This is a genomic window from Aliihoeflea sp. (assembly GCF_052435475.1).
Lineage (GTDB): Bacteria > Pseudomonadota > Alphaproteobacteria > Rhizobiales > Rhizobiaceae > Aliihoeflea.
Genome location: NZ_JBQVMV010000019.1, coordinates 1 through 56,444 on the forward strand (window position 1 = coordinate 1; position 56,444 = coordinate 56,444).

Annotated in this window: 52 protein-coding genes; 31 read left to right on the forward strand and 21 right to left on the reverse strand. The window is 65.9% G+C overall.

Annotation, left to right across the window (positions count from 1 at the left end; all coding sequences use genetic code 11):
* The first annotated feature begins 25 nt into the window (after positions 1–25).
* Complete coding sequence (locus ACT6QU_RS17085) at positions 26–514, forward strand: IS1 family transposase (protein WP_444836987.1); 489 nt, start codon at positions 26–28, stop codon at positions 512–514.
* A 98-nt stretch (positions 515–612) separates the two neighbouring features.
* On the opposite strand, the gene ACT6QU_RS17090 is transcribed toward ACT6QU_RS17085, so the two are convergent.
* The 3 genes from ACT6QU_RS17090 to ACT6QU_RS17100 form a co-directional block, all read right to left on the reverse strand.
* On the reverse strand, positions 613–1,875 hold the full coding sequence (locus tag ACT6QU_RS17090) for a glycerate kinase type-2 family protein (RefSeq protein ID WP_444836986.1): 1,263 nt from the start codon (positions 1,873–1,875) through the stop codon (positions 613–615).
* A 181-nt stretch (positions 1,876–2,056) separates the two neighbouring features.
* Positions 2,057–3,370: a guanine deaminase gene (gene guaD / locus ACT6QU_RS17095; protein ID WP_444565604.1), complete on the reverse strand. Its 1,314-nt coding sequence runs from the start codon at positions 3,368–3,370 to the stop codon at positions 2,057–2,059.
* Positions 3,370–4,581, reverse strand: a complete 1,212-nt coding sequence (locus ACT6QU_RS17100; protein WP_444565605.1) for a urate hydroxylase PuuD — start codon at positions 4,579–4,581, stop codon at positions 3,370–3,372. The genes guaD and ACT6QU_RS17100 overlap by 1 nt, the downstream gene beginning before the upstream one ends.
* A gap of 128 nt (positions 4,582–4,709) precedes the next feature.
* Here ACT6QU_RS17100 and ACT6QU_RS17105 point away from each other — a divergent pair, with 128 nt between their 5' ends.
* Positions 4,710–5,630 (forward strand): LysR substrate-binding domain-containing protein, encoded by a 921-nt coding sequence (locus ACT6QU_RS17105; protein WP_444565606.1) that lies wholly within the window; start codon positions 4,710–4,712, stop codon positions 5,628–5,630.
* On the opposite strand, the gene xdhC is transcribed toward ACT6QU_RS17105, so the two are convergent.
* The 4 genes from xdhC to uraH all read right to left on the reverse strand — a co-directional run bounded on the left by xdhC (position 5,614) and on the right by uraH (position 11,145).
* A complete protein-coding gene (xdhC, locus tag ACT6QU_RS17110; RefSeq protein ID WP_444565607.1) occupies positions 5,614–6,420 on the reverse strand; it encodes a xanthine dehydrogenase accessory protein XdhC in 807 nt (268 codons plus the stop codon). The genes ACT6QU_RS17105 and xdhC overlap by 17 nt on opposite strands.
* Before the next feature lie 208 nt (positions 6,421–6,628).
* On the reverse strand, positions 6,629–8,974 hold the full coding sequence (gene xdhB / locus ACT6QU_RS17115) for a xanthine dehydrogenase molybdopterin binding subunit (RefSeq protein ID WP_444836711.1): 2,346 nt from the start codon (positions 8,972–8,974) through the stop codon (positions 6,629–6,631).
* Positions 8,975–9,139: 165 nt separating this feature from the next.
* Positions 9,140–10,600 (reverse strand): xanthine dehydrogenase small subunit, encoded by a 1,461-nt coding sequence (gene xdhA, locus ACT6QU_RS17120; RefSeq protein ID WP_444565510.1) that lies wholly within the window; start codon positions 10,598–10,600, stop codon positions 9,140–9,142.
* Positions 10,601–10,782: 182 nt separating this feature from the next.
* Positions 10,783–11,145: a hydroxyisourate hydrolase gene (uraH, locus tag ACT6QU_RS17125; RefSeq protein ID WP_444565509.1), complete on the reverse strand. Its 363-nt coding sequence runs from the start codon at positions 11,143–11,145 to the stop codon at positions 10,783–10,785.
* Positions 11,146–11,304: 159 nt separating this feature from the next.
* On the opposite strand from uraH, the gene puuE reads away from it, so the two are divergent.
* The 8 genes from puuE (at position 11,305) to ACT6QU_RS17165 (ending at position 19,973) form a co-directional block, all read left to right on the forward strand.
* Complete coding sequence (puuE, locus tag ACT6QU_RS17130) at positions 11,305–12,750, forward strand: allantoinase PuuE (protein ID WP_444565508.1); 1,446 nt, start codon at positions 11,305–11,307, stop codon at positions 12,748–12,750.
* Positions 12,747–13,577 carry a bifunctional allantoicase/(S)-ureidoglycine aminohydrolase gene (locus ACT6QU_RS17135; protein ID WP_444565507.1) on the forward strand — a complete coding sequence of 277 codons (831 nt, stop codon included), beginning with the start codon at positions 12,747–12,749 and terminating at the stop codon, positions 13,575–13,577. Before puuE ends, ACT6QU_RS17135 begins: the two co-directional genes overlap by 4 nt.
* A 1-nt stretch (position 13,578) precedes the next feature.
* Positions 13,579–14,088 (forward strand): ureidoglycolate lyase, encoded by a 510-nt coding sequence (locus ACT6QU_RS17140; protein ID WP_444565506.1) that lies wholly within the window; start codon positions 13,579–13,581, stop codon positions 14,086–14,088.
* On the forward strand, positions 14,085–14,675 hold the full coding sequence (locus tag ACT6QU_RS17145) for a deaminase (protein ID WP_444565505.1): 591 nt from the start codon (positions 14,085–14,087) through the stop codon (positions 14,673–14,675). The genes ACT6QU_RS17140 and ACT6QU_RS17145 overlap by 4 nt, the downstream gene beginning before the upstream one ends.
* A gap of 244 nt (positions 14,676–14,919) precedes the next feature.
* Positions 14,920–16,512, forward strand: a complete 1,593-nt coding sequence (locus ACT6QU_RS17150) for an ABC transporter substrate-binding protein (protein WP_444565504.1) — start codon at positions 14,920–14,922, stop codon at positions 16,510–16,512.
* Positions 16,513–16,524: 12 nt separating this feature from the next.
* Complete coding sequence (locus tag ACT6QU_RS17155) at positions 16,525–17,487, forward strand: ABC transporter permease (RefSeq protein WP_024588590.1); 963 nt, start codon at positions 16,525–16,527, stop codon at positions 17,485–17,487.
* A gap of 4 nt (positions 17,488–17,491) precedes the next feature.
* Complete coding sequence (locus ACT6QU_RS17160; protein WP_444565503.1) at positions 17,492–18,319, forward strand: ABC transporter permease; 828 nt, start codon at positions 17,492–17,494, stop codon at positions 18,317–18,319.
* The gene (locus ACT6QU_RS17165) at positions 18,312–19,973 is read left to right on the forward strand and encodes an ABC transporter ATP-binding protein (RefSeq protein WP_444565502.1); all 1,662 of its coding nucleotides are present in this window, start codon (positions 18,312–18,314) and stop codon (positions 19,971–19,973) included. Before ACT6QU_RS17160 ends, ACT6QU_RS17165 begins: the two co-directional genes overlap by 8 nt.
* A gap of 4 nt (positions 19,974–19,977) precedes the next feature.
* Here the strand turns inward: ACT6QU_RS17165 and ACT6QU_RS17170 are convergent, their stop codons facing one another.
* Both ACT6QU_RS17170 and ACT6QU_RS17175 read right to left on the reverse strand, forming a co-directional pair.
* On the reverse strand, positions 19,978–20,460 hold the full coding sequence (locus ACT6QU_RS17170) for a hypothetical protein (RefSeq protein ID WP_444565501.1): 483 nt from the start codon (positions 20,458–20,460) through the stop codon (positions 19,978–19,980).
* A gap of 76 nt (positions 20,461–20,536) precedes the next feature.
* On the reverse strand, positions 20,537–21,517 hold the full coding sequence (locus tag ACT6QU_RS17175) for a GlxA family transcriptional regulator (RefSeq protein ID WP_444565500.1): 981 nt from the start codon (positions 21,515–21,517) through the stop codon (positions 20,537–20,539).
* Between the two features lie 70 nt (positions 21,518–21,587).
* Here ACT6QU_RS17175 and ACT6QU_RS17180 point away from each other — a divergent pair, with 70 nt between their 5' ends.
* The 5 genes from ACT6QU_RS17180 (at position 21,588) to ACT6QU_RS17200 (ending at position 28,243) form a co-directional block, all read left to right on the forward strand.
* Positions 21,588–22,502: a 3-keto-5-aminohexanoate cleavage protein gene (locus ACT6QU_RS17180; RefSeq protein ID WP_444565499.1), complete on the forward strand. Its 915-nt coding sequence runs from the start codon at positions 21,588–21,590 to the stop codon at positions 22,500–22,502.
* A 187-nt stretch (positions 22,503–22,689) separates the two neighbouring features.
* Positions 22,690–23,757 (forward strand): 3-hydroxyacyl-CoA dehydrogenase NAD-binding domain-containing protein, encoded by a 1,068-nt coding sequence (locus ACT6QU_RS17185; RefSeq protein WP_444565498.1) that lies wholly within the window; start codon positions 22,690–22,692, stop codon positions 23,755–23,757.
* A 193-nt stretch (positions 23,758–23,950) separates the two neighbouring features.
* On the forward strand, positions 23,951–25,114 hold the full coding sequence (locus ACT6QU_RS17190; protein ID WP_444565497.1) for an acyl-CoA dehydrogenase family protein: 1,164 nt from the start codon (positions 23,951–23,953) through the stop codon (positions 25,112–25,114).
* Positions 25,115–25,301: 187 nt separating this feature from the next.
* On the forward strand, positions 25,302–27,461 hold the full coding sequence (locus ACT6QU_RS17195; protein WP_444565496.1) for an acetate--CoA ligase family protein: 2,160 nt from the start codon (positions 25,302–25,304) through the stop codon (positions 27,459–27,461).
* Positions 27,458–28,243: a carnitinyl-CoA dehydratase gene (locus ACT6QU_RS17200; protein WP_444565495.1), complete on the forward strand. Its 786-nt coding sequence runs from the start codon at positions 27,458–27,460 to the stop codon at positions 28,241–28,243. The genes ACT6QU_RS17195 and ACT6QU_RS17200 overlap by 4 nt, the downstream gene beginning before the upstream one ends.
* Positions 28,244–28,264: 21 nt before the next feature.
* On the opposite strand, the gene pcaF is transcribed toward ACT6QU_RS17200, so the two are convergent.
* From pcaF to ACT6QU_RS17215, 3 genes are read right to left on the reverse strand one after another with little or no spacing between them, the layout of a single operon-like run.
* Positions 28,265–29,473: a 3-oxoadipyl-CoA thiolase gene (pcaF, locus tag ACT6QU_RS17205; RefSeq protein ID WP_444565494.1), complete on the reverse strand. Its 1,209-nt coding sequence runs from the start codon at positions 29,471–29,473 to the stop codon at positions 28,265–28,267.
* A 2-nt stretch (positions 29,474–29,475) separates the two neighbouring features.
* Entirely contained in the window at positions 29,476–30,147 is a 672-nt protein-coding gene (locus ACT6QU_RS17210) for a 3-oxoacid CoA-transferase subunit B (RefSeq protein ID WP_444565493.1), read from the reverse strand.
* On the reverse strand, positions 30,144–30,881 hold the full coding sequence (locus ACT6QU_RS17215; RefSeq protein WP_444565492.1) for a 3-oxoacid CoA-transferase subunit A: 738 nt from the start codon (positions 30,879–30,881) through the stop codon (positions 30,144–30,146). The genes ACT6QU_RS17210 and ACT6QU_RS17215 overlap by 4 nt, the downstream gene beginning before the upstream one ends.
* Positions 30,882–31,006: 125 nt before the next feature.
* Here ACT6QU_RS17215 and ACT6QU_RS17220 point away from each other — a divergent pair, with 125 nt between their 5' ends.
* On the forward strand, positions 31,007–31,780 hold the full coding sequence (locus ACT6QU_RS17220) for an IclR family transcriptional regulator domain-containing protein (RefSeq protein WP_444565511.1): 774 nt from the start codon (positions 31,007–31,009) through the stop codon (positions 31,778–31,780).
* Between the two features lie 3 nt (positions 31,781–31,783).
* Here ACT6QU_RS17220 and ACT6QU_RS17225 read toward each other — a convergent pair whose 3' ends face one another.
* From ACT6QU_RS17225 to ACT6QU_RS17240, 4 genes are all read right to left on the reverse strand, one after another.
* Complete coding sequence (locus tag ACT6QU_RS17225) at positions 31,784–31,999, reverse strand: hypothetical protein (protein ID WP_444565491.1); 216 nt, start codon at positions 31,997–31,999, stop codon at positions 31,784–31,786.
* 143 nt (positions 32,000–32,142) lie between these two features.
* Positions 32,143–33,453, reverse strand: coding sequence for a xylose isomerase (gene xylA, locus ACT6QU_RS17230; protein ID WP_444565490.1), 1,311 nt, complete (start codon positions 33,451–33,453; stop codon positions 32,143–32,145).
* A gap of 4 nt (positions 33,454–33,457) precedes the next feature.
* Positions 33,458–34,906 carry a xylulokinase gene (gene xylB / locus ACT6QU_RS17235; RefSeq protein ID WP_444565489.1) on the reverse strand — a complete coding sequence of 483 codons (1,449 nt, stop codon included), beginning with the start codon at positions 34,904–34,906 and terminating at the stop codon, positions 33,458–33,460.
* Positions 34,907–34,989: 83 nt separating this feature from the next.
* The gene (locus tag ACT6QU_RS17240) at positions 34,990–36,312 is read right to left on the reverse strand and encodes a tetratricopeptide repeat protein (protein ID WP_444565488.1); all 1,323 of its coding nucleotides are present in this window, start codon (positions 36,310–36,312) and stop codon (positions 34,990–34,992) included.
* A gap of 185 nt (positions 36,313–36,497) precedes the next feature.
* On the opposite strand from ACT6QU_RS17240, the gene ACT6QU_RS17245 reads away from it, so the two are divergent.
* The gene (locus ACT6QU_RS17245) at positions 36,498–36,794 is read left to right on the forward strand and encodes a DUF6074 family protein (RefSeq protein ID WP_444565487.1); all 297 of its coding nucleotides are present in this window, start codon (positions 36,498–36,500) and stop codon (positions 36,792–36,794) included.
* Positions 36,795–36,837: 43 nt separating this feature from the next.
* Here the strand turns inward: ACT6QU_RS17245 and ACT6QU_RS17250 are convergent, their stop codons facing one another.
* Positions 36,838–37,548, reverse strand: coding sequence for a ribonuclease activity regulator RraA (locus tag ACT6QU_RS17250; protein WP_444565486.1), 711 nt, complete (start codon positions 37,546–37,548; stop codon positions 36,838–36,840).
* A gap of 174 nt (positions 37,549–37,722) precedes the next feature.
* On the opposite strand from ACT6QU_RS17250, the gene ACT6QU_RS17255 reads away from it, so the two are divergent.
* From ACT6QU_RS17255 to ACT6QU_RS17310, 12 genes are all read left to right on the forward strand, one after another.
* Positions 37,723–38,499, forward strand: coding sequence for a cyclase family protein (locus tag ACT6QU_RS17255; RefSeq protein ID WP_444565485.1), 777 nt, complete (start codon positions 37,723–37,725; stop codon positions 38,497–38,499).
* A 127-nt stretch (positions 38,500–38,626) separates the two neighbouring features.
* Positions 38,627–40,267, forward strand: coding sequence for a flavin-containing monooxygenase (locus ACT6QU_RS17260; RefSeq protein ID WP_444565484.1), 1,641 nt, complete (start codon positions 38,627–38,629; stop codon positions 40,265–40,267).
* Positions 40,264–41,040: an SDR family NAD(P)-dependent oxidoreductase gene (locus ACT6QU_RS17265; RefSeq protein WP_444565483.1), complete on the forward strand. Its 777-nt coding sequence runs from the start codon at positions 40,264–40,266 to the stop codon at positions 41,038–41,040. The genes ACT6QU_RS17260 and ACT6QU_RS17265 overlap by 4 nt, the downstream gene beginning before the upstream one ends.
* Positions 41,030–41,911, forward strand: coding sequence for a 3-hydroxyacyl-CoA dehydrogenase family protein (locus tag ACT6QU_RS17270; protein ID WP_444565482.1), 882 nt, complete (start codon positions 41,030–41,032; stop codon positions 41,909–41,911). Before ACT6QU_RS17265 ends, ACT6QU_RS17270 begins: the two co-directional genes overlap by 11 nt.
* Entirely contained in the window at positions 41,904–43,079 is a 1,176-nt protein-coding gene (locus ACT6QU_RS17275) for an acyl-CoA dehydrogenase family protein (RefSeq protein WP_444565481.1), read from the forward strand. The genes ACT6QU_RS17270 and ACT6QU_RS17275 overlap by 8 nt, the downstream gene beginning before the upstream one ends.
* 19 nt (positions 43,080–43,098) lie before the next feature.
* Entirely contained in the window at positions 43,099–45,390 is a 2,292-nt protein-coding gene (locus tag ACT6QU_RS17280; protein ID WP_444565480.1) for a long-chain-fatty-acid--CoA ligase, read from the forward strand.
* Complete coding sequence (locus ACT6QU_RS17285; RefSeq protein WP_444565479.1) at positions 45,387–46,169, forward strand: crotonase/enoyl-CoA hydratase family protein; 783 nt, start codon at positions 45,387–45,389, stop codon at positions 46,167–46,169. Before ACT6QU_RS17280 ends, ACT6QU_RS17285 begins: the two co-directional genes overlap by 4 nt.
* Before the next feature lie 120 nt (positions 46,170–46,289).
* Positions 46,290–47,546, forward strand: a complete 1,257-nt coding sequence (locus ACT6QU_RS17290) for an ABC transporter substrate-binding protein (RefSeq protein ID WP_444565478.1) — start codon at positions 46,290–46,292, stop codon at positions 47,544–47,546.
* 4 nt (positions 47,547–47,550) lie between these two features.
* Positions 47,551–48,417: a branched-chain amino acid ABC transporter permease gene (locus ACT6QU_RS17295; RefSeq protein WP_444565477.1), complete on the forward strand. Its 867-nt coding sequence runs from the start codon at positions 47,551–47,553 to the stop codon at positions 48,415–48,417.
* On the forward strand, positions 48,417–49,511 hold the full coding sequence (locus ACT6QU_RS17300) for a branched-chain amino acid ABC transporter permease (protein WP_444565476.1): 1,095 nt from the start codon (positions 48,417–48,419) through the stop codon (positions 49,509–49,511). The genes ACT6QU_RS17295 and ACT6QU_RS17300 overlap by 1 nt, the downstream gene beginning before the upstream one ends.
* Positions 49,508–50,275, forward strand: a complete 768-nt coding sequence (locus ACT6QU_RS17305) for an ABC transporter ATP-binding protein (RefSeq protein WP_444565475.1) — start codon at positions 49,508–49,510, stop codon at positions 50,273–50,275. Before ACT6QU_RS17300 ends, ACT6QU_RS17305 begins: the two co-directional genes overlap by 4 nt.
* Positions 50,272–51,042 carry an ABC transporter ATP-binding protein gene (locus tag ACT6QU_RS17310; protein WP_444565474.1) on the forward strand — a complete coding sequence of 257 codons (771 nt, stop codon included), beginning with the start codon at positions 50,272–50,274 and terminating at the stop codon, positions 51,040–51,042. Before ACT6QU_RS17305 ends, ACT6QU_RS17310 begins: the two co-directional genes overlap by 4 nt.
* Positions 51,043–51,045: 3 nt before the next feature.
* On the opposite strand, the gene ACT6QU_RS17315 is transcribed toward ACT6QU_RS17310, so the two are convergent.
* The 4 genes from ACT6QU_RS17315 to ACT6QU_RS17330 all read right to left on the reverse strand — a co-directional run bounded on the left by ACT6QU_RS17315 (position 51,046) and on the right by ACT6QU_RS17330 (position 54,476).
* Complete coding sequence (locus tag ACT6QU_RS17315) at positions 51,046–51,699, reverse strand: TetR/AcrR family transcriptional regulator (protein ID WP_444565473.1); 654 nt, start codon at positions 51,697–51,699, stop codon at positions 51,046–51,048.
* A gap of 64 nt (positions 51,700–51,763) precedes the next feature.
* On the reverse strand, positions 51,764–52,297 hold the full coding sequence (locus tag ACT6QU_RS17320) for a MaoC family dehydratase (protein ID WP_444565472.1): 534 nt from the start codon (positions 52,295–52,297) through the stop codon (positions 51,764–51,766).
* Positions 52,294–52,779, reverse strand: a complete 486-nt coding sequence (locus ACT6QU_RS17325; protein WP_444565471.1) for a MaoC family dehydratase — start codon at positions 52,777–52,779, stop codon at positions 52,294–52,296. Before ACT6QU_RS17325 ends, ACT6QU_RS17320 begins: the two co-directional genes overlap by 4 nt.
* On the reverse strand, positions 52,776–54,476 hold the full coding sequence (locus tag ACT6QU_RS17330; RefSeq protein WP_444565470.1) for an AMP-binding protein: 1,701 nt from the start codon (positions 54,474–54,476) through the stop codon (positions 52,776–52,778). The genes ACT6QU_RS17325 and ACT6QU_RS17330 overlap by 4 nt, the downstream gene beginning before the upstream one ends.
* Before the next feature lie 148 nt (positions 54,477–54,624).
* Here ACT6QU_RS17330 and ACT6QU_RS17335 point away from each other — a divergent pair, with 148 nt between their 5' ends.
* On the forward strand, positions 54,625–55,548 hold the full coding sequence (locus ACT6QU_RS17335) for an alpha/beta hydrolase (RefSeq protein WP_444565469.1): 924 nt from the start codon (positions 54,625–54,627) through the stop codon (positions 55,546–55,548).
* Between the two features lie 5 nt (positions 55,549–55,553).
* The gene (locus ACT6QU_RS17340; protein WP_444565468.1) at positions 55,554–56,345 is read left to right on the forward strand and encodes an enoyl-CoA hydratase/isomerase family protein; all 792 of its coding nucleotides are present in this window, start codon (positions 55,554–55,556) and stop codon (positions 56,343–56,345) included.
* Positions 56,346–56,444: the final 99 nt, after the last annotated feature.

Genomic DNA, 56,444 nt, shown 5'->3' on the forward strand with positions numbered 1-56,444 from the left:
GTGCATCGCCCGCTGCGGTGCTGAACTGGATTCGCAAGGAGCATGCGGCCATGCAGCCCAAGCTGGCCCAGGCTTTACCGACCGATACCGGCAAGGCGGACGTGATCGAGATGGACGAGATCTACACCTACGTCCAAAAAAAGCCCGCCGCGCGGTGATCTGGACGGCCTACAGCCGCCAGCACCGGCGGGTGGTCGCCTACCATATCGGTGACACGGGCGTATACAGCGCCATCGCCATCTACAGGCTGGCCAAGGCGGCCGTCGGTCAGATCAGCGCCATCTTCACCGATGCCAACTCCTGCTACCGTCTCGCCTTCCAGCGCATCGGGGCAAGCGAACCGCACCAGCAGACCAAGGCGCAGACCCACCTCATCGAGTCCTCGAACGCCTCCTTTCGAGACAATCTCGCGCGCTTCAACCGACGAACCAAGCGCGCTTCCAAGTCCCAGAACATGCTCGAGATCACCCTCGACATCTTCCTCGCCAGAAAGCGACTTCAGAGTCCGGGTTGAACAGTCCCCCCGGGCAGGGGGGTCCGAAGGACGGGCGAGACCCGCGGCTCGCCCCGGCAGGTGGCCCGAAGGGCCGGAGTGGGGGTGCTTCGCTCCGCCTATAAGACAACACCCGCCCGCAAATCATTGACGTTCGTCCCCGTCGGACCCGGCGCGAACAAATCCCCCAGCGCATCGAACGCCGCCCACGCGTCATGCCGTGCCAGTAAAGCACGCGGATCATGCCCCAGCCCACGTAGGCGCGTCGCCGTCGTCCCATCAGCGAACGCGCCGGCATTGGCCTCCGATCCGTCGATCCCGTCCGTATCCGCCGCGAACGCATGAACGCCCGCCAACCCCTCGATGCCGAGCGCGAGCGACAGCAGGAATTCCGTATTGCGCCCGCCCCGGCCGCCTTTCTGCGCAATCGTCACCGTCGTTTCGCCGCCCGACAGGAGGAGGACAGGCCTGGCGAACGGCCGGTCGCGCAGCGCGATCTCGCGGGCGATCGCCGCGTGGACCTTGCCCACCTCCCGTGCCTCGCCCTCGATCGCATCGGAGAGGATGACGGCCTCGATGCCATGGCGCCTGGCCTCGGCGACGGCTGCTTCGAGGGAAATCCCCGCCGATGCGATGACGCGCACCTCGTTGCCGGCAAAGCGGGCCTCGTCCGGCATCGGCGCATCGGCAGCGGGCGAGCGGATATGCACCATGACGGCGTCCGGCAGTTTCAACCGATAGGTGTCGACGACCGAGAGCGCGTCCGTTCGCGTCGCGCCATCCGGCACCGTCGGGCCCGAGGCGACATGGGCGGGATTGTCGCCGGGAATGTCGGAGACGATCAGCGAGACGACGCGCGCGGGGTGCGCGGCCGCGGCAAGCCGCCCGCCCTTGATGCACGAGACGTGCTTGCGCACCGTGTTCATGGCCGAAATCGGCGCGCCGGAGGCAAGCAGCGCCTCGTTGACTTCGATCTCGTCGGCGAGCGTCAGGCTGGCGGGCGGTGCGGGCAGCAGAGCCGAGCCGCCACCCGAGACGAGCGCGATGACGAGGTCGTCGGCGGTGAGGCCCGCTACGGCAGCGAGCAGCCGTTGCCCGGCCTTGAGCCCCGCTTCGTCAGGGACGGGGTGCGCAGCCTCGATGATCTCGATGCGCTCGCAGTCGCAGCCATAGCCGTAACGCGTGACGACAACGCCCTCGAGCGGCCTGTCCCAGGCGCGCTCCAGCGCCCGCGCCATCTGCGCCGAGCCCTTGCCAGCGCCGATCACGATCGTTCGGCCCTTGGGGCGCGGGGGAAGGTGGTCGCCAATGGTGCGTTCGGGATCGGCGGCGGCGACGGCGGCGGAGAAGAGGGAGGTGAAGAGGGTGTGCGGGTCGGTCATCGCGAGTCACCGCGGAGCGTATGCGATCCTTCGCGCCCCCCTCTGTCCTGCCGGACATCTCCCCCGCAAGGGGGGAGATCAGCTAGTCGCAAAGGTTGAAGCGCGTGATCTCCCCCCCTGCGGGGGAGATGTCCGACAGGACAGAGGGGGGCAACGTCGAGCGCAATCGTCACAGATACCCTCACCCCGCCAACTCGCTCTTCGCCGGCTGGCCCGCCACGTAAACCTCCCGCACCGTCCGGTCATCGCCCATCGTCTGCATCAAGAACAGCTCTTCGGCCAGAGTCTCGATCCGCTCCATGCGCAGCCGCATGGCCGGCGTCGCCTTGGCATCTAGCACGACGAGGTCGGCATCGGTGCTGATGTCGAGCGTGCCGATCTTCTCTTCCAGAGATAGCGCCTTGGCGTTGCCGAGCGTGATCTGCCAGAACGATGCGAGTGGGTTCAGCTTCTCGCCATTGAGCGCGATGATCTTGTAGCCCTCGTCCATCGTGCGCAGCATCGAATAGTTCGTGCCGCCGCCGACATCCGTCGCCGTCGAAATGCGCAGCGGCTTCGCGCGGCGGCGATAGCGCTGATAGTCGAACAGGCCGGAACCGAGGAAGAGGTTCGAGGTCGGGCAGAAGACGGCGATCGAGCCGGCGTCCGACAGCGCATCGGCCTCGCGTTCCGACAGATGGATCGAATGGCCGAACAGCGTCTTCGCGCCGGCGAGGCCGTAGTGCTCGTAGATGTCGGTATAGTCCTTCGACCAGGGATAGAGCTCCTGTGTGAAGGCGATTTCAGCGTGGTTCTCGGACAGATGCGTCTGGACATGGAGGCCGGGACGCTCGGCGGCGAGCGCGCCCGCCATCTCCATCTGCTCGGGCGAGGAGGTGATCGCAAAGCGCGGCGTGATCGCATAGTGGCCGCGCGCGCGGCCATGCCATCGCGCGATCAGCTCCTTCGTGTCGTCATAGGAGGTTTGCGGCGTGTCGGTCAGCGCGTCGGGCGCGTTGCGATCCATCATCACCTTGCCGCCGACGACCAGCATGTCGCGGCTTTCCGCCTCGGCAAAGAACGCGTCCGCGCTCTCCTTGTGGACCGAGCAATAGGCGACGACCGTCGTCGTGCCCTGCCGGATCAATTCGTCGAGGAAAAGCCGTGCGATGCGCCGCCCATGCTGGAGGTCGGCAAAGCGCGTCTCCTCCGGGAACGTGTACTTGTTGAGCCATTCGAGAAGCTCGGTGCCGTAGCTGGCGATCACCTGCATCTGCGGGAAATGCGCATGCGTGTCGATGAAGCCGGGCAGGATGAGATGCGGGCGATGATCGACGATCGCGACATCCTTGCCCGCCTCGCGCGATACCAGATGGAAATCGCCCATCGCCGCGATCTTGCCGTCGCGGATCAGAAGCCCGCCATCTTCCTCGTAGCGATAAGAGGCGCGGTCCTCGATACTTTCGGGCTCGGTGAGGAAGGACAGCAGACGCCCGCGCAGGAGAAGCGTCGACATCAGCGCCCCTCGAACCAGGCGACCAGCAGGCGGCGCTCGTCGTCGGTCATGCCCGAGACGTTGCCGGGCGGCATTGCGTGGCTGCGGCCGGCCTGGAGATAGATTTCGCGTGCGTGCTCGGCGATCTGCGCCTCGCCGTCGAGCAGCACGCCCTTCGGCGCGAGGTAAATCCCTTCCCAGCCGGGCTCCGCCGCATGGCACATGGCGCAGCGGCCCATGACAGTATCGCGCACCGCGTCGAAATGGGTCGATGCCATCAGCGTCTCCGCGCGGACAGAGGCACGCGGCTCGCCCGTCAGGGCGGCCGGCACGGTCGACAGCCACATGATGACGATGAAGAGCACGGCCGATGCGCCCCAAGTCCAGTGCGGCTGGCCTTTGCCCGCATGCACCGAGTTGAAATAGTGCCGGATCAGGACGCCGATGATGAACACCAGCGAGGCGATCACCCAGTTGAATTCCGTGGCGTAGGCCAGCGGATAATGGTTCGACAGCATCAGGAAGATGACGGGCAGCGTCAGGTAGTTGTTGTGCGTCGAACGCTGCTTGGCGATCTTGCCGTATTGCGGATCGGGTGCGCGGCCGGCCTTCAAATCCGCGACCACGATCTTCTGGTTCGGGATGATGATCAGGAAGACGTTGGCCGACATGATCGTCGCCGTGAAAGCGCCCAGATGCAGGAAGGCGGCGCGCCCGGTGAAGAGCTGCGTATAACCCCACGCCATCGCGACGAGCACGCCATAGAGGATCAGCATCAGCGCCGTGTCGTTGTTGTCCAGCGGCGACTTGCAAAGCTGGTCGTAGATCAGCCAGCCGATGCCGAGCGATGCGATCGAGATCAGAATCGCGACGGGCGCCGAGACGTCGAGAACGTTGCGGTCGATCAGATAGAGATCGGCACCGGCATAGTAGACGATGGCGAGCAGGAAGAAGCCCGACAGCCAGGTCGCGTAGCTCTCCCATTTGAACCAGATCAGGTGCTCCGGCATGTTGGGCGGCGCGACCATGTATTTCTGGATGTGATAAAAACCACCGCCATGGACCTGCCACTCCTCGCCATTGACGCCCGGCGGCAACTGGCCCTGCCGGCGCAGGCCGAGATCGAGCGCGATGAAATAGAAGGACGAGCCGATCCACGCGATCGCGGTGATGACGTGCAGCCAGCGTGCGGCAAAGCTCAACCAGTCCCAGAAAATCGCAAAATCGTACAAGTGTGAGCCCTCGGCAAATCCCAGCCTCGGACTTTACGCGTGACGGTTCAATGCGGAAGAGGGAAGCGACGCGATGACTTTCAAAAAAAAATCGAAAATGCTAGGCCGCTGACGCTTGGGAGCGAGAAATGGCCTATCTGGACAATGTATCTGTTTTCGTGCGCGTGGTGGAACTCGGCAATCTGTCGGCCGCCGGGCGCGACATGCGCATTTCGCCCGCCGTCGCCTCCAACCGCATCAAGGAACTGGAAAAGCACCTCGGCGTGCGGCTCTTCAATCGCACCACGCGGCAATTGATGCCGACCGAGCACGGCCGCATCTTCTATGACGGCGCCAAAAAGGTGCTCGATGCGGTGACGGATGCGGAAGCCGCGGTCACCTCGCTTTCCGGCCAGCCGCGCGGCACCATCCGCGTTACCGCGCCGCTTGGCCTCGGCCGCCGGCTGATCGCATCGGGCATTCCCGATTTTCACGACCGATATCCCGACATCGAAGTGCGGCTGCGCCTGTCGGACCACAATGTCGACATGATGAAGGAAGGTATCGACGTCGCCTTCCGGCTCGGCCATTTGGAGGATTCGAGCCTGCGGATGCGCGGCGTCATGGACTGCGAGCGCGTCCTCGTCGCCGCACCACAATACCTTGAAGCGCGCGGCGAACCGCAGACCCCGCAGGACCTGATCGACCAGCGCCACGACTGCCTGCTGTTGCGCTTTCCCGGCGCGCGCGAATTCTACTGGCCGCTGCAGACCGCCGAGGGCGTCCAGAAATTCGACGTGCGCGGGCCGTTCGATTCCGACGATGGCGACGTATTGACGAGTTGGGCCCTGTCCGGGCGCGGCATCGTCATGAAGCCGCGCTTCGAGGTCGAACCCTTCATCCGCGACTGGCGGCTCAAGGTCATCCTGCCCGAAACGCCGCCGACCCCGGTACAGCTTGCGGCGGTCTATCCGCACCGCAAGTTTCAGGACCCCAAGGTGCGGCTGCTGCTCGATTTCATGGCCGAGCGCTGCCAGCGCCTCATCCGCGACATCATGAAGCCGCGCTGAAAAGCGTGGCCGAAATCTCTGCCGTCGCCATCGCCGCAATGATGGCGGGGCGCTTGTCCTTCACCGCCGAGCCGCCGATCGGGCAGACGAGGCGCTCAAGGTCGGCCTCCGATCCGCCGGCCTCCTTCAGATACCAGCTCTTGAACGTCGCCCGCTTGGTCCTCGACCCGATCATCCCGACATAGGCAGCATCACTGCGCTTCAGTGCCTCGGCAACGATCAGGAAATCGAGCGCGTGGTCGTGTGTCAGGACAACGAAAGCGGAGCCGGCAGGCGCGTCGCGAACGGTTTCTTCGGGAACCGGGGTGAGCTTCGTCGCTATCTTCTCCGGCATTCCGTCGAGCGCATCGGCGCGCGTTTCGACGATGGTGACGTGCACCGGCATGAGCGCGAGCGCCGCCGCCAGCGCATGGCCGACATGGCCGCCGCCGAAGAGCAGCACGTGCGGCTGCATCGCTTCTTCTCGCTCGGTCCGCTTCGTGATCGCGGCGCGCAGTTCGGCATCGACGAGCACGATGTCGATCTCGGTCCGCCCGCCGCAGCACTGGCCGATCTCGGGCCCGAGGGGGATATCGAGAAGGTCGGTTGTCGGGCCTGCTGCGGCGATCATCTCCCGCGCGCGGTCGATCGCCATGAATTCGAGCTGCCCGCCGCCGATCGTGCCGAAGATGGCGGTCGGCGAGACCAGCATCCACGCCCCGGCTTCGCGCGGGGTGGAGCCGACGGCGGAGCGGACCTCGACGAGGGCAAGGTCGGGGTGGGTGGAGAGGAAGCTTGCGACGATGGTCATGCAGCGCGCCCTGATTGGGAGGCGTCGGGCCCTACGTTGCCCCCCTCTGTCCTGCCGGCCATCTCCCCCGCAAGGGGGGAGATCACGCTATGTCGGCGACGAGAATAATCTCCCCCCTTGCGGGGGTGTGGGCCGGCAGGACAGAGGGGGGCGTGAAGGATCATAAGCATCGCTGTTCTATAGCCTGTCCGCGCGCATTCGCATCCGGCTAGCCACCCGCAACCTTTCGCACCCGCTCCACCGCCATCAACACCCGCTCCGGCGTTGCCGGCGCATCAAGCGCGGGAAACACCTTGTGCCCGCCGACGCTCGCCACCGCATCCGAGAGCGCATGGAACACCGACATCGCCAGCATGAAAGGCGGCTCGCCGACGGCTTTGGAGCGGTGCACCGTCGGCTCATGCGCCTCCGGCCAATCCGCCAGCGTCACGTTGAAGATCTTCGGCCGATCCGAGGTGAGCGGGATCTTGTAGGTCGAGGGCGCGTGCGTTCTGAGCCGCCCCTTGTCGTCCCAGACGAGTTCTTCCGTCGTCAGCCAGCCCATACCCTGCACGAACCCGCCCTCGATCTGGCCGAGGTCGATGATCCGGTTCAGGGAGCGGCCCGTCTCGTGCAGGATGTCGGTGCGCTCGACGACATATTCTCCGGTCAGCGTGTCGATAGCGACTTCCGAACACGACGCGCCATAGGCGAAATAATAGAACGGCCGCCCCTCGCCCTTGTCGCGATCCCAGTGGATTTTCGGCGTCTTGTAGAAACCGGCGGCGGAGAGCTGGATGCGCGCCATATAGGCCTGCTTGACGAGGTCGGCGAAGGGAATTTCCTGGTTGCCGATCCGCACACGGTTGGGCAGGAAGACGATCTGGTCCTTCGGCAGGCCGTATTTCTCGGACGCGAAATCGCACAGCCGATCCTTGATCTGGCGCGCGGCGTTCTGCGCCGCCATGCCGTTCAAATCCGTGCCGGACGAAGCCGCCGTCGCAGAAGTGTTCGGCACCTTGCCCGTCGTCGTCGCAGTGATCTTCACGTTCGAGATGTCGATCTGGAACTCTTCGGCCACCACCTGCGCGACCTTGACATAGAGCCCCTGCCCCATCTCCGTGCCGCCATGGTTCAGGTGCACCGAGCCGTCCGTATAGACATGCACCAGCGCGCCCGCCTGGTTGAAATGCGTGGCGGTGAAGGAGATGCCGAACTTGACCGGCGTCAGCGCGAGGCCGCGCTTGACGATCCGGCTTTGGGCGTTGAACGCGGCGATCTCCTCGCGTCGCCGCTGATAATCGCTGGAGGCTTCCAGTTCCTCGACGATCCGATGGACGATATTGTCCTCGACGGTCTGGTGGTACGGCGTAACGTTGCGGTCTGTCGTTCCGTAGAAATTCGCCTTGCGGATTTCGAGCGGGTCCTTAGCCAACGCGAACGCGATCTCGTCGATGACGCGCTCGGCCCCCATCATGCCCTGCGGGCCACCGAAACCGCGAAATGCGGTGTTCGAGACCGTGTTGGTGTAGAGCGGCGCGGACTGCGCATGGACCGCCGGGTAGAAATAGGCGTTGTCGCAGTGGAAAAGCGCGCGGTCGGTGACGGGACCGGACAGGTCCGACGAGAAGCCGCAGCGCGCGGCATAGGTGTAGTCGACGCCGCGGATCGTGCCATCCTCGTCGAAGCCGACCTCGTAGTCGATCAGGAAATCGTGACGCTTGCCCGTGGCGATCATGTCGTCATCGCGATCGGGGCGGATCTTCACCGGGCGCTTCAGCTTCTTGGCTGCGATGGCCGCGATGGCGGCGAACTGGTTCGACTGCGTCTCCTTGCCGCCGAACCCGCCGCCCATACGCCGCACCTCGACCGTGACGGCGTGCGAGGCGACCCCGAGCGCGTGCGCGACCATGTGCTGGACTTCGCTCGGATGCTGGGTCGAGGAATGGACGGTGACGTCGTCATCCTCGCCGGGGATGGCGAGCGCGATGTGCCCTTCGAGGTAGAAATGATCCTGCCCGCCGACGCGCATCCGGCCCTTGAGCCGGCGCGGCGCCGACGCGATGGCCTGTTCCGCTTCGCCGCGCTTGAGCGTCAGCGGCGGCGCGACCATCTTGCCCGACTTCGCATCCAGGTTGCCGATGTCCGTGGTGAAGGGCAGCGCGTCGTACTCGATCTTCGCCAATCTGCACGCCCGCCGCGCAGCCTCGCGCGTTTCGGCGATGACGGCGAAGAGCGGCTGGCCGAAGAACTCGACCTTTTCCGTTGCCAGCACCGGCTCGTCATGCCGGCCGGTCGGCGAGATGTCGTTGACACCGGGCACGTCATGGCCGGTGAGCACCGCGACGACGCCCGGTGCGGAACGAACCGCATCGAGGTCGATGGCTTTGACCGCGCCGTGCGCGATGGTCGAGAGGCCAAGACACCCATGCAGGGTTCCCGCCGGCTCGGCGATGTCATCGATATAGACGGCAGTGCCGGTGACGTGCTTGGCGGCGGAATCATGCCGCTGGTCAGTCGCGACCCCACCCTTGATGGCGGCTGCGGTGAGGTCGGGCTGGGCGTGCTTGTTCATCGGCCTGCCCCGGAAGCGTTGCGATCCGTCGCGCCCCCCTCTGTCCTGCCGGACATCTCCCCCGCATGGGGGGAGATCACGCGGTGTCGACGACGAAACTGATCTCCCCCCTCGCGGGGGAGATGTCCGGCAGGACAGAGGGGGGCAACGTAGGGCGTATGCATGTCAAGCAGCCTCATGCCGCGAGACGGTCACCGTCTCACCCGAACTTTCCAGAAACACCCGCATCAGCAGATTCTTGGCCGACATCATCCGATAGTCAGCGCTCGCGCGCATATCTGAAATCGGCTGGAAGTCCTGCGCATAGACCGCCATCGCCGCCTCGATCGTCTCCATCGTCCACGCCTTCCCGACGAGCGTCGCCTCAACAGCCCTCGCCCGCTTCGGCGTCGCTGCCATTCCGCCATAGGCGATGCGGGCCGAGATTACCGTGCCGCCCTTAATCGTCAGGTGGAAGGCCCCGAGCACGGCCGTTATGTCCTCGTCGCGGCGCTTGGTGACCTTATGGAGGGCAAACAGCGATCCGGCATCCGGCACAGGTACATGGATCGCCTCAACGAACTCGCCGGGCGCGCGGTCCTGCTTGCCGTAATCGATGAAGAAATCCTCGAGCGCGATCGTCCGGCGCGCCGCGCCCTTGCGCAGCGTCACCGACGCGCCGAGCGCGATCAAGGGCGGCGGCGTGTCGCCGATCGGCGAGCCGTTGGCGATGTTGCCGCCGATCGTGCCCATGTTGCGCACCTGGTCGCCGCCGATCCGGTCGAGAAGTGGCCGCAGCGCGGGAATGCGTGTCGCGAGCGCCGCATAGGCGTCCGTGTAGCTGACGCCGGCGCCGATCGTGATCGTGCCGTCCGTCTCCGACACCTGCCGCAACGCGTCGAGCCCACCGATGAAGACGACCGGCGAGATATCGCGGAAATACTTGGTGACCCACAGGCCGACATCTGTGGAGCCGGCGACGATGCGCGCATGCGGTTCGGCTTCGAACACGGCCGCGAGGTCATCGACCGTCGCAGGCACGACGAGCCGATCCTTGCCCGCGCCGATCTCGACGCGCGCACCGTCGCGCATGGCATTCAGCCTGGCGATCACCTCCGCGCGCTCGGCGACGAGCGGGTCGCGGCCTGCTTCGCCATAAGACGAAATGGCACGTGCCGCGCGCATGATCGCCTCGTAGCCGGTGCAGCGGCAGAGATTCCCCTGCAGCGCCTTTTCGATGGTCGCGTCGGACGGGTTCGGCTCGCGCATCCACAGCGCGTAGAGCGACATCACGAAGCCCGGCGTGCAGAAGCCGCACTGCGAGCCGTGGAAATCCACCATCGCCTGCTGCACCGGGTGAAGCCCGCCACCCGCACCGCGCAGATGCTCGATGGTGACGACATGGCAGCCGTCGAGCGACCCGGTGAACCGGATGCAGGCATTGACGCCTTCATAGACGAGCCTGTCGCTGGCCAGGCGCCCGACGAGCACCGTGCATGCGCCGCAATCACCTTCCGCGCAGCCTTCCTTGGTGCCCTTCAGCGCGCGGTCGAGACGCAGGAAATCGAGCAGCGTCGCGTCGGGGCGGAGGTCGGTCAGGGTGATTTCCTCGCCGTTGAGGAGGAAGCGGAGGTGAGGGCGGGTCAATTCGCGACCTCGTTCGGTTTACGGCTGCGCCCCTTCGCGCCCCCCTCTGTCCTGCCGGACATCTCCCCCGCGAGGGGGGAGATTCGCCTGCATGGATGACGCGCGTGATCTCCCCCCATGCGGGGGAGGTGTCCGGCAGGACAGAGGGGGGCAACGTAGAGCATACACATCGTCATCAACCCTCAACTCCCCCGATACGTCGAATAGCCGTAAGGCGAGATCAGGAGCGGCACATGATAATGCGACGTCTCCGCCATTCCGAAGCGGATCGGCACTTCGTCGAGGAAGGCGGGATCGGGCAGGATCACCTCGGAAGCGCGCAGATAGTCGCCTGCCGCAAACACCAGCTCGTACTGCCCCGGCGCGAAGTCCGCGCCTTCGAGCAGCGGCGCGTCGCAGCGGCCGTCCGCATTGGTGGTGACGGACTTCACATGCGCGCGGTCATCCCCATCGAGCCTGTAGAGCGCGATCTTCAGCCCCGCAGCCGGCCGGCCCGATGCGGTATCGAGCACATGCGTCGTCAGTCGTCCTCCGCCACTGGCCATTTGCGAGCACCTCTTTGTTGTTATTGAGCCATTGTCGGTGATCCTAAGGCAAGTCATAAGCCCTCTGGAGGCGAGCGGCCACAAAAAGACTTTCAAATTTTTCGCCGGGAATAGGCGCATCGATCCGCGCTTATCCTGAACATGTCAGGGGAGACGTCGATGACCGAGCCGAAGCGATATGTCCGCAACATGTGCGGCTATGGCGCCAATCCGCCGAAGGCGAACTGGCCGGGCGGTGCGCATGTGGCGGTGTCCTTCGTCGTCAACTACGAGGAAGGCGGCGAAAACTGCGTCCTCCATGGCGACGCCGCCTCAGAGGCGTTCTTGTCGGAAATCGTCGGCGCGGCGCCGTGGCCAGCCAAGCGCCACTGGAACATGGAATCGATCTACGAGTTCGGCGCGCGCGCCGGCTTCTGGCGGCTCCATCGCCTCTTCACCGAGGCCGGCCTGCCGGTGACTGTCTACGGCGTGGCCGACGCGCTGGCCAGATCGCCGGACCAGGTGGCAGCAATGCAGGACGCGGGCTGGGAAATCGCCTCGCACGGATTGAAATGGATCGACTACCGCGACCACGAGGAAGAGGCCGAGCGCGCCGATCTCGCTGAAGCCATCCGGCTTCACACGGAAGTCGTCGGCGAGCGCCCGAAGGGCCTCTATGTCGGCCGCACCTCGGTCAACACCGTGAAGCTGGCCGCGCAGGAAGGCGGCTTCACCTGGATTTCCGACACCTATGACGACGACCTGCCCTACTGGCTCGACCATGACGGACAGGGCCGCGCGAGCGATCCGCAACTCGTCATCCCCTATACGCTCGACGCCAACGACATGCGCTTCGCGACGCCGCAGGGCTTCAATTCGGGCGACCAGTTCTTCGCCTATCTGAAGGACGCGTTCGACACGCATTATGCAGAAGGCGAAGCGGGCCGACCTTCCATGATGAGCATTGGCCTGCACTGCCGGCTCGTCGGCCGGCCGGGGCGCGTGGCGGCGCTGAAGCGCTTCGTCGACTATGTGAAGAGCCACGACAAGGCATGGGTCGCGCGCCGCATCGACATCGCCGAACATTGGGCCGCGAACAATCCATACGCGCCGCATGCGCTGCGCCCGAGCCGCATGGCGCGCGACGAGTTCGTCTCGCGCTTCGGATCGATCTTCGAGCATTCGCCCTGGATCGCGGAGCGCGCCTTCGACCTCGAACTCGGCCCGGCCCATGACAGCGCGGGCGGCCTGCACAACGCACTGGCGCGGATGTTCCGCTCGGCAAGCGAGGCGGAGCGCCTCGGCGTCCTGCAGGCCCACCCCGACCTTGCGGGCAAACTGGCGCAGGCCAAGCGGCTCACCGAAGAATCGACCAGGGAACAAGCCTCAGCCGGTCTCGACGCCCTGACCGACGCGGAGCGCGCGACCTTCATCGAACTGAACGACGCCTATGTCGACAAATTCGGCTTCCCGTTCATCATTGCCGTCAAGGACAACACCAAGGCGTCGATCCTCGAGGCTTTCCAGCGCCGCATCGCCAACGACCGCGACGCCGAATTCACGACGGCCTGCAAGCAGGTCGAGCGCATCGCCTATCTGCGGCTGAAGGACATCCTGCCCCAATGACCGAGCGAACCTATTACGCACCCACCGGTGGCCTGCCGGCGCAGACTGAGCTCCACACCGGCCGCGCCGTCTTTACCGAGGCCTATGCGGTCATCCCGAAGGGCGTCATGAGCGACATCGTGACGAGCTATCTGCCGTTCTGGAACAAGACGCGGCTCTGGGTCCTCTCGCGCCCGCTCTCCGGTTTCGCCGAGACGTTTTCGCAATACATCATGGAAGTGCAGCCGGGCGGCGGTTCGGACCAGCCCGAGCCGGAAGCCGACGCCGAGGGCGTGTTCTTCGTCGTCGAGGGCGAGATCACGGTGACGTTCGACGGCGAGGCCCACATCCTGACGCCCGGCGGCTACGCATACCTGCCGCCCGCGAGCGGCTGGACTGTCAGGAATGACGGCAAGGACGTCGCCCGCTTCCACTGGGTCCGCAAGGCGTATGACTTCGTGGAAGGCCTCGACGCGCCCGACCCGCTCTTCCTCAACGAAAAAGACATCGCGCCCACCCCGATGCCCGATACCGGCGGCACATGGGCGACGACGCGCTTCGTCGACCCTGCGGACCTGCGCCACGACATGCACGTGACGGTGGTCACCTTCGAGCCCGGCGGGCTGATCCCGTTCGAGGAAACGCATGTCATGGAGCACGGCCTCTACGTGCTCGAAGGCAAGGCGGTCTACAAGCTCAACAAGGATTGGGTGGAGGTGGAGGCCGGCGACTACATGTGGCTCCGCGCCTTCTGCCCGCAGGCCTGCTATGCAGGCGGGCCGGGCCGGTTCCGGTATCTGCTCTACAAGGATGTGAACCGGCATATGAAGCTGGGAAGGGCATTCTGATATGGTTGCGCCAATCACCGCCCTCCCCCTCACCCGCGAAGCCTTCTCCCCCTTCGGCGACGTCCTCGACACCTCCGGCGACAACCACTTCCCGATCAACGACGGCAAGTGCGAGCGCTATCACGACCTTGCCAAGGTCGAGGCGATGGGCCCGAATGCGCGCGTGCTCGTCTCCATCGCCCGCGGCACGCCCTACGCGTTTCCGCTGACGCTCAAGATGGTCGAGCGCCATCCCTTCGGCAGCCAGATCTTCATGCCGCTCGACCAGCGCCCGTTCCTCGTGGTCGTCTGCCACGACACGAATGACGGCCCCGGCGAGCCGCACGCCTTCGTCACGGCGCCCGGCCAGGGCATCAACTATCACCGCAACACGTGGCACGCCGTCCTGACGCCGGTCGGGCAGAACCAGGATTTCATCGTCGTCGACCGCGGCGGCGACGGCACCAACCTCGAGGAATTCTTCTTCGAGGAGCCGTGGGAAATCCGCCTGCCAGAAGGCTTCCAGCCATGAGCGCAACGCTGATCCACCGCCTGTTCGACGTGATCGAAGACGACATCGTGCCGAAAACGGAAGCCGGCGTTGCGGCCGGCAACAAGATTTTCGGCGCCGCGATCCTGCGCAAGTCGGACCTGTCCGTGGTGATCGCCGAGACCAACAACGAGATGGAAAATCCGCTCTGGCACGGCGAGATGCACGCCATGAAGCGCTTCTACGAGCTGCCGAAGGCGGAGCGGCCCGACACGAAGGACTGCATCTTCCTCTCGACGCACGAACCCTGCTCGCTCTGCCTGTCTGCCATCACCTGGGCGGGCTTCGACAATTTCCACTATTTCTTCAGCCACGAGGATTCGCGCGACAGCTTCGCCATTCCCCACGATCTGAAGATCCTGAACGAGGTCTTCGGGCTTGAGCCGGGCGGTTACCGGACCGAGAACGCCTACTGGAAAAGTCATTCCATCCGGCGCGAAATCGCCGCGATGGACGAGCGCGACAGGTCGGAACTGACGGCCCGCGCGGCCCGCATCGCAGCCCGCTACGACACGCTTTCGCAAGTCTATCAGGCGTCGAAGGACGCCAACGACATCCCGCTCAATTGATAGACCAGTGAGGGCGCTCGGCGCCCAACTATCGGCAAATCCTCACGAATTTTCCCTTCGCGGTTGATCCCGCGGCGAGGGTGGCTATAGTTCGCCTCGTCTCAGGCGAAACCAATTACGCCATTCAATGTCGCAAACGGCCATGTGAAATGTCGCATGATGCCGTCAATATCCTTACCCAACGAGACCCGCCAACGGGTCCGCTCAATGGGTTCGGATCAATCGATCGAATGAGGAACGGGCAATGTCGAAAGAACTGGAATTTTTGAGCCGCTATGTCGCGCGCGGCAAGCTGAACCGTCGCGATTTTCTCGGCCGCGCGGCCGCGCTCGGCGTCACCTCGACATTCGCCAACTCGCTGCTGATCGGCGCGGCGCGCGCGCAGGGACCGCAAAAGGGCGGCGACCTGCGCATGGGCCTGCAGGGCGGTGAATCCACCAACAGCCTCGACCCCGCCCAGTGGCTGACCCAGGTGCCTCAGAATTTCGGCTCGACCTGGGGCGAGCTTCTCGTTCTCCAGTCGCCGCAGGACGGCTCCCCGCAGCCTGTTCTGGCCGAATCCTGGGAATCGTCCGACGATGCGATGGAATGGCGCTTCAAGATCCGCAAGGGCGTCACCTTCCACAATGGCAAGGAAATGACCCCGGAAGATGTCGCCCAGACGATCCGCCGCCATTCCGACGAGGCGACGGAATCCGCTGCGCTCGGAGTTCTGCGCGACATCGAGGACATCTCGATCGACGGCGACAACGTTGTCTTCAAGCTGGGCTCGGGCAATGCCGACCTGCCGCTGCTCCTGACCGACTACCACCTCGTGATCCAGCCCAATGGCGGCTATGACGATCCATCGGCGGGCATCGGCACAGGGCCCTACAAGGTCGAGGTCAACGAGCCCGGCATCCGCCACGTCGCGACCAAATATGACGGCTATTGGAGCGACGAGATCGGCCACGTGGCCTCGGTCGAGGTCGTCGTGATGAACGACGCCACGGCGCGTACGTCGGCGCTGCAGTCCGGCCAGGTCCACATCATCAACCGCGTCGAGCCGCGCACCGTCGCGCTTCTGGCGCGCATGCCGGGCGTGCATATCGAAAGCGTGCCCTCAAAGGGCCACTACGTCTTCATCATGCACTGCAATACCGCGCCGTTCGACAATGCGGACCTGCGGATGGCGCTGAAGCTCGCCATCGACCGCGAGCAGATGGTCGAGCAGATTCTCGCCGGCCACGCCTCGATCGGCAATGACTTCCCGATCTCGCCCTCCTACGCGCTTTATCCGGAAGGCATCGAGCAGCGCGCCTACGATCCCGAGCAGGCCGCCTTCCACTACAAGAAGTCGGGCCATTCGGGCCCCGTCCTCCTGCGCACGTCCGAAGTCGCCTTCCCCGGCGCCGTCGACGCGGCCCAGCTCTACCAGCAGCAGGCGCAGGCCGCCGGCATCGAGATTCAGGTCCAGCGCGAGCCGGGCGACGGCTACTGGACGGAAGTCTGGAACGCCCAGCCCTTCTGCGCCTCCTACTGGGGCGGTCGCCCGACACAGGATTCGATGTATTCGACCGCCTACATCACCGGCGCCGACTGGAACGACACCCGGTTCTTCGACGAGGGCTTCGACACCCTCATCCGCACCGCGCGCGCCGAACTCGACGACACCAAGCGCGGCGAGATGTACCGCGAGGCGGCGACCAAGGTGCGCGACGATGGCGGCCTGATCCTGCCGATGTTCAACGATTTCCTCGACGCACGCCGCGAGGAGGTCCAGGGCTGGGTGCAGGACCCCAACCACGAGACGTCCAATCTGAGGGCGGCGACCCGCGTCTGGCTCGACCAGGCCTGATCGGGGCGGAACGTGGGGGCACACCCGGTACTGACACTCATCGCCCAGCGCATCGCGCTGGGCATCCTTCTCCTCCTGGCGGTTTCGGTGCTGATCTTCCTCGGCACCGAAATCCTGCCGGGGGACGTCGCTCAGTCGATCCTCGGCCAGGCGGCGACACCGCAGGCGCTGGAAAATTTGCGCCGCGAACTCGGCCTCAACGACCCGGCCTATATCCGCTATTTCACCTGGCTCGGCGGCGTCCTGACGGGCGACCTCGGCACGGCGCTGTCCAACCGCATGGACATCGCGACGTCCATCTGGCCGCGCCTGAAGAACACGCTCTTCCTCGCCTTCTGGGCCGCCATCGTCTCGGTGCCGCTGGCAATCCTGCTCGGCCTCGTCGCCGTGCGCTATCGCAACGGCTTCGTCGACAAGACGATCTCCGGCCTTGCCCTCTCGGCGACCTCGCTGCCCGAATTCTTCATCGGCTACGTGCTGATGTATTTCTTTGCCGTCCGCCTCGGCTGGTTTCCCAGCGTGTCTACCGTCTACGACACCATGCCCTTCGCTGACCGAATGCGTGCTATCGCGCTGCCGGCAACCGCGCTGACGCTCGTCGTCCTCGCGCACATGATGCGCATGACCCGCGCGGCGATCCTCAACGTCATGCAGTCGGCCTATATCGAGACCGCGGAGCTGAAGGGCCTGTCGCTCTTCGAGATCATCCGCAAGCACGCCTTCCCCAACGCGATCGCGCCCATCGTCAACGTCGTGATGCTGAACCTTGCCTTCCTCGTCGTCGGCGTCGTCGTGATCGAGGTGATCTTCGTCTATCCGGGCATGGGGCAATATCTCGTCGACCACGTCTCCAAGCGCGACGTGCCGGTTGTGCAGGCGGTCGGGCTGATCTTCGCCGCCGTCTATATCGGCCTCAATCTCATCGCGGACATCGTGGCGATCCTCGCCAATCCGCGCCTCAGGCACCGGAGGTGACGCGATGATGTTCAAGCGCATGCCCATCGGTGCGGCGATCGGCCTTTTCGTCACGGTCGTCCTGCTCTTCGTCGCCATCTTTGCCCCGTGGATCGCACCCTATCCCGGCTCGCGCGTCCTTGGCGGGGTGTGGGAGCCGTCCTCGGCGCAATACTGGCTCGGCACGGACAATCTGGGCCGCGACCTCCTCTCGCGCATGATTTATGGCGCCCGGATCACGGTCTTCATCGCCGTCGCCTCCACCGCGCTCGCCTTCACGCTCGGCTCGATCCTCGGCTTCATGGCGGCGGTCATCGGCGGCTGGTTCGACACGCTGATGTCGCGCTTCGTCGACCTCCTGATGTCGATCCCGACGCTGATTTTCGGCCTCGTCGTCCTGTCCGTCCTGCCCTCGACCATCCCGATCCTGATCCTCGTCATGGGCATTCTGGATTCCACCCGTGTCTACCGCCTGTCGCGCGCGGTCGCGGTCGACATCAACGTCATGGATTTCGTCGAGGCGGCCAAGCTGCGCGGCGAAGGCACACGCTGGATCATCTTCCGCGAAATCCTGCCCAACGCGCTGTCGCCGCTCGTCTCCGAACTCGGCCTGCGCTTCATCTACGCGGTGCTGTTCCTGTCGGCCCTCTCCTTCCTCGGCCTCGGCGTCCAGCCGCCGGATGCGGACTGGGGCGGCATGGTGCGCGAAAACCGCGAAGGCATCGTCTTCGGCATACCGGCCGCGCTGATCCCCGCCGGCGCCATCGCCGCGCTGGCGATCTCGGTCAATCTCGTCGCAGACTGGATCTTGAACCGCACCACCGATTTGAAGGGAGGGCGCGGCAATGCCTGAGGAACCGATCCATCTCAAGGGCGCGCCGCTGCTCGAGATCCGCAATCTGAAGATCGAGGCGACCGTCTATCCGCCGGACGAGGACCCGCACGACATCACCATCGTCGACGGCGTCTCGCTGACACTGCACAAGGGCAAGGTGCTCGGCGTGATCGGCGAATCCGGCGCCGGCAAGTCCACCATCGGCCTCTCGCCCATGGCCTATGGCCGCGGCGGCGTGCGGATCACCGGCGGCGAAGTCATCGTCAACGGCCGCGACATCCTGAAGGAGGGCAACCGCAAGGTGCGCCGCCTGCGCGGCCGCGAAGTCTGCTATGTCGCGCAGTCCGCCGCAGCCGCCTTCAATCCTGCCCACCGGCTGATGGACCAGGTGGTCGAGGCGACGCTAAAGCACGGCGTCTCCTCGCGCCGCGAGGCCGAGGCGCGCGCCGTCGAATTGTTCCGCAAACTCTCGCTGCCCGACCCGGAGAACATCGGCAAGCGCTACCCGCATCAGGTCTCCGGCGGCCAGCTCCAGCGCGTGATGACGGCGATGGCACTCTGCTCCGAGCCGGACCTCATCATCTTCGACGAGCCGACGACCGCGCTCGACGTGACGACACAGATCGACGTCCTCGCCGCCATCAAGGAAGCCATTGCCGCGACCGGCGTCGCCGCGCTCTACATCACGCACGACCTTGCCGTCGTCGCGCAGGTCTCCGACGAGATCATGGTGCTGCGCCATGGCAAGACCGTGGAATGGGGCGACACGCGCCAGATCATCGACCAGCCGCGCGAGACCTATACGCAGCAGCTCGTCGCCGCCCACCATGTCGAGCACGACGAACACGCACCGGAAGGCACGCCGCTCCTGTCGGTGAAGAATGTCACGGCCGCCTATGGTGGCGGCCACATCAACGTCCTGAAGAACGTCACGGTCGATATCCGCCCGGGCCAGACGCTGGCCGTCGTCGGCGAGTCCGGTTCCGGCAAATCGACGCTCGCGCGCGCCATCACTGGGCTTCTGCCGCCGAAGGAAGGCACGATCACCTTCGACGGGCGCGAACTGCCCGCCCGCCTTGCCGACCGCAGCAAAGAGGATCTGCGCGAACTGCAGATGATCTACCAGATGGCGGACGTCGCGATGAACCCGCGCCAGACCGTCGCGACGATCATCGGCCGCCCGCTCGAGTTCTACTTCAACCTTCGCGGCACTGAGCGCGACCGCCGCGTTAATGAACTCCTCGAAAAAATCGAGATGGGCCGCGGCTTCGCCGATCGCTATCCGGCCGAACTATCCGGCGGCCAGAAGCAGCGCGTCTGCATCGCCCGCGCGCTCGCCGCCGATCCGAAGCTGATCATCTGTGACGAGGTGACCAGCGCGCTCGATCCGCTGGTCGCCAACGGCATCCTCAAGCTGCTGTTGGAACTGCAAAAGCAGGAGCAGGTCTCCTACCTCTTCATCACCCACGACATCGCGACCGTCCGCGCCATCGCCGATTCCATCGCCGTCATGTATCGCGGCGAGGTGGTGCGCTACGGCCCGAAGTCGAAAGTCCTCGAACCACCCTTCGACGACTACACCCAGCTCCTCCTCTCCTCCGTTCCGGAGATGCAGGTCGGCTGGCTGGAGAAGGCCATCTCGGGACGACGCATGGCGGCAGCTGGGAACTAGCCGGTCACGCCATCGCGGCCAACAGGTCGAATTCCTTCCTGTCGAGGTCTTCGATCCACGCGCACTTGTTTTTGCGCTGAAGCCGGTGCCCCTCGCCTTCCAACTCCGCCTCGTGGCGGTCCATCCCACCGGGATAGCGGTCGTTCAAATGACCGCCGGATTTGAGCGTGCGCCACCATGCGATCGCATCGTTACGGCCCATGGCGCGCCAGTCCTCGGCGGCCTGCGCGGCCAGATTGATGAAGATCGCGGTCGAGACCGGGCAGGCGATGCTAGTTCCGTGCCGGATGGACAGCGCATCGCGGATCGTGTCGAGCGTGATGACTTGGCCATGCGGCACGAGCTGCATGAGCTCGTAGACCTCCCCGGCCGACGAGACGACCATCGAACCGCCCGGCGGCGCCCAATGCGCGACTCCCGCCGGCAACTGGCGGACGATCTTCGGCGGCTTGCGTTCCAGAACCTTGGCGATGGCATTTCCGTGCATGGGACAAACTCCTGTAGCGACCGCAGGCAGTCTGCACCCGCCCGGCGGTCAGGCAGAGGGGTTATTTTTCATTTTCTCACCCCCGCCGCATCGCGCTCGGCGTCTTGCCGAACGCCCGCCCGAAAGCACGCGAGAAAGCGGCGGAACTCGAAAAGCCGGTTCGCGCGGCGATGTCCGCCATCGGCTCGCGTGTGTCGAGGACGAGGCGCCGCGCCGCATTGAGCCTCAGCCGCAGATAATAGGCGCCGGGGCTTTCGCCGATCGCGCGGCGGAAGACGAGTTCCATCGTCCGCACCGACAGCTTGGACCGTCGCGCGATGGCAGCAACGGTAAGCGGCCGGTCGACATGCGCCTCCATGATCCGCACTGCCTGCGCGAGCCGCGGATCGTGGCCATCGAGCCGGCCGAGCGAGACCAGCGGCTGCGCGTCGCTCGCCGCCCGCGCCTGGTCATAGATGAAGACGCTCGCCACATCGAGCGCGACGCTCATGCCGAGGCGCGATCGGATCAGATGGAGCATCAGGTCGAACCCCGGCGACGCGCCGCCCGCCGTGACGACCGGCCCGTCGATCACGTATCGGTCGGGCCGGACATTGGCTTCCGGGAAGGCGGCGGCGAAGTCCTCGAGATCCTCCCAATGCGTCGTCGCCGCGCGGCCGTCGAGGAGCCCCGCATGGCCGAGAACCCACGTTCCCGCCTCGATGCCCCCGACCGCACGCGCAGCACCCGCCGCCCGTTTGAACGCCGCAAGCTCGGGGCCGGAGAGCGCGCCGCGCGAACCGAAGCCGCCGATCGCGATGATAAAATCGCCCGCGCGACCCGCCTCGAACGCGCCCGACACCGCGACCGGCAATCCACTGGTCGTCTGCGGCGCCGCACCGTCGAGCGAGACCACGCGCCAGTCGAATACCTGCCGCCCGCAGATGCGGTTCGCGGCGCGCAAGGGATCGATGGCGCACGCGACACACATCAGCGAGCAGCCCGGCAGCACGAGAAAAGTCACCGCCAGCGGGGTTCCGTCGGGCCGAAAGATCGACTGTTTTTCGCTTTTCATCAATTATCATGCGTAAATCGCAAAACATGCTGACGCAAGGGACGCGAAGCTGGCAACAACTTGGAGGATGCCCATGCCGCTCGAAATGAACCACGAGGTCTTCATCACCTGTGCCGTTACCGGCTCGGGAAGCACGCAGGACCGCTCGCCCCACGTGCCGCGCTCGCCGAAACAGATCGCGGATTCGGCGATCGAGGCGGCCAAAGCCGGTGCCGCGATCGTCCACTGCCATGTCCGCGATCCCGAGACCGGCGCCCCGCGGCGCGACATCGCGCTCTACCGCGAGGTGACCGAGCGCATTCGCGACGCCGAAGTCGACGTGGTCCTGAACCTCACCGCCGGCATGGGTGGCGACATGGTGTTCGGCTCGACGGAAAAGCCACTGCCGCTGAAGGAACAGGGCACCGACATGGCCGGCGCCGCTGAACGCGTCGAGCATGTGCGCCAGTGCCTGCCCGAAATCTGCACGCTCGACTGCGGCACGATGAATTTCGCCGAAGCCGACTACGTGATGACCAACACGCCAGGAATGCTCCGCGCCATGGGCGGCATGATGACGAAGATGGGCGTCAAGCCCGAGGTCGAGGCCTTCGACACCGGCCATCTCTGGTTCGCCAAGGAACTGGTGAAGGAAGGCGTCCTCGCGCCCGACGCGCTGGTGCAGCTTTGCATGGGCGTGCCCTGGGGCGCGCCGGACGACCTGAACACTTATCTGGCGATGGTCAACAACGTGCCGAAAGACTGGACCTGGTCCGCCTTCGCGCTCGGCCGCAACCAGATGGCCTACGCCGCCGCCGCCGTCCTCGCCGGCGGCAATGTCCGCGTCGGGCTGGAAGACAATCTCTGGCTGGGCAAGGGCGAACTCGCCACCAACGCGCAACTGGTGGAGCGCGCGGTGACGATCGTGGAAAATATGGGCGCGCGGGTGATCGGGCCGGACGAGGTGCGCAGGAAACTGAACCTGACAAAGCGGGCGCCGGTGGCGTGAACGATATGAAGAATGAAAACGTCGCGATCCTTCGCGCCCCCCTCTGTCCTGCCGGACATCTCCCCCGCATGGGGGGAGATCACACGGTGTCGGTGACGAGACTAATCTCCCCCCTCGCGGGGGAGATGTCCGGCAGGACAGAGGGGAGCAACGTAGAGCGCGACCTCCGCCAAGTGGAGCAAACCAAATGACCATCACAAAGGCAGCCTGCATCGGCGGCGGCGTCATCGGGGCGGGCTGGGTCGCGCGCCTTGTCTTGAACGGCATCGACGTCGCCATCTTCGATCCCGACCCCGAGGCCAAACGCAAGGTCGACGAAGTCATGGCCGGCGCCCGCCGCGCCTACAAGCGCCTGGCGACGTCGGGCCGCCCGAAAGAAGGCGCGATCACCTACGCGACGAGCATCGCCGAGGCTGTCGCCGATGCCGACTTCATCCAGGAAAGCGTGCCCGAGCGGCTCGACCTGAAGCACAAGGTGCTGGCCGAAATCGACGCCCACGCGCCTTCCTCCGCGCTCGTCGGCTCGTCCACTTCCGGCATCAAGCCGACCGACATGGCCGTGGCGATGAAGCACCATCCCGAGCGCCTCGTCGTCGCGCACCCGTTCAACCCGGTCTACCTCCTGCCTGTCGTCGAGATCGTCGGCGGCGAGCAGACATGGCCCGAGGCCGTCGAACTCGCGCGCGAATGTTACGCGCAGATCGGCATGAAGCCGGTCGTCATCCGCAAGGAAATCGAAGCCTTCGTCGGCGACCGGCTGCTCGAAGCCATGTGGCGCGAGGCGCTGTGGCTGATCAAGGACGGCATCTGCACGGTCGAGGAACTCGACGACATCATGCGCTACGGCTTCGGCCTGCGTTGGGCGCAGATGGGCATGTTCCAGGTCTACCGCATCGCCGGCGGCGAGGCCGGCATGCGCCACTTCATGGCCCAGTTCGGCCCCTGCCTCTCATGGCCGTGGACCAAGTTGATGGACGTGCCCGAGTTCAACGACGAACTCGTCGACCTCATCGCCAGCCAGTCGGACGCGCAGTCGGACAAATGGACGATCCGCGAACTGGAAAAGATCCGCGACGACAATCTGGTCGCGATCATGGAAGCGCTCTCGAAGGAGAACAAGGGCAAGGGGTGGGGCGCGGGGCAGTTGCACAAAGCCTATGTCGATCGGCTCGGCAAAGCGAAGCCGGTTTCGAAGACGGCCGCCAAGGCGAAGGCGGACAAGCCGAGGAAGGTGATCAAGGTGCAATCCAGATGAGCGAAGCGGTCGACCCCCACTCCGACCCGCTGCGCGGGCCACCTCTCCCCCGATCGACGGGGGAGAGGATCGGCGCTGCCGCAACGCATGCGCTTCTCCAGCCTGGCTTGCTCTCCCCCGTCGAACGGGGGAGAGGTGGCCCAAAGGGCCGGAGTGGGGGTCGAACTGCCGGGTTGACGGCGGAGTTCCGGCCATGAACTTCTCCCTCACCGAAGAACAGCGCCTCATCGTCGACACCACCCGCGCCTTCGTCGAGAACGAACTTTACCCGCACGAGGCGGAGATCGAGCGCACCGGCCATCTGCGCATGGACCTCGTCAAAGAGCTGCAGGCCAAGGCTATCGCGGCCGGCCTCTACGCCGCCAACATGCCAGAAGACGTCGGCGGCGCCGGGCTCGATACGCTGACCTGGCTGCTCTACGAAAAGGAGCTCGGCCGCGCCAATTACGCGCTGCACTGGACCTGCGTCGCCCGCCCGTCCAACATCCTCCTCGCCGGCACCGACGAGCAAAAGGAGCGCTACCTTTTTCCCTGCATCCGCGGCGAGAAATGGGACTGCCTCGCCATGACCGAGCCCGGCGCAGGCTCCGACCTGCGCGGCATGAAGGCGAGCGCCAAGCAGGATGGCGGCGACTGGGTGCTCAACGGCACCAAGCACTTCATCTCCCATGCCGATATCGCCGATTTCGCCATCGTCTTCATGGCGAGCGGCGAGGAAGAAACCCCGCGCGGGCGCAAAAGGCTCATCACCGCCTTCTTCGTCGACAAGGGCACGCCGGGCTTCACCGTGCGCGACGGCTACCGCAATGTCTCGCACCGCGGCTACACCAATTCCGTCCTCGAATTCGACGATTGCCGCCTACCTGCAAGCCAGGTTCTCGGCGAGGTCCACAAAGGCTTCGAGGTCGCCAATTCCTGGCTCGGCGCGACCCGCCTCCAGGTCGCCGCCACCTGCATCGGCCGCGCCGAACGCGCGCTCGGCCACGCCGTCGACTGGGCCGCCAGTCGCGAGCAGTTCGGCCAGAAAATCGGCAAGTTCCAGGGCGTCTCGTTCAAGCTCGCCGACATGGCGACCGAACTGAAGGCCGCCGACCTGATGCTGATGGAAGCCGGCTGGAAATACGACGCCGGCACGGTCACCGACATGGACATGGCGATGGCCAAGCTGAAGGCCAGCGAAATGCTCGCCTTCGTCGCCGACGAAGCGATCCAGATCCATGGCGGCATGGGCCTGATGGACGAACTGCCGCTGGAACGCATCTGGCGCGACGCGCGGGTCGAGCGCATCTGGGAAGGCACGAGCGAAATCCAGCGGCATATCATCTCGCGGGCGTTGCTGCGGGCGGTGGGCGGTTGATGTTGGGCGGTTACGCGCGTCAGACCCCCACCCTTTATCCCTCCCCACAAGGGGGAGGGAGACTTCGACGCCGCATGCACTCATTCAGTGCTGTGTTGTGTAGCCATGGCGCAACGTGGATGCCCTCCCTCCCCCTTGTCGGGAGGGATACAGGGTGGGGGTCCCCTCGCAAGGCTCCTTCCCCCTCATGACCCGCCTCCACCGCCTCCTCCACCCCCATTCCATCGCTATCGTCGGCGGCGGCGCCTTCGCGACCAACGTCGTCAAACAGTCTCTCAAGATGGGCTTCACCGGCCACATCTGGCCCATCCACCCAACGAAACCAGACATCGAAGGCATCCCTGCCTTCCGCTCCATCGCCGACCTGCCAGTTCCACCCGACGCAGCCTTCATCGGCGTCAACCGCTTCGCCACGATCGACATCCTGCGCGAGCTTGCCGCCCGCAACGCCGGCGGCGCGATCTCCTTCGCTGCCGGTTTCCTCGAGGCCGACGACCCGGACGGCCCCCGCCTCCAGCACGAACTCATTGAGGCCGCCGGCGACATGCCCGTCATCGGGCCGAACTGCTATGGGCTGATCAACTATGCCGACGGCGCGCTTTTGTGGCCCGACCAGCATGGCGGCCGGCGCCTAGCGCCCGGCACGCGCGGCGCGGCGATCATCACGCAGTCTTCCAACATCGCCTGCAACCTCACCATGCAGAAGCGTGGCCTTCCCATCGCGTTCCTGATGACGGCGGGCAACCAGGCGCAGACCGGTCTGTCGGAGATGGCGCTCGGCCTGATCGAGGACGAGCGCGTGTCCGTGCTCGGGCTCCACATCGAAGGCTTCGATTCCATCCCCGGCTTCGAACGCCTCGCCGCCCGCGCGCGCGCGCTGAAGAAGCCGATCGTCGCGATGAAGGTCGGCCGCTCGGAGCAGGCGCGCGCGGCGACGATCTCGCACACGGCCTCGCTTGCGGGTTCCGACGCCGGCTCGGACGCTTTCCTCAAACGCCTCGGCATCGCCCGCGTCCACTCGATCCCGGCCTTCCTCGAAACGCTGAAGCTTCTCCACGGCGTCGGGCCGCTGCCCGGCAACCGGCTCTCCTCGATGAGTTGCTCAGGCGGCGAGGCGTCGGTGATGGCGGATGCGGCCGACGGGCGCGCGGTGAACTTCCCGCCGCTCGGCGAGATGCATCGCAACCGGGTGAAGGCCACCCTCGGCCCCCTCGTCGCCGTCGCCAATCCGCTCGACTACCATACCTTCATCTGGAACGACGGACCGGCCATGACCGCGACCTTCACGGCAATGGTTTCGGGCGGGTTCGACCTCAACATGTTGGTCCTCGACTTCCCCCGCACCGACCGCTGCTCCGACGCCGACTGGTGGCCGACCGTGCGTGCGTTCGAGGCCGCGTTAAAGGCCAACGACGCACGCGGCGCGATCGTGGCCTCGATGGCGGAGAACTTGCCGGAAGAACACGCCGACGATCTCTTCGCGCGCGGAATCGTGCCGCTGCACGGCATAGAAGAAGCGATCGCGGCGGCGGAAGCGGCGGCGTTTGTGGGACAAGCCTGGCGCAATCTTTCCTCTACCCCCAAAGGGGAGAGAGGTGGCCCGGCGAAGCCGGGACGGAGTGGGGGGGAGGCGTTGGCGCATAACCCCCACTCCGCCTCGCTTGGCTCGGCACCTCTCCCCCTCAAAGGGGGAGAGGAACGGCGCCCGCTAGACGAAGCCACCGCCAAATCCCTCCTCGCAGCCCACGGCCTGCCCGTCCCCCCAGGCCGCCGCGTATCCTTCGCGCAAGAAGCCGTCACCGCCGCCGAAGCTCTCGGCCTGCCCGTCGCACTTAAGGCGCTCGGCCTCGCGCACAAATCCGAGCACGGGGCAGTCCGCCTCAACCTACGCACGCCCGCCGAAATCGAAGCCGCTGCATCCGCACTCTTGCCCCTCGGCACCGGCCTCTACGTCGAACGCATGATCGAAAACCCGATCGCCGAACTCATCGTCGGCGTCTCGCCAGATCCCGTCTTCGGCGCGCTGCTGACGATCGGCTACGGCGGCCTCCTCGTTGAGCTTCTGGCGGACACCACGACGCTGCTCCTCCCCGCAACCCGCGACGAGATCGAAACGGCGCTGCGCTCGCTAAAACTCTTCCCACTCCTCGACGGATATCGCGGCCGCCCGAAAGCCGACATCGCCGCCGCGATCGACACGATCCTCGCCATTTGCGATTTCGTCGTCGAGAATGAGGGCCGGGTCGTCGAACTCGACATCAACCCGCTGATCGTCTGCGAGCGCGGCGCGTTCATCGCCGATGCGCTGCTGGTCGGCGATTTCGAAGCCTTGGAGAAAACCGCATGAACGCCGACATCGTCAAAACCCGCCGCGAAGGCGCGATCCTCGAAATCACGCTCGATCGGCCGAAGGCCAACGCCATCGATCTCGAAACGTCGCGGCTGCTCGGCCAGACCTTCAAATCCTTCCGCGACGATCCCGAACTGCGCGTCGCGATCGTCCGGACCGCAGGCGACAAGTTCTTCTCGGCAGGCTGGGATCTGAAGGCGGCAGCCGGCGGCGATGCGGTCGATGGCAATTACGGCGTCGGCGGCTTTGGCGGGCTGCAGGAACTGCGCGACATGAACAAGCCGGTCATCGCCTGCGTCCACGGCATGGCGGTCGGTGGTGGCTTTGAACTGGCGCTCTCCTGCGACCTGATCTACGCGTCCGAAACGTCGAGCTTCGCCCTGCCCGAGATCAAGGCCGGCACGCTGGCCGATGCCGCGACGATCAAGCTCCCGCGCCGCATTCCCTATCACGTCGCGATGGACATGCTGTTGACCGGCCGATGGATGGATGTGCTCGAAGCCCATCGCTGGGGCCTCGTCAACGAGGTACACCCCGCTGATCAGCTCGAAGAGCGCGTCTGGGACGTGGCAAGATTGCTTGCCGCAGGGCCGCCACTGGTCTTCGCCGCCATCAAGGAAGTCGCGCGCGAGGCGGAAGGTCAAAGCTTCCAGGCAGCCATGAACCGCATCACCAAGCGCCAGTTCGGGACGGTCGACCGGCTTTACGATTCGGAAGACGGCCTCGAAGGCTTCAAAGCGTTCGCCGAAAAACGCGACCCGGTGTGGAAGGGGCGCTGACGCCCCTCCCAAGCGCGTCGACTATACCCGCTCGATCGCGATCGAAATGCCCTGGCCAACGCCGATGCACATCGTCGCCAGCCCATAGCGCGCGCCGCGTTCCTTGAGCTCCAGCGCCGCCGTGCCGGTAATGCGCGCACCCGACATGCCAAGCGGATGGCCGAGCGCGATGGCGCCGCCATTGGGGTTCACATGGTCCGCGTCGTCTGCGATGCCGAGATCGCGCAGCGTGGCCAAGCCCTGCGACGCGAAGGCTTCGTTGAGCTCGATCACGTCGAAATCCGAAACCTTCATGCCGAGCCGGTCGACGAGCTTGCGCGTCGAAAGCGCCGGGCCGAAGCCCATGATGCGCGGCGCGAGGCCTGCGACGGCGCCGCCGAGAACGCGCGCGATCGGTGTCAGGCCATATTTCTTGACCGCAGCTTCCGACGCGATGATCAGCGCCGCCGCGCCGTCATTGACGCCCGAAGCGTTGCCGGCGGTGACCGTGCCGCCCTCCTTTTTGAACGGCGTCGGCAGCTTGCCGAGCTTCTCGGCCGTCGTGCCGGCGCGCGGGTGCTCGTCTTTGTCCACGACGATCGGGTCGGCCTTGCGCTGCGGGATCGTCACCGCGACGATTTCCTTGGCGAGGCGGCCATTCTCCTGCGCGGCGACGGCCTTCTCCTGGCTGCGCGCGGCAAACGCGTCCTGGTCGGCGCGGCTGATCTGGAACTGCTCGGCGACGTTCTCCGCCGTCTCCGGCATGGAATCGACGCCATACTGCTTCTTCATCAGCGGATTGACGAAACGCCAGCCGATCGTCGTGTCGTAGATTTCCGCATTGCGCGAAAAGGCCGTGTCGGCCTTCGGCATGACGAAAGGCGCGCGCGACATGCTCTCGACGCCGCCGGCGATCATGATCTCCGCCTCGCCCGCCTTGATGGCGTGGGCGGCATTAATGACGGCGTTCATGCCCGAGCCGCAGAGCCGGTTGACGGTCGCGCCCGGAACGGCTTCCGGCAGGCCGGCCAGAAGCAGCGACATGCGCGCGACGTTGCGGTTGTCCTCGCCGGCCTGGTTGGCGCAGCCATAGACGACGTCGTCGATGGCGGCCCAGTCGACGCCGGGATTGCGCTCCATCAGCGCCTTCAGCGGCACGGCACCGAGATCGTCGGCTCGCACGGAGGAAAGTGAACCGCCAAAGCGGCCGATGGGCGTGCGGACAAAGTCGCAGATATAGGCGTCAGCCATGTTCAAACCTCCGGTACGATCAAATCCTTGCAGGCACCCTCGACCACGAGCTTCGCTCCGGTCACGGCCTGCAAATCTTCCATGCTGATGGACGGCAGCTTTTCGCGCAGGACGAAACGCTTGTCGATGATTTCGACGACGGCAAGGCTGGTATAGACCGTCGTCACGCAGCCGACGCCGGTCAGCGGCAGCGAGCAGCGCTCGACGAGCTTCGGCTTGCCGTCCTTGGTGACGTGGTCGGTGATGACGCAGACGCGCTTGGCCCCGTGCACGAGGTCCATCGCGCCGCCGACCGCCGGCACCGATTTCGGACCCGTCGACCAGTTGGCGAGATCGCCGTTTTCGGCAACTTCGTAGGCGCCGAGGATCGCGACGTCGAGATGCCCGCCGCGCACCATGGCGAAGCTGTCGGCGTGGTGGAAGAACGAAGCGCCCGGATTGAGCGTCACAGCCTTCTTGCCGGCATTGATCAGGTCCCAGTCTTCCTGACCGGCGGGCGGCGCTTCGCCGAAATCGAGCACGCCGTTCTCGGTGTGGTAGATGACCTCGCGGCCCTTGGGCTTGAACTTCGCCACCATCTCGGGAAAACCGATGCCCAGATTGACATAGGCCCCGTCCTGGATGTCCTGCGCCGCGCGCCAGGCGATCTGGGCGTTGGTGAGTTTCGCGGTCATGCGCCCGCCCCTTCCTTCACGAGCGCCCCTTCGCGCAACAATGCCTCTTCCTGCTTCGCATCGGCGATCTCGACGACCATGTCGACGAAGATGCCAGGCGTGACGACATGCTCGGGATCGATCGCGCCGGGCTCGACCACCTGCCGCGCCTGAACGATCGTCGTCGCCGCCGCCATCGCCATCAGCGGCGCGAAATTGCGGGCCGCCTTGTTGTAGGTGAGATTGCCTTTCCGGTCGGCAAGCTCCGCCTTGATGATCGCGACATCCGCCTTCAACCAGCGCTCCTGCACGTAAGAGCGGCCATCGAACTCGGCGACCGGCTTGCCCTTGGCGATGTCCGTTCCGAAGCTCGTCGGCGTATAGAAGGCCGGAATGCCGGCGCCGCCCGCGCGGATGCGCTCGGCGAGCGTGCCCTGCGGCACGAGTTCCAGCTCGATTTCGCCGGCGTGGTAGCGCTCGGTGAAGGCGCGCGCATCCGTTGAGCGCGGGAACGAACAGACCATCTTGGCGACCATGCCGGCATAGATCATCGCGGCGATGCCAACCGCGCCATTGCCGGCATTGTTGTTGATGACGGTCAGCCGGCCGGGCGAGCCGGTCGCCTTGTAGCGTTCGACGAGCGCTTCGATCAGTTCGATCGGTGCACCCGAGCCGCCAAAGCCGCCGATCATGACGGACATGCCGTCCTCGATACCGGCGATCGCATCCTCGATGCTGGGGGTGATCTTGTTCATCTCGCTCCCGGAAATTTGGACGGAAGGCAGAACGCCGACCGCAGTTCGACTTCAACAAAAGTTCGCATTGCGAACATATGTTCCATATGCGATACATGCTCTAGATGACTGAGGGTAACGTGTCAATCGAAGAGCAGGCAAGCCGCTCCGACTTCGTCGGGTCCTTGGAGCGCGGGCTGGGCGTCATGGAAATCCTGGCGGCGCATCCGGCCGGCCTGACGATGAGCGAGGTCGCCGACCGCGCCTCCTTGACCCGCGCCGGCGCACGGCGCTTCCTGCTGACCCTCGTCGCGGCCGGCTATGCAAGGCAGGACGGGCGCATCTTCCGCCTGTCGCCGCGCCTCATCACGCTCGGCCGCACATGGCTATCCGGCGCCTCGCTTTGGACCTATGCGGAGCCCTTCATGCGCGAGGTCTCGCAGGCACTGAACGAGAGCTGCTCGGCGGCGGTTCTGGCGGACGAGGACGTGGTCTATGTGGCGCGCATCGCCGGCGCGCGCATTGTCGGCGTCGCGCTCCATGTCGGCACGCGCCTGCCGGCCTTCTGCACGTCGATGGGCCGGGTGATCCTGTCAGGTTTATCGGCCACCGACCTCGACGCATTCCTTGCCCGCGCGCAGATCGCCGCCAAAACCGAACGGACGGTGACCGACCCGGCCGAACTCGCCCGCCTCGTTGCCAAGGCGCGCACGGATGGCTACGCCATCGTCGACCAGGAACTGGAGATCGGCCTGCGCTCCATCGCGGTCCCGATCCGCGACCGCACTGGCGCCATCGTCGCGGCGATCAACGTCTCGACGCAATCGGCGCGGATGCCGCTGTCGGAAATGGAGCGGGAATTCCTCCCGCTCCTGAAGACGGCCGCCAGTTCGATCGAGGATTTTTTCGTGGTGCAGTAGCGGTCAGGCCGCTTCGCAGGTGCCTTCGTCGCGCTCGATCAGGCCCTTGATCGTGCGGGCGAGCGTCAACTGTCGGTGCTGCGCGATGGCGCGGTCGATCTCGTTGTCGGTTTCGGGCAGTTCCGCAACGGCCAGGAGCCGGTCGACGATCGATACCATGTCGGCGGAACCATTGCAGAGCGCACGGTCCGGGCGGGCGGCATTGTGTAGGTGAAGCATCGATTCCTCCTTTCGTCGATTGCGCGAAGAAATAGCCGGGATCGATGACAGAGCGAAGACAAGGGCGCGTCCAAAATGGGGCGGGGGAGAGACTTTTCTTCCCCGCGCCGCCCCAGAAGTAAACGCGCCTTGCTTCCGCGCCGCTAGACGTAGCGGTTAACGATGTTCTCCAGCCGCTCCTGCCGGCCCGAGACCGGCTGCGGGTCGATGCCGGCATCGAGGGCCCAGGTCGAAATCTCTTCCAGCGAATACGATCCGTCGAGCATCTTCTTCGCATTCGGCTCGGACCAGCCGGCGTAGCGCTCCTCGAGCGGCGCGGAGAGCGCCTTGTCCTCGATAATCTTCGCTGCAGCCTTCAGCCCGCGCGCGCAGCAATCCATGCCGCCGACATGGGCAGCGAGCAGGTCGATTGGATCGAGCGACTGGCGGCGCAGCTTGGCGTCGAAATTGGTGCCGCCGGTGGTGAAGCCGCCGGCTTTCAGCACCTCCAGATAGGCGAGCGCCATTTCCGACACATTGTTGGGGAACTGGTCGGTGTCCCAGCCGGACTGGTAGTCGTTGCGGTTCATGTCGATCGAACCGAAGATCCCGATCGCGCTTGCGAGCGCCAGTTCGTGCTCGAAGGAATGGCCGGCGAGGATGGCGTGGCCCTGCTCGATATTGACCTTGACCTCCTTCTCCAGCCCGAAATCCTTGAGGAAGCCATAGACGGTCGCAACGTCGAAATCATACTGGTGCTTGGTTGGCTCCTGCGGCTTGGGCTCGATCAGGATCGTGCCGTCGAAGCCGATCTTCTTCGCATAGTCGACGACGAGCGACAGGAATCGCCCCGCCTGCTCGCGCTCGCGCTTCATATCGGTGTTGAGCAGCGTCTCGTAGCCCTCGCGCCCGCCCCACAACACGTAGTTCTGCCCACCGAGACGCTTGGTGACGTCGACGCAGCTCTTCACGGTCGCGGCTGCATAGGCGAAAACGTCCGGGTCCGGATTGGTTGCAGCGCCCGCCATGTAGCGGCGATGCGAGAAGAGATTGGCGGTGCCCCAGAGCAGCTTGACGCCGGTCTCTTCCTGCTTCTTGGCAAACACATCCGCGATCTCGTCGAGCCGCGAAATGCTCTCCTTGAGCGTCGCGCCCTCGGGCCGCACGTCGGCATCGTGGAAGCAGTAGAAGGGCGCGCCGAGAAGCTGGAACATCTCGAAGGCGACGTCGGCCTTTTTCTTGGCCGCTTCCATCGTGTCGCCGAACCAGGGCCGCTCGAAGGTCTGGCCGCCGAACGGGTCACCGCCCGGCCAGGCGAAAGAGTGCCAGTAGGCGACGGCAAAACGCAGATGGTCCTCCATCCGCTTGCCGAGCACGATCTCGTTCGGATCGTAGTGACGGTAGGCCAGCTCCGACGTCGATTCTGGGCCTTCGAACTTGATCGGCTTGGTGTCGCCGAAGAAACCGGTGCTCATGGTGTCAGACTCCTTTGAGTGCAGGATAAAGCGCGCGGAAACGCGCATAGGCGTCCCCATAGGCCGAGGCCAGCGCGCGGTCGGGTTCGATGATCGAGGCAATGCCGGGCCGCGTCAGGATGGAGGACGACTCGGCGTTTTCAGCCGCGATGAGGCCGAGCCTTGCGGCGCCGAAAGCAGCGCCGAAATCGCCGTCGGCCGGAACCTCGACAGGGATGCCGAGCGCCGTCGCGATGGTCTTCAGCCAGAGCTGCGAGCGGGAGCCACCGCCGACTGCCATCACGGATGACAGCTCGGTTCCTGCCGCGCGCAGCGCCTCAAGATTGTCGCGCAGCGCAAACGCAACGCCTTCGAGCACCGCCTGCGTCAGGCTCGCGCGGTCGCTCTGGTGCGATAGGCCAATGAGGGCGCCGCGGATCGCGGCATCATTGTGCGGCGTGCGCTCGCCGGAAAGGTAAGGCACGAAGGTGACGCCCGACGGCGCGCGCAGTTCGGCGCCAAGTTCGCCCGTCAGCTCGGCCGGCTTCGCGCCGGTGACGCCGGCAAGCCAGTTGAGCCCGTCCGTCGCCGACAGGATGACGCCCATCTGGTGCCAGGTCGCGGGGATCGCATGGCAAAACGTGTGCACCGCGCTTTCCGGGTTCGGCAGGTAGCTATCGGTAGCGGCGAAGACGACGCCCGATGTGCCGAGCGAAACGAAACCCTCGCCGCCTTTCGCGACGCCGAGCCCGCAGGCCGAAGCCGCATTGTCCCCCGCCCCGCCCGCGACGACGACATGGTCGGTCATGCCCCATTTGGCCGCAAGCTCGCCGCGCAACCGGCCCGCAGGCTCTGTGCCCTCGACGAGGCTCGGCATGTGCTCTTCGCCAAGTCCGGTCACTGCCAGAAGCTCCGGCGACCATCGCCGATTGGCGACGTCAAGCCAGGCCGTTCCGGCCGAATCCGACATGTCCGACATCGTCTCGCCGGTGAGCCAGAGGCGCAGATAGTCTTTCGGCAAGAGCACCTTCGCGACGCGCTCGAAGATCTCCGGCTCATTGGCTCGAACCCAGGCGAGCTTGGGCGCGGTGAAGCCGGGAAAGACGATGTTGCCGGTGATCTGCCGGAAGCGCGGATCGGCGTCGAGCCCGCCCGCCTCGGCGTGGCTGCGCGTGTCGTTCCAGAGAATGCACGGACGCAGCACCATCCCGGCGCCATCGACCAGCGTCGCGCCATGCATCTGGCCGGAAAGGCCGATGCCACGCAGGGCTGACATTTCCTGCGGGTGGGACTGGGCCAGCGTCCCGATTGCCTCCTCGGCCGCCGCGATCCAGTCGGCCGGGTCCTGCTCGGACCAGCCCTCATACGGCCGCGAGATGGAAAGCGCAGCAGATGCCGACGCGACAACCTTCTGGTCGGCGTCCATCAGCAGAGCCTTCAGCCCGGACGTGCCGAGGTCGAGCCCGAGATACATGGCAAATTCCTCCCGTACGCACTCTTAGCAGATTGCACGCCGCCGCCGAGTCGAATTTTTTCGGAACTCGCAATAAATCGCGATCAGGCGGCGGTGATGGCGTCCGCCCGCTGCCGCAGGATGCCCGACATCGGGCTCGCCTCGCGCTGGGCGGCGCGCTCCGCTGTCAGCCGTCCGGCCATCGCGCGGTCGCCGGAGCGGATCGCCGCCTCGATCAGCGTCAGGTCGATCACGTCGCGCTGCGCGTGGCTGCCGCCGAAGGAATGCGCCCGCGACCGCACGGCATTGAGCAGCCGCACCGTCTGCGCATAATCGCCGCGCCCGAATGCGTGGAGCGCGCGGGCGATCGGCCGGCCGACATCGCGGGTGAAGCCGGCATTGTCGCCCGCGCCCGCGACCGCCTCGTCCTGCGCCGCCAGAAGCCGTGCCGCCTCCTCCTCGCGGCCGCCGGCAACGAAGGCCATAATCGCGTGCATGTCGTTGAAGGCGTAGGCCGACGCGCCGGCATGCGGCGCCCATTGCGCGGCGAGCGGCGTCCAGCGATCGCCGACATCGACGCCGCCCAGATGCAGCCGCCAGAGGATCGCCGACGCGTCGACCATGTTGAGCGCGATCGTCGAGCGCGCGCCGAAGATCGGCCCGTCATAGAGCGCCAGCACCTCGTCCGTCTCGCCGAGGTCGAAATGGTAGAGCGCGAGGTGCCACCAATTGTGGACCTGCAGAAAACTCTCCTTCGTCCAGTGATCGGCATTGCCGCGCATCCAGGCGATGCCCTCGCGCTGCCGGCACTGCATTTCCATGACATGCGCCACCGCATGCTGCGCCCAGCCATCGCGCGGGTTCATCTCCACCGCCCGTCGACCAGCCCGCTCGGCCGCGCCATAATCAGCATTTTCCTCAAGACCGAAGGCGCGCATGCCGAGCATGGCGTGGTAGCCCGCCATGCTTTCATCCCAGGCGGGCAGCGCGCGCTCGATCCGCGCCCGCAGCATCGGCGCATTGCCGGTGAAGAAGTCGATCTGGTGCCCCGCCTGCAGCGCCAGCGCATCGCGCGGATGCTCGCCGGTCAAATCGGCAAGCACGCGCCCTGCATCATGCCAGCGGCCTTCGGCGAGATGGCCGAGCGCTGCGACATGCACCCGCTCGCGAGGATTGGCCGGCAGCGCCACGGCGGCCCCGTGGGCAGCACGGACGACGGGACCGGCCGTCGGCTCGGTCGAAAGCCCGTAGAGATAGCCCTTCAGCACATGCGCCATCACCGTGTCGGGATCGGCCTCGATTGCTGCGTTCGCCGCCCCCACCGGATCGCCGATGAAGCATTGCAGGTCGGCGACGCCGCGCATCAGATGCGCGTCCGCCCCGTTCGCCCCGCCGGAGATGGACAGATCGATCGCGTCGGTCGCCATGAAGCAGTCCCGGTTGATGACGGCGCCGAGCCTACGCCCGCCGCGGAGCCGATGCCAAGCCCGCCGCGTTCACGCGCTTTTCGGCGAAAGTAACATCTCGTCAACCACGCGGCGACAATCATGCGGACAAGGCCGGGCGATTCGCACCGGCAGACTTGCATTTCGTGACCGAGGGGATGGGTAGCGTGCGTTTGAATGAAGATGAAGCGGCCAGCGCCGCGATCCGGTTGTTCCCGATGGAGCGCCGGCAGGGCCGCATCGAGGCCGTTGCCACAGCCTTGCAGCGCGCAAGCAGCGACCGCGTCGCGGACCGCTACGCCGGACGCGTGGCCCAGACCATGTTTGCCGAACTCGAACTCCTCGGCCTGCCCGAACTCGCGCAGGACGAGGCGGTTGGTGCCTTCTTCAACGAGGTCGACCAGACGATGGCCGCGCGCCGCGACGCCGAGCCCTGGATGGCCGAGATCATCTCCCTGCGCTGAGCGGAAAGCCGGGCGCGGCATTGGCAGCGCCCGGCAATCCTCCTTACTTCGACGAGCCGGCCTTGAAGGCCTCGTAGCGGGCCTTCGTTTCCGCATTCATCGGATAGAGGCCCGGCAGCGCGACGCCGCGATCCACCTCTTCCATGATCCAGGCTTCCAAACGCTCCTGCTCGGGGGCCTCGGCGAGAACCTCGTCGAGGAGCGCTGCGGGAATGACGACCGCGCCGTCATCGTCGACCACGATCACGTCGTCGGGAAACACCGCGACGCCGCCGCAGCCGATCGGCTCCTGCCAGTTGACGAAGGTCAGCCCGGCGACCGAGGGCGAGGCGGCAACGCCGTTGCACCACACCGGAAAATTCGCGCCAAGCACGCCGGCAAGGTCGCGCACCACGCCGTCCGTCACCATGGCGGCAACGCCGCGCTTGGCCATGCGCGAGACGAGGATGTCGCCGAACACGCCGGCATCCATGACGCCCTGGCCGTCGATGACGGCGATCGCGCCCTCCGGCATCGCCTCGATGGCGGCGCGGGTCGAGATCGGCGAGCCCCAGCTTGCCGGCGTCGCAAGGTCCTCGCGCGCGGGCACGAAGCGGAAGGTGAAGGCCGGGCCGACCGAGCGCGGCTGGCCGGGACGCAGCGGCTTGGTGCCGCGCATCCACACGTTCCGCAGCCCCTTCTTCAACAGAACCGTGGTGAGCGTCGCCGTGGAAACGCCCTTCAGCGTCTCGATTGCCGCCTGATCCAATGCCATTCCTGAAAACTCCTCGCTTGGGTTGGTTGCACACCCTCTAAGCGCAAATGCGCGCCGGGGAAACCGCCCACATGGCCTGGACCGATCGCATTCGCTGCTGGCCCGTCGCCGGCCAGTTGCGCGACCGGCCTTCCGCTTTGTACGCCTATGCGGGCAACCTTCGGAGGAGAACCCATGGCCCGCCGCATCATCGACCTGTCCGTACCGATCGCCAACGACATCCCGGCCGATCCGCCGATCCAAATCCCCTCGATCGAATATATCGACCATAAGCAGAGCATCGGCCAGCTCCTGCCCTTCTTCCCCGGTCTGAAAGCCGAGGATTTGCCGGACGGCGCCGGCTGGGCGGTGGAGCGCGTCGTTCTGTCGACCCACAACGGCACCCATCTCGACGCGCCCTGGCACTACCACCCGACGATGAACCAAGGCGAGCCCGCCTGGCGCATCGACGAAGTGCCGCTCGACTGGTGCTTCCAGCCCGGCGTGAAGCTCGACTTCCGCCATTTCCCCGACGGATATGTCGCGACGGCCGCCGATGTCGAAGCGGAGCTGAAGCGCATCGGTCACGAATTGAAGCCGCTCGAGATCGTCGTCGTCAACACGTCCGCCGGCATGAAATTCGGCCAGGCCGACTATGTCGCGAGCGGCTGCGGCATGGGCTACGAGGCGACGATGTACCTTCTCGACCGCGGCCTCCGCGTCACCGGAACCGAAGGCTGGAGTTGGGACGCGCCCTTCGTCCACACCGCCCGCAAATATGCGGCGACGGGCGATGCCTCGCTCATCTGGGAAGGCCACAAGGCCGGCCGCCACACCGGCTACTGCCACATCGAAAAGCTGCACCGGCTGGAGGAACTGCCCGCCACTGGCTTCACCGTAAGTTGCTTCCCCGTGAAGATCGAAAAGGCCTCCGCCGGCTGGACGCGGGCGGTCGCGATCATCGACGATTGACGGCGGTTTCGGACAGCCGAAAGCGAAATACCGAACACCCTTGCAATATACTCATGAGTAAGACATTCTGTTCATTAGGATAGCGAGTAGCCCGCCAGCCAAGGCGCTCGTCACAGGGAGGATCGTGGTGGAAGCCATCGACGCGATCATCATCGGCGCCGGCTTTGCGGGATTGCGCGCCTTGTGGCGCCTGCGCGGCATGGGCAAGCGCGTCGTCGTCCTCGAAGCCGCCGACGACATCGGCGGCGTCTGGTATCACAACGCCTATCCGGGCGCCCGCTGCGACGTCGAAAGCTACGACTACTCCTACAGCTTCTCGCCCGAGCTCGAGCAGGAATGGCGCTGGAGCGAGCGCTACGCCACGCAGCCGGAAATCCTCCTCTACATCAATCACGTCGCCGACCGGTTCGACCTGCGCCGCGACATCTTCCTCAAGACGCGGATGGAAAGCGCCGCCTACGACGAGGCCGCCGCGCGCTGGACGATCACCGCTTCCGACGGACGCCGATGGTCGTCGCAATACTTCGTCATGGCGGTCGGCCAGCTTTCGACGACCAAAGCACCCGACTATCCCGGCCAGTCCTCGTTCAAAGGCGAGATCATCCACAGCGGCATCTGGCCGAAGCACGAGGTCACCTACGAAGGCAAGCGCGTCGCGATCATCGGCACCGGCTCGTCCGGCATGCAGATGACGCCCGTCATCGCCGAAAAGGCGGCGCATCTGACCGTCTTTCAGCGCACACCGAACTACTCCGTGCCAGCCGCCAACGCGCCGGTGACGGACGAGGAGGACCGCCGCGTCAAGGCGGACTACCGCACACGGCGCGAACAGTGCCGCAACTCGCCGACCGGTCTCGGCTTCAAGCCCAACCGCCAATCCGCCCTCGATGTGTCGCCGGACGAGCGCGACCGCGTCTACGAGGCCGCCTGGCACCGGCTCGGCTTCGGCTTCGCCCTCGCCTATTATGACATTCTCCTGTCGAAGCCGGCCAATGACACCGCGGCCGAGTTCATTCAGAAGAAGATCGGCTCGGTGATCGACGATCCCAGGCTGCGCGACAAGCTGGTGCCGAGCGGCCATCCCTTCGCCGCGCGTCGCCCGTCGGTCGACAGCGGCTATTTCCAGGCCTTCAACCGCGACAATGTCGAACTCGCCGATGTGCGCGAATTCCCGATCGTCGTGTTCACGCCGAAGGGCATCCGCACGGCCGACAAGGAGCACGAATTCGACATCGTCATCTTCGCGACCGGCTTCGACGCCTTCACCGGCTCGATCCTCAGGCCCCGCATCGAGGGACGCGACGGGCTGACGCTGAAGGAAAAGTGGGCGGACGGCCCGGTCACCCAGCTCGGCGTCGGCGTGGCGGGCTTTCCCAACATGCTGATCGTCGTCGGCCCCGGCAGTCCCTCGCTCCTGTCGAATGTGATGGTGTCGATCGAGGAGCAGATCGACTGGCTGGCCGACCTCGTCGCCTATATGGACGCCAACGACATCGTCGAATTCGAGGCGGAGCCGGAGGCCGAGCGCGCCTGGGTCGAGCACGTCAACGATCGCGCCCGCGAGACGCTCTACATGTCCACCAACTCCTATTACAACGGTGCCGAGATCGCCGGAAAGCCGCGCGTCTTCATGCCCTATTCGGGCGGCATCCGCGGCTATCGCCGCATCCTCAACGACTGCGCGGCCAATGCCTATACCGGCTTCGCCCTGCGCGAGGCACCGCTCGGCGCGACCGCCGACGACCAGCGGAGCGCGGCATCGTCATGAGGATCGACCTCGCCGGCAAGGCAGCGGTGGTGACGGGCGCGGGCGGCGGCATCGGCCGCGCCGTCGCGCTGGGCCTCGCCGCGCTAGGGGCCGGCGTGCTCGCCGTCGATCTGTCGGAGGCCGCCGGCAGGGAAACCGAGAAACTGGGCCACGCCGCCGGCCACGAAGTCGTATTCCAACGAGCGGACGTTACCAGCGAGACTGATGTCGCCGCCTATGTCGGCGAGGCGACGCGGCGCTGGGGAACGATCGACATCTTCATGAACAATGCCGGCTGGCAGGGACCGATTGCGCCGCTTTCCGCCTATGCGCTGGAGGATTTCGACCGCGTCATGGCGATCAATGTCGGCGGCGTCTTCCTCGGCCTCAAGCATGTCCTGCCGGTCATGACCGCGAACGGACGCGGCGCCGTCGTCAACACCGCCTCGCTCGGCTCCCACGTTGCCACCCGCAATCTCGGCCCCTACACGGCCAGCAAGCACGCCGTCCTCGGCCTGACCAAGACCGCCGCGCTGGAAGTCGCGCGCAAGGGCGTGCGCGTCAACGCCGTCTGCCCCGGACCCGTATCGACCGCGATGCTCGACGAGATCGAGGCCGCGCAGGCTGGCGACGACGCCGAAGAGCTGCGCCGCCGCCGCACCGCGTCGATCCCGGACGGACGCTACGCCGAGCCCGAAGAAGTCGCCGACCTGATGATCTACCTCGCCTCCGACCACGCCCGCCACATCACCGGCCAGGGCATCCATATCAACGGAGGCAGCCATGCGATCTGAACGCATCGCCGTCGTCGGCGGCGGCACGATGGGCGTCGGCATCGTCTATGTCTTCGCCATGGCCGGCTTCGACGTGACGCTGGTCGAGCCGTCCAAGGCGCGCGTCGCCGCCGTCCGGCACACACTGACCGAAGTCGCCGAGGGCGCAGTCAAGCGCGGCAAGGCTTCCGCCGAAGACGCACAGTCCCGCATCGACGCGATCCGCCATCTCGGAAATGCTGCCGACCTGCCCGAAGGTCTCGACCTCGTCGTCGAGACCGTGCCCGAACGCATCGAAATCAAGCGTGACGTGCTGCGCGCCATCGACGCGCGGCGTCCCGGAATCATCGCCAGCAACACCAGCGCGCTCTCCATCGACGCCCTCGCCGAAAACGTCGTCGACCCGTCGCGCTTCCTCGGCATGCACTTCTTCAATCCGGTCTGGTCGCTGCAACTCGTCGAATTGATCCGCGGCGCACAGACGAGCGAGGCGACCCTCGCCGCCGCGCGCGCCTTCGCCGAAGCCGCCGGCAAGACCACGATCACCGTCCGCGACGTGCCGGGCTTCGCCACCAGCCGGCTCGACCTGATCGCCGCGCTGGAAGCGATCCGCATGTTGGAGGACAACGTCGCCTCCGCCGACGACATCGACCGCGCCATGCTCGTCGCCTACCGCCACCCGATCGGCCCGCTGCGCCTCTCCGATATGGTCGGCCTCGACGTGCGGCTCGACATCGCCCGCCAGCTCTCCGCGACGCTCGGCCCCCGCTACGCGCCACCGAAGCTACTCGAAGACATGGTGGCGCGCGGCGATCTCGGCGCGAAGACCGGCAAGGGGTTCTTCGACTGGTCGAAGCCCCACGAGAACGGGGCGCTGCGACGCCATGGCTAGCCTCTTCAACACCACGCTCGTCGACACCGCCGACCACCACGCCATGCTGCGCGACAGCGTAGGCCGGCTCGTCGGCGGCTATGGCCGGCGCTACTTCCAGGACATCGTCAAGCGCAAGGAAAAGCCCGAGGCGCTGTGGAACGCGATGGCCGATGCCGGCTTCCTCGGCGTCCACATCTCCGAGGAATATGGCGGTTCCGGCAGCGGCCTGGCCGATTACAACGTCATCGTCGAGGAAGCGGCGGCGCAGGGCTGCCCCATCCTGTCCCTCGTAATCGGCTCCATCTGCGCGCCCATCATCGAGCAGCATGCGAGCGACGAGATCAAGAAGCTCTGGCTGCCCGGCCTCGCCAGCGGCAAGCTGCGCCTCGCCTTCGCCATCACCGAGCCGGATGCCGGATCGAACACCCACAAGGTCTCCACCATCGCCCGCCGCGACGGCAATGGCTGGAGCCTGAAGGGCACCAAATACTGGACGTCGGCCGTCGACGAGGTCGACGCGATCATGGTCGTCGCGCGCGGCGAGACGCTCGATGCGCAGGGCCGCGGCCAGCTCTCCATCTTCATCGTCCCGCCGGATGCGAAAGGCATTTCGAAGACGCCGATCGAGACCGCGCTGCACGTCCCCGAAACGCAGTTCATGCTCTATTTCGACGACGTGAAGCTGCCGGCCGACGCCATCGTCGGCACCGAGGGCCAGGGACTGAAGCACCTCTTCGCCGGTCTCAATCCCGAACGCATCTGTGCCGCCGCCATCAACAACGGCATTGCGCGCTATGCGCTGGAAAAGGGCGCGGCCTACGCCGGCGAGCGCAGCGTCTGGAAGACGCCGATCGGCGCGCATCAGGGGGTCGCCCATCCGCTTGCCAAGGCCTATGTCGCGGTCCAGCAGGCGCGGCTGATGACGGCCCGGGCGGCGCAGCTCTACGACCAGGGGTCGGGCGAAGCCGGCGAGGCCGCCAACATGGCCAAGTTCGCCGCCGCCGACGCCTCGCTCGAAGCGCTCGACCAGGCGATCCAGACCCATGGCGGCAACGGGCTCGCACTCGAATACGGGCTGGCCGATCTCTGGTTCATCGCCCGCCTCCACAAGACGGCCCCGGTCAGCCGGGAAATGGTCCTCAACTTCGTCGCCCAGCATTCGCTGGGCCTGCCGAAGAGCTATTGAGGGCGATCGGGCGATGAACATGGCACACCAGACCGCCAGCACATTCGCCGACATCATCCGCAGCCATGCCGCCACGCGCCCGAACGCGCCGGCCCTCACCTTCGAGGCTGTAACGCAGACCTTCGCCGAACTCGACGCGTCGAGCTCGCGCGCCGCCAACGCGCTGCGCGCCGAAGGCATCCGTCCCGGCGACCGCGTCGCGGTGCTGACGAAGAACCGCGCCGAATTCTTCGAACTCATCATCGCCTGCAGCAAGATCGGCGCGATCCTCGTCGGCCTGAACTGGCGCCTGGCCGCCGCCGAAATCGCGGCCATCCTCGCGGACGCCGCGCCCGCCATCGTCATCACCGGCCCGCAGGAAAGGTCGCTCCTGCCCGAAACGCCGATCCGCACGCTTCTCTTCGGCGCGGCCTACGATGCATGGCGCGACGCCCATCCCGCCACCGACCCCGGCCATCGCCGCGCGCCGGACGAAGTGATCCTTCTCCTCTACACCTCCGGCACGACCGGCCTGCCGAAGGGCGTGATGCTCACAAACGAGGGCATGTCCTACACGCGCAAGCTCGCCGATGCCTGGGGCATGACCCCAGCAAGCGTCAATCTCGTCGCCATGCCGATGTTCCACATCGGGGGCTGCGGCTACGGCTCGAGCACGATGATGGCCGGCGGCCACACGGTGCTGATGCGCGAGGTCGATCCGGGGCGCGCCATCGAACTCATCGCCCGCCACCGCGTCACCCACACTTTCTTCGTCCCGGCCGTCGTCCAGATGATCCTGCAGGCGCCGGGCATCGAGGACGCCGACCTGTCGAGCCTAGAACTCCTGATGTACGGCGCCGCCCCCATCGGCGACGTGCTCCTGAAACGCGCGATCGAAAAGCTCAACTGCGGCTTCATGCACGCCTACGGCATGACCGAGGCGTCCGGCACGGTGACGATCCTGCCGCCGGCCGATCACGAGCCGGACGGCTCCCGCGCGAGCCTGCTCAAATCCTGCGGCAAGCCTTTGCCCTGGGTCGAGTTGCGCATCATCGATCCGGCGACGCAGACGGATGCCGCGACCGGAACCGTCGGCGAGGTCTGGCTGCGCTCGGCGATGATCATGAAGGGCTACTGGAACAACCCAGCCGCGACCCGCGAGGCGATCGAGGATGGCTGGTATCGCACCGGGGACGCCGGCTACCGCGACGCGGACGGCTACCTCTATCTGGTCGACCGCTTCAAGGACATGATCATTTCCGGCGGCGAGAACATCTACCCGGCCGAAATCGAAAACGCGCTCAATGCCCATCCCGCTGTCCGAGAGGTCGGCGTGATCGGCATCGAGCATTCTCGTTGGGGCGAGACGCCGATGGCCGTGGTCGTGCTGCATCAAGACGGCACGGCCACGGCCGAGGACATCATCGAGTTCACCCGGAGCCGCCTCGCGCGCTACAAATGCCCGACGAGCGTGGTCTTCGTCGACGCGCTGCCGCGCAACGCATCGGGCAAGCTTTTGAAGCACGAGATGCGACGCATCTACCGGCGTCCCGGCGTAACCGCCCTGTCGCTGGTGCGCCGCTGGGTGAACGACTACTTCAACCGCCACGACGACGCCGCCTGCGCAGCTTTCATCGCGCCTGATTACACGCTGGAAATCGGCGACGTGACGCTCGCCGGCCGCGACGATGTCTGGCTGCCCGCCGTCGACGTCCAGATGAAGCGCTTCCCCGGCCTCTCCATGACCGTCCACCAGACGGTCGCCGGCGAGGACTGGGCCGCCGCATTCTTCTCCGAGCATGGCGCGAGCGAAGGCAGGCAGGCCGTCTGGTCCGGCGTCGGCATCTGGCGCTCGAACGGTGAAGTCCTAACCGGCTGCATCGCGCAGGAAGACTACATGACGCGCCAGCGCCAGCTCAAATCCGGCATCACCGATCCGGTCGACCCGCCGGCCGCAGCCCCATGGGACGTGGCACCCCTGCCGCGCGACGAGGCCGCCGAACAGATCGTCGCCGGCTGGCTGCAGGGGGCATGGCCGCGCGAGCCATCCACGGTCCGCTGCGACGACGACCACATCACCGGCTCGCCTCTCCGCTTCGACGTGAGCGAAACCGAGACGGTCTTCCTGAATTCGTCCGGCCCGGACGTTGTCTTCCATGTCCGCCAGACCGGCCTCTACCGCGGCGGCCTTACGAAAATCGGCGCGATCGACCTGCCCGCGACGCTCTACGTCAACGGCATCGTCCGCGTCGAAGACGGCCGTATCGCCTCCGGCCGCGTCATCCGCGACCGCGTCGGGCTTCAGGCTGCGCTCGAAAGGGTGATGCGATGACGATTCACCAGACCCATGCGCCGACCGTCCTCGTCGAGATCGACGGCCCTATCCTCGTCGTCACCATCAACCGCCCGCAGGCGCGCAACGCGATCGATCGCGCGACCTCGCAGGCGATCGCCGATGCGATGGACCGGCTCGACTCCGATCCGCAATTCGCCGTCGGCATCGTCACCGGTGCCGCCGGCCATTTCTCGTCCGGCATGGATTTGAAGGCCTTCCTTGCCGGCGAGCGTGTCGAACTTGACGGACGCGGCCTTGCCGGCATCTGCGAGACCCCGCCCGCAAAGCCGCTCATCGCGGCCGTCGAGGGCTACGCGCTGGCCGGCGGCTGCGAGATCGCGCTCGCCTGCGACCTGATCGTCGCCTCGAACGAAGCCCGTTTCGGCATTCCCGAGGTGAAGACCGGCCTGATCGCAGGCTCGGGCGGGCTCGTGCGCCTGCCCCAGCGCGTCCCGCGCCAGATCGCGATGGAATACGCGCTGACCGGCCGCCTGATGACCGCCGCCGAGGCGCATCATTTCGGGCTGGTCAACACGCTGACTGAGCCGGGCCAGGCGCTCGATGCCGCACGCGACCTCGCCCGCGAGATCGCCGCCAACGCCCCCCTCTCCGTCGCCATGACGAAGCGCATCGTCAACGAGGCGGGCGGCTGGCCGGCCGACGAGGTCTGGACGCGCCAGCGCGCGCTTTTGGAAGAGATCGTCGCATCCGAGGACGCGCGCGAAGGCGCGCGGGCATTTTCCGAAAAGCGCCGGCCGAACTGGCGGGGTCAATGATGCGGGGTCGAAGGAGGTGACCGATCAGGCAAAGGGATAAGACGGAGGAATGAACCGGTCCTGCCAATGATGGCCGATCCGGTGACGACCAAGATCATCGACGTGTCAGCAGGAGGAACCATGACACAGAATTCATTCACGCGATCGAACGATCGCAGCCTTCGCCCGGTCGCCCTGTCAGTCGCGCTGACGCTCGCCGCCGGTCTCGCAAGCCTGAGCGCCCACGCCCAGGAATCGCCCGCAGACGGCGTCCATGCCGACCGTGTCGACTGGGGCATCCTGATGGACATGTCCGGCCCGACCGCATCGTCGCAGAGCGTCTGGGTGCGCGGCTTCCAGGACTATGCAGCCAAGATCAACGAGGATGGCGGCATCAACGGCCGCAAGCTGAACCTCCTCGTCGAGGACAACCGCTTCGATGCGGCGACCGACAAGATCGCCTTCGAGAAGCTCGTCGGCCAGACGCCCGTCATCGCGATTTCCGGCATGGGCAGCTCGGTCTCGCAGGTCGCCCTCGCCGACACGATCAAGAACGGCAAGGTTCCGGTCATCGGCACCTACACGCCCACCAAGGCGCTGTCCGAACCCGTCTCGCCGATGGTCTATAACGGCTTTTGCGGCTACCGGCAGCAGGCAGAGGCCGGCGTCGGCTACATGGTCGAGAAGCTCGGCCTGGAAAATCCGAAGGTCATGACCGTCGCCATCGAGACGGCCGGCGGCCAGGAATACGCGCAGTTCGTCGCGGACGCCGTTGCCAAGCATAACGGCACGGCCACGTCGACGACGATGAAGGTGACCGCCGCCGACGTCACGCCGCAGGTTCAGCAGATCATGTCGGAAGAGCCCGACTTCATCACCATCTACGGCATCGAGAACACCGCGATCCTGACGATGAAGACGCTGGCGCAATACGGGCTGGAAACGCCGGCCTTCGGCATCACCTATCTCGGCACGCCCTCGGTCTATGCCGCGCTCGGCGCCGAAGCCGGCGCAAACTACAACTTCATCTCCTGCTTCACCCCCGGCGGCGCGGACGATGCGGAAGGCAATGCCGAACTCGTCGCCTATGCCGAAACGGCGGGCAACGAGAACCTCTCCGGCAACATCAACTACGTCGCCGGCTGGGTCGCCGGCCAGCTTGCCGCCGAGGCGCTCGAAATGGCGGGCGACAACCCGACCCGCGAAAGCCTCGTCAAGGGGCTCGAAGGCGGCTTCACGCTTGACAGCAAGGGCCTTGCCGCCCCCATCGTCTTCACGCCCGAGGACCACACCGGCCCGCAGGTCCTGAAGATGTTCAGCTACGACTACGACAACTCGGCCTTCACGGCCGACGGGGACTACGCCGACTACGAGAAATACACCAAGCCGGCGGAGTGATCGGATGTTCGCGCAAGTCCTCTTCAGCGGTCTCGCCCTCGGCAGCATCTACGGGCTCGTCGCCCTCGGTTTCGCCGTCGTGTTCAAGGCCACTGACGTGTTCAACTTCGCGCAGGGAATGTTCGCGGTGTGCGGCGCCTATTTCGCCGTCACCGCGATCTCCTCCCTCGGGCTCCCGTTCGGGCTGGCGATCGCGTTCATGATCGCAGCCTGCGCGACGTTGGGCGTACTTGCGCACATCTTCCTCATCCAGCCGCTTGCGGGACGCTCGATGCTCGCCATCATCATGGTGACGATCGCGCTGTCGATCGTCCTGCGCGCCGGCATCGAGATCTTCTACGGCCCTCAGGGCCGCGTCCTGACGACGCCGCTGCCCTCCGGCGTCATCCGCATCGGCGATCTGCGCATCTCGCAGCTTCACCTCATCGCGGCGCTGACGAGCTGGGCCTGCATGGCGATCTTCGGCGCCTTCTTCCGCTTCACCTCGGTCGGGCTCCTGATGCGCGCAACGGCGGACGGCCACGAGGCCGCGCTCGTCTCCGGCGTCAACGTCAACGCCATGAACCGCCTCGCCTGGGCCATCGGCGCCGTGCTGGCCGGCATCGGCGGGCTCTTCCTCGGCCAGATCCAGATCGTCTCGCCCGAGCTCGAGGCCATCGGCCTCCTCGCCCTTCCCGCCGTCGTCATCGGCGGCATGCAATCCATTCCCGGCGCCATCATCGGCGGGCTCCTCGTCGGCCTGATCGCCCAGTTCGCCGGCTCCTACATTTCGCCGAAATCGACCGACATCGTCATCTACGGCCTGCTTCTCCTGATCCTGATGGTCCGCCCCTGGGGCCTGCTCGGCCAGCGCGAACTGGGGAGGGTCTGATGTCCGACACGCTCGCCACATCCACCGTCGCGCCGGCCCGCGCCAAGACGTCGCCCGCGAAATGGATCGTCCGCGCGATCGTCCTCGCCGTGCTCGTCTACGCCCCCTTCGTCCTCGTCAGCCGCTCGATCTTCGGCATCCCGCTGTCGAACATGCAGCTTCTCAATCTGGGCCTGACCCAGATCAATCTGATGCTGATCGCCATGCTCGGCGCGCTGTCGCTGAATTTCCTGACCGGCAGCGCGGGCCTGATCTCCATCGGCCACGCCGCCTTCTACGCCACCGGCGCGATGACGGCCGCGATCTTCGGCACGCAGTTCGGTTGGCCCTTCCCGTTGGTCCTGGTCTGCGCGGCCATCGCGGGCGCGCTCGCCGGCATCCTCGCGGGCCTGCCCTCGCTGCGCGTACGCGGGCTCTATTTCGTCCTCTCGACACTCGCGGTGCACTACGTCGTCGTGTTCCTGTTCCAGGAATACCAGTTCGCCTTCTTCGGCGTCGTCGGCGTGCCCTTCGCCCAGCCGAATATCGGCCCGATCGCGATCGACAGCCCGATCCGCTGGTATTTCTTCCTGCTGCCGCTCGTCGCCCTCGTCTATCTCGGCCTGCGCAACGTGCTCGCGACGCGCGAGGGCCGGGCGCTGATGGCGATGCGCGACCACGAACTCGCCGCCACCGCGATGGGCGCCGATGTCCGCATCCTGCGCCTCAAGGCCTTCGCGCTGAGCTCGGCCATCGCCGCCGTCGCCGGCGCGCTCTACGCGCATCTCCTGACGAACGCGACGTCGGAAGTCTTCGGCATCAACTTCGCCATCCAGTTCATCGCCATGATCATCATCGGCGGGCTGGGCTCGCTGTCCGGCTCGCTCCTCGGCGCCGCCGTCTGGCTGCTCCTGCCCACCATCATCACCGGCCTGACGTCCTTCGCGGCCGATTCCACCGGCATCGTGCGCACCGTCCTCGTCGACCACCGCCCGCAGCTCGTGCAAATGATCTTCGGCCTGATCGTCATCGTGCTCCTGATCTTCGCACCCGGCGGCATGGCCGATTTGATCGCAAAACTGCGCGCGGCCCTCTTCGGCAGGAGACGCGGATGAGCGACCAACCGATCCTCTCCGTCGAGAACCTCTCGGTCGGTTATGCCCGCAAGGGCCTCGCGCTCGACGATGTCACCCTCACGGTCTCGCGCGGCGGCATCGTCGCCCTGCTCGGTGCGAACGGCGCCGGCAAGACAACCCTCATCCGCGCGATCTCCGGCCTGCTCGATCATCATCACGGACGCATCGAAAGCGGGCAGGTCCGCTTCGACGGCCGCGTCGTCAACACCCTTCCACCGCACAAGCGCATCCGGCTCGGCATGGCGCAATCGCCCGAAGGCCGCCTGATCTTCAAGAACCTGACCGTCGAGGACAATCTCCTCGTCGGCGCCGCGATCCTCCCCAGCGCGAAGCGCCAGGACGGGCTCGACGCCGTCTACGCGCTCTTCCCGCGTCTGAAGGAACGTCGCGGCCAGTCGGCCGGCTGGATGTCGGGCGGTGAGCAGCAGATGCTCGCGCTCGGCCGCGCGCTGATCGGTCGCCCGCAACTCCTGCTGGTCGACGAATTGTCGCTCGGCCTCGCGCCGCTTCTCGTCCGCTCCATCTACGAGGAACTGAAAAAGGTGCGCGAACTCTTCGGCTCCTCGATGCTGATCGTCGAACAGAACGCCAAGCTGGCGCTCGGCTTTGCCGAACATGCCTATGTGCTCGATCGCGGCCGCATCGCGCTCTCCGGCACCGCCGCCGAAGTCGCCGCAAGCTCGGCCATCCACGATTCCTATCTCGGCACCGAGCGCACGGCCAGCGAAGGAGCGCGCGCATGACCAGGCCGCTTCTCGAGATCGATGCGCTCCACATGCGCTTCCAGGGCATCGTCGCCCTCGACGACGTCTCCTTCTCGCTCGACGAGGGCAAGGTAACCGCGCTGATCGGCCCCAACGGCGCCGGCAAGACCACCATGTTCAACTGCGTGACCGGCATGTACCGGCCGACGGACGGCGCGGTCCGTTTCGCCGGCGAAACCATCACCGGCCTCAAAGCCCACCGCATCGCAAGGCACGGCATCGCCCGCACCTTCCAGAACCTGGCCCTGTTCTCCGGCCTGACCGTCCTGCAAAACCTTCTGGTCGGCGCTTATCTCAAGGGTTCGTCCGGCCTTCTGCAGGGCATGTTCCGCACCGGCGCTACACGTGCGGAGGAAGCGGAGGCCGAAGCGCAGGCGCGCGAAATCCTCGCCTATCTCGGCCTCGAGGACGTCGCCGATGCCAAGCCCTCGCAACTCCCCTACGGCCAGCAGAAGCGCATCGAATTCGGCCGCGCCCTGATGCAGAAGGCGAAACTGATCCTGCTCGACGAACCGATGGCGGGCATGAGCAAGACCGAAAAGGCCGCGATGACGGCGCTGATCCAGCGCGTGCGCGCCGAAATGGGCATGACGTTCCTGATCGTCGAGCACGACATCCCGGTCATCATGGACGTCTCGGACAAGATCGTGGTACTCGATTTCGGCCGCAAGATCGCCGATGGCGACCCGCGCGCGGTGCGCTCGGACCCGGCCGTGATCGCCGCCTATCTGGGCACGGACGAGTAGCGATCAGACCGCCGTCGCCTCGGCCTTCCGCTTGATAGGCGCGCGCTTGGCGCCGGCAATTCCAAGGATCAGCCGCGTCATTTCCGAGGCGATGCCGGCGACTTCGAGACGCCCTTCCGGCCTGTACCAAAAGGTCGACCAGCTCACCGCGCCGCCGATTGCGAGCGCACCCATCTTGGCGTCCTCGAGATCGAATTCGCCCGCGTCGGAGCCGGCCTGCAGCAGGCTCGCCACCTGGCCGAAGAACCGCCGCCGCATGTCGCCGAGCCGCCGCGCATCGGCCGGCTCGAGATTCTTTTCCTCGCGAGTATAGATCGCGATGTTCTTCTGGTTCATCAGGATCGAGGTGACGTAGCGCTTGCCGAACAGGCGAAGGCTGTCGGTCGGCCCCAGTTCCTCGGCAAGAACCCCCTCGATTTCGTCCAGCGCCGCCTTCACGCCACGCTCGCAGATTTCCGCCAGAAGTTCGCTCTTCGAGCCGAAATTGGCATAGATGAACGGCTTGGTGACGCCCAGCCGCTCGGCAACCTCGTCCAGCGTCGTGTTGTCGTAGCCCTTCTCGTAGAAGAGATCGGCCGCCGCGCTCACCGTTCGCTCGCGCTTCAGTGCCGCAACCTCGTCGCGGATCTTCAAATGCCCATGGGCTTCTTTGGCCATCGCCGTCATTTCCCTCAAGCGCCTCGCGGAAAGGCGCGTCCCGCAGTCTAGGCGATTCCCCGCCTCAAAGGGACAGGATGTCCCGAATTTCGGTCATGTAGAGCTTGCCGGTCGCTACGTCCTCGACCGTCACCTCGTGGCGCACATAGCGCCGCTCGCGCTTCACATACTTGTCGGTCGCCTTGGTCGTGATGCGGATCGTCGCCCCCACCGGGATCGGCGCCACGATCTCGGTGTCGTGGAACGTGTGGATCGACCCGATCGCGAAAGGCTTGGTGTGGTCGAACTGGACCGACAGCACGAAATGCGAGACCAGCAGCGGCGGCACGATTGCGGTGCCGAAGGGCGATTCGCCCTCGATCCGCCACTTGTTCATCCGCCACCCCTCAAACCAGGGATTATAGTCCTCCACCGCGTCGGCATAGAGGATGATCAGTTCGGGCGCGAGATAGAGTTCGCGCGACAGCACGTCGCCGATTTCGACCATGTCCCAGTAGGTCCGGCACTCCTCCTGCAGCCCCTCGACGAAAGCGCGCTCCTGCGCGATCTGCAGCGGCGTCATCGGACGCAGATCGTCCGTCCTCGGCTCAGGCCTCATGCCAGCTCTCCCTGCACCCCGACATCGACTTCGAGAAAGCCGACCGTCTTGATCTCGCCCGCCTCGTTGTCGGCCCAGAACTCGACCTTGAAGCGAAAGCCGTCGCCCTTCGGCGTCTTCTCGCGCACCACGCCATGGGTGGTGATGATTTCGTTGGCGAAGGTCGAGGCGACGTATTTGCACTGCATGCGCGAGCCGGCGAAGAATTCGGCGCCGAAATAGTTGACGCACATCTCGGCGATATAGGCCGACGACATCTCGCCCGTCTGGATCGGCGCCTTCAGCCCCGTTTCGGCCGCGTAGACCGGGTCCCAGTGGTTCGGGTTGAACCGGCCCCACAGCCGCGATCCCATGAGCTGGATCGCCGCCTTCTTTTTGACCCCGATCATCTCGAACCCGACCGGCGTGTCCTTCGTTATGCGCACGGCCGTCGCGGACGAATTTTCCATAGGGTCGGCCTGCGCCTTCATTGCGGCGGTCATGTCAGTTGCAACTCCTCGATGGCGCGCTGGGTAAGCAGGAATTTGCGCGCGCGGCCGGACGGCGTGGTCGGCAGATCCTCGGCCCGGATCGGCAGCACGTATTTCGGCACCTTGAAGCGCGCGAGCCTGTCGGCGCAAAGCGCGATCAGTTCGTCCGGTGCCACCTTCACCCCGTCGCGCAAAACGACATAGGCAGCGCCCGCCTCGCCCATGCGCCTGTCCGGCACCGGAACGACATGCGCCTGCAGCACCGCCGGATGCGCCGTCAGCACGTCCTCGATCTCGGTCGGCATCACCTGTTCGCCGCCGCAGCGATAGGATTCCTTGCGCCGCCCGACCAGCGTCATATAGCCGTCGGCATCGAACCGCGCGAGATCGCCGGTGTGGAGCCAGCCTTCGGCATCGAACGCTTCCGCGGTCGCATCCGGCTTGTTGTAGTAGCCTCGCGTCACGCCCGGCCCCCTGGCCATCAACTCGCCGATTTCGCCCGTCCCGAGCACCTTGCCGGTCTCGGGATCGACGATGCGGTAGTCGACGAGGCGGCCCCCGAGCCTCGGCTCGCCCGCCGGCCCGATCTCGCGCATACGCCCGTTCGTCGCAGCGAGCCGCTCGTAGGGATCGTCGGCACGCGTCGCCATCGTCGTCGCGGTGACCTCGGTCATGCCGTACCCGGTGGTCACCTCCGCCGGCGTCATCAGGGCGAAGATGTCCCGGAAAATGCCCTGCGGCGAACGCTGGCCCGACGAGATCACCGCCCGCAGCGACGGCAGTTCGCGCGGCCGCGCGCGCAACTCGTCGAGGACCACGGTCGTCATCGTCGGCACCAGAAGCACGTCGTCCGCCAAGTGCGTGTCGATCGCGTCGAGCGTGCCGGCCGGGCTGAACTGAATCTGCGGAATGATCGCCCCGCCGACGAACGGCACCGTCAGCATGCCCTCGACATAGCCGTAGACATGATACATCGGCAACGAGAACGTCACGCGCCAGCCATCGTCGAAGCCGCGGCAAAAGGCGCTGCCGAACGCCGCGCGCAACAGCATGTCATGCGTCAGCATCACGCCCTTCGGCGCGCCGGTCGTGCCGGACGTGTAGATGATGTCGCTGACCGAATGCGGATCGACGTATGGAAAGGCCGCCGATCCGGCATCCGCTGCGAGAAGCTGGTCGAACGCCGTCGCGCCTTTGCGAACCGCCGCATCGCCGGTGGGAAATACCACCAAGCGCTTCAACCGCGGGAAGGCATCGCCGCCCCCTGCCCGTTCCCAGCCGGGTATCAGCGCATCCAGCGCGCCGAGATAGTCGAGGTCGCGAAATCGGTCCATCGTCACGAGAAACGCCGCGTCCGACTGCTTCAGCACATAGCCGAGCTCGTCGCGGCGGTTGAGGAAGTTGACGGGGATAGCGGTCGCGCCGACCCGCGAAATCGCATATTTCAGCGCCACGAAATCGGGATGGTTGGCGAGCACCATCGCCACATGGTCGCCCGGCCGTACACCGGCCGCCATAAGCCCGGCGGCGATCGTTTCCGAGCGCGATTTCACCTGCGCATAGGTCCAGATGAAATCATCAGTGACGACGTAGGGACGGTCGGGAAAGCTCTCCGCGGCATGGTCGAGCAGGCCGTGGAGCGTCCGGGCGACCCATTGCGGATGGCGCCGCACGAGAGCGTCCTGCCGTTCCTTCAAACTCGACGTCATCGCGCCTCCCGCGGCCGCGCCGGCAGCAAACCTCCAGATGCCGGAGAACGGCTTTACACGAAGCGCCGTCCGCACTACCGTTCTCATCAGCAACAAAACCTACTTACACGTAAGTATCGCAACTTACAAGTTTGCAAGGGTCCGTGCCATGCCGCTCGACGCGCGTCTGAAACCGTTTCTGGCCGACCCGCGCAACCATGTGCGCCCACCGCCGGCCCATGTTCCGATGGAAAAGGTGCGCCGCGCCGCCAACGCGGCCATGCCGGGCCCGGCAAGGGTCGAGCTTGCCGAAGTCCGGACGCTCGCCGGCCCCGGCCGCATCGCGCTCAGGCTCTACCGTCCCACCGATGCACCCGGCCTGCCGATCATCCTCTTCCTGCATGGCGGCGGCTGGGTCTGGGGCGACCTCGACACGCATGACACGATCTGCCGCGCGCTTGCACAACTATCCGGCGCCGCGGTCGCCTCTGTCGAATATCGCCTCGCACCCGAAACCCGCTTTCCCGGCCAGCTCGAAGATGGCCTTGCAGCCTTGCGCTGGCTGTGCGCCGAAGCCGGAACACTCGCCCTCGATGGCACGCGCATCGCGCTTTGCGGCGACAGCGCCGGCGGAAACATCGCCTGCGCGATGGCGATGGTCGCCGGCAAATACGCCATGGACCTTCGTCACCTGGCGATGATCTATCCGGTTCTCGACGCCGCCTGCGCCAGCCCCTCGCAACGCGAATTCGCCGACGGCTACCTTCTGAGCGGCGCCGGCATGAAATGGTTCTGGGAGTGCTATCTCGGCGAAAGCGCCCATGCCGGAAATCCGCTTGCCTCGCCGCTCGCAGCCAGTCCCGCCGAGCTTTCCGCCCTTCCGCCAGTGTCGATTGCGACCGCCGAATTCGACATACTGCGCGACGAGGGCGAAACCTTTGCTGCACATCTGCGACAGGTGGGCATCGCCGTTTCGCTGCGCCGCCATGATGGCATGGTCCACGGCTTCCTCTCGCTGCCCCCCGTCGAGGACGTCGCCCTTGCCGCCATCGCCGAGATCGCCGGCGACATTGCCGTAAGCCTTGAGGACTGACTGGAATGAGCGATTTCCCCGCCTATGAGACGATCCGCACCATGCGCCGCGGACGCATCCTGACGCTCACCCTGAACCGTCCCGACAAGCTCAACGCCGTCGACGAAAAGATGCACGGCGAACTCGCCACGATCTTCAGGGCGGCAGCCGACGACCCACATTCCGACGTCATCATCCTGACCGGCGCGGGCCGCGCCTTTTCCGCCGGCGGCGACATCGTCTGGATGCAGAAGATGATCGATGAAGGCTTTGACCAGACCGCCCGCGAGGCCAAGCGCATCGTCCTCGACCTCCTCGATTGCGACAAACCAATCATTGCCAAGCTCAACGGCCACGCCGCCGGCTTCGGCGCGACCATGGCGCTGTTCTGCGACGTCATCTTCGCCGCCGACCACGCGAAGATCGGCGATCCGCATGTCGCGGTGGGCTTGACTGCCGGCGATGGCGGCGCGCTGATCTGGCCGCAACTCATCGGCTACGCACGCGCCAAACGATATCTCCTGACCGGCGACATGATCGCGGCCGCCGAAGCCGAGCGCATCGGCCTCATCACCCACGCCCTCCCCGCCGCCGATCTGGACGGCGCCGTCGACGCCTTCGCCGACCGCCTGGCATCTGCCGCTCAAGTCGCGATCCGCACCACCAAACGAGCGATCCACGCCGCCCTCAAGGCGAATGCCGCCCAGATGATGGACACCTGCCTCGCCCTCGAGGCAATCTCAAACGCCTCGACCGATCACCAGGAAGCCGTCAACGCCTTCCGCGATAGCCGCGCGCCGGTTTTCACCGGACGCTAGACCTGCCGAAACATCGTGCCCAAACGCAAAAAGCCGCCCTTTTGGGGCGGCGTGTGGATGTGGAGGTGTGTTGAACGACCTGAGACATAGGTGACGTTT

Excerpts from the sequence above, each read along its gene's own strand:
- ACT6QU_RS17255 (WP_444565485.1), top strand. The coding sequence starts at position 37,723 with ATGGCCCGCCGCATCATCGACCTGTCCGTACCGATCGCCAACGACATC.
- ACT6QU_RS17185 (WP_444565498.1), top strand. The coding sequence starts at position 22,690 with ATGACCATCACAAAGGCAGCCTGCATCGGCGGCGGCGTCATCGGGGCG.
- pcaF (WP_444565494.1), bottom strand. The coding sequence starts at position 29,473 with ATGGCTGACGCCTATATCTGCGACTTTGTCCGCACGCCCATCGGCCGC.
- ACT6QU_RS17325 (WP_444565471.1), bottom strand. The coding sequence starts at position 52,779 with ATGACCGCCGCAATGAAGGCGCAGGCCGACCCTATGGAAAATTCGTCC.
- ACT6QU_RS17160 (WP_444565503.1), top strand. The coding sequence starts at position 17,492 with ATGATGTTCAAGCGCATGCCCATCGGTGCGGCGATCGGCCTTTTCGTC.
- ACT6QU_RS17285 (WP_444565479.1), top strand. The coding sequence starts at position 45,387 with ATGACGATTCACCAGACCCATGCGCCGACCGTCCTCGTCGAGATCGAC.
- ACT6QU_RS17215 (WP_444565492.1), bottom strand. The coding sequence starts at position 30,881 with ATGAACAAGATCACCCCCAGCATCGAGGATGCGATCGCCGGTATCGAG.
- ACT6QU_RS17250 (WP_444565486.1), bottom strand. The coding sequence starts at position 37,548 with ATGGCATTGGATCAGGCGGCAATCGAGACGCTGAAGGGCGTTTCCACG.
- ACT6QU_RS17090 (WP_444836986.1), bottom strand. The coding sequence starts at position 1,875 with ATGACCGACCCGCACACCCTCTTCACCTCCCTCTTCTCCGCCGCCGTC.
- xylB (WP_444565489.1), bottom strand. The coding sequence starts at position 34,906 with ATGTATCTCGGGCTCGACCTCGGCACGTCCGGGCTGAAGGCTCTGCTG.
- xdhC (WP_444565607.1), bottom strand. The coding sequence starts at position 6,420 with ATGACCATCGTCGCAAGCTTCCTCTCCACCCACCCCGACCTTGCCCTC.
- ACT6QU_RS17210 (WP_444565493.1), bottom strand. The coding sequence starts at position 30,147 with ATGACCGCGAAACTCACCAACGCCCAGATCGCCTGGCGCGCGGCGCAG.
- ACT6QU_RS17270 (WP_444565482.1), top strand. The coding sequence starts at position 41,030 with ATGCGATCTGAACGCATCGCCGTCGTCGGCGGCGGCACGATGGGCGTC.
- ACT6QU_RS17310 (WP_444565474.1), top strand. The coding sequence starts at position 50,272 with ATGACCAGGCCGCTTCTCGAGATCGATGCGCTCCACATGCGCTTCCAG.
- ACT6QU_RS17320 (WP_444565472.1), bottom strand. The coding sequence starts at position 52,297 with ATGAGGCCTGAGCCGAGGACGGACGATCTGCGTCCGATGACGCCGCTG.
- ACT6QU_RS17180 (WP_444565499.1), top strand. The coding sequence starts at position 21,588 with ATGCCGCTCGAAATGAACCACGAGGTCTTCATCACCTGTGCCGTTACC.
- xylA (WP_444565490.1), bottom strand. The coding sequence starts at position 33,453 with ATGAGCACCGGTTTCTTCGGCGACACCAAGCCGATCAAGTTCGAAGGC.
- ACT6QU_RS17135 (WP_444565507.1), top strand. The coding sequence starts at position 12,747 with ATGACCGAGCGAACCTATTACGCACCCACCGGTGGCCTGCCGGCGCAG.
- puuE (WP_444565508.1), top strand. The coding sequence starts at position 11,305 with ATGACCGAGCCGAAGCGATATGTCCGCAACATGTGCGGCTATGGCGCC.
- ACT6QU_RS17140 (WP_444565506.1), top strand. The coding sequence starts at position 13,579 with ATGGTTGCGCCAATCACCGCCCTCCCCCTCACCCGCGAAGCCTTCTCC.
- ACT6QU_RS17280 (WP_444565480.1), top strand. The coding sequence starts at position 43,099 with ATGGCACACCAGACCGCCAGCACATTCGCCGACATCATCCGCAGCCAT.
- ACT6QU_RS17300 (WP_444565476.1), top strand. The coding sequence starts at position 48,417 with ATGTCCGACACGCTCGCCACATCCACCGTCGCGCCGGCCCGCGCCAAG.
- ACT6QU_RS17340 (WP_444565468.1), top strand. The coding sequence starts at position 55,554 with ATGAGCGATTTCCCCGCCTATGAGACGATCCGCACCATGCGCCGCGGA.
- xdhB (WP_444836711.1), bottom strand. The coding sequence starts at position 8,974 with ATGAACAAGCACGCCCAGCCCGACCTCACCGCAGCCGCCATCAAGGGT.
- ACT6QU_RS17195 (WP_444565496.1), top strand. The coding sequence starts at position 25,302 with ATGACCCGCCTCCACCGCCTCCTCCACCCCCATTCCATCGCTATCGTC.
- ACT6QU_RS17295 (WP_444565477.1), top strand. The coding sequence starts at position 47,551 with ATGTTCGCGCAAGTCCTCTTCAGCGGTCTCGCCCTCGGCAGCATCTAC.
- guaD (WP_444565604.1), bottom strand. The coding sequence starts at position 3,370 with ATGTCGACGCTTCTCCTGCGCGGGCGTCTGCTGTCCTTCCTCACCGAG.
- ACT6QU_RS17265 (WP_444565483.1), top strand. The coding sequence starts at position 40,264 with ATGAGGATCGACCTCGCCGGCAAGGCAGCGGTGGTGACGGGCGCGGGC.
- ACT6QU_RS17170 (WP_444565501.1), bottom strand. The coding sequence starts at position 20,460 with ATGCACGGAAATGCCATCGCCAAGGTTCTGGAACGCAAGCCGCCGAAG.
- ACT6QU_RS17165 (WP_444565502.1), top strand. The coding sequence starts at position 18,312 with ATGCCTGAGGAACCGATCCATCTCAAGGGCGCGCCGCTGCTCGAGATC.
- uraH (WP_444565509.1), bottom strand. The coding sequence starts at position 11,145 with ATGGCCAGTGGCGGAGGACGACTGACGACGCATGTGCTCGATACCGCA.
- ACT6QU_RS17200 (WP_444565495.1), top strand. The coding sequence starts at position 27,458 with ATGAACGCCGACATCGTCAAAACCCGCCGCGAAGGCGCGATCCTCGAA.
- ACT6QU_RS17305 (WP_444565475.1), top strand. The coding sequence starts at position 49,508 with ATGAGCGACCAACCGATCCTCTCCGTCGAGAACCTCTCGGTCGGTTAT.
- ACT6QU_RS17315 (WP_444565473.1), bottom strand. The coding sequence starts at position 51,699 with ATGGCCAAAGAAGCCCATGGGCATTTGAAGATCCGCGACGAGGTTGCG.
- ACT6QU_RS17190 (WP_444565497.1), top strand. The coding sequence starts at position 23,951 with ATGAACTTCTCCCTCACCGAAGAACAGCGCCTCATCGTCGACACCACC.
- ACT6QU_RS17330 (WP_444565470.1), bottom strand. The coding sequence starts at position 54,476 with ATGACGTCGAGTTTGAAGGAACGGCAGGACGCTCTCGTGCGGCGCCAT.
- ACT6QU_RS17290 (WP_444565478.1), top strand. The coding sequence starts at position 46,290 with ATGACACAGAATTCATTCACGCGATCGAACGATCGCAGCCTTCGCCCG.
- ACT6QU_RS17275 (WP_444565481.1), top strand. The coding sequence starts at position 41,904 with ATGGCTAGCCTCTTCAACACCACGCTCGTCGACACCGCCGACCACCAC.
- ACT6QU_RS17145 (WP_444565505.1), top strand. The coding sequence starts at position 14,085 with ATGAGCGCAACGCTGATCCACCGCCTGTTCGACGTGATCGAAGACGAC.
- ACT6QU_RS17335 (WP_444565469.1), top strand. The coding sequence starts at position 54,625 with ATGCCGCTCGACGCGCGTCTGAAACCGTTTCTGGCCGACCCGCGCAAC.
- ACT6QU_RS17150 (WP_444565504.1), top strand. The coding sequence starts at position 14,920 with ATGTCGAAAGAACTGGAATTTTTGAGCCGCTATGTCGCGCGCGGCAAG.
- ACT6QU_RS17225 (WP_444565491.1), bottom strand. The coding sequence starts at position 31,999 with ATGCTTCACCTACACAATGCCGCCCGCCCGGACCGTGCGCTCTGCAAT.
- ACT6QU_RS17240 (WP_444565488.1), bottom strand. The coding sequence starts at position 36,312 with ATGGCGACCGACGCGATCGATCTGTCCATCTCCGGCGGGGCGAACGGG.
- ACT6QU_RS17105 (WP_444565606.1), top strand. The coding sequence starts at position 4,710 with ATGGCCTATCTGGACAATGTATCTGTTTTCGTGCGCGTGGTGGAACTC.